Below are 56,323 nucleotides of genomic sequence, written 5' to 3' on the forward strand. Positions count from 1 at the left end.
TCAGGCGGCCTACACGGCGTCGGCGTATCTGTGACCAACGCCCTTTCCACCCGCCTTGAAGTAACGGTCAAACGCGAAGGCAAAGTCCACCGCATCGTCTTTTCCGGTGGCAACGTCATTGAGTCATTGACTGAAGTGGGCAAATGCGCCGTCAAAGACAGCGGCACCGAAGTGCGCGTCTGGCCGGACGGCAAATATTTTGAAAGCCCGAATTACAGCATTCCCGAACTCGAGCGCCTATTGCGCGCCAAAGCCGTCTTGTTGCCGGGCGTACGCGTTTCCCTGACCCGTCCGGTTAAAGGCGAAAACGAAACATACACCCAAACTTGGCACTATCCAGACGGCTTGAAAAGCTATCTGACCGACCTCATTGCCGACGCGCAAGAAGCCGTGCCTATCTTCTCTTGTGAAAACTACATTTCAGACGGCCACAACGGCGATTTCAGTATCGGAGAAGGCGCCGCGTTTGCCCTGACTTGGCTGGAAGAAGGCTCGTGTGCCAACGAAAGCTACGTCAACCTCATCCCCACCCCTCTGGGCGGTACGCACGAAGCAGGCTTGAAACAAGCCGTGTTTAACGCCGTCAACAACTTCATCAATCTGCACAACCTCTTGCCGCGCGGCGTGAAAGTGCAAAGCGACGACGTGTTCAGCAAAACCGCCTTCGTCCTCTCTGCCCGCGTCCTCGACCCTCAGTTCCAAGGTCAGACCAAAGACAAGCTAACCAACCGCGACGCGCTGAAACTCGTTGCCACCGTATCGGGCGATCCTTTGGAATTGTGGCTGAACCAAAACGTGGACTTCGGCAAAAAAATCGCCGAACTCGCCATCCGTCAGGCACAGGCGCGGATGCGTTCGGTTAAAAAAATCGAAAAGAAAAAAGGCAGCGGCGTCGCTGTCTTACCCGGCAAACTGACCGACTGCGAAAGTGAAGACATCCGCGAAAACGAACTCTTCCTTGTCGAAGGCGATTCCGCCGGCGGCTCAGCCAAACTTGCCCGCGACAAAGCCACGCAGGCCATCTTGCCCCTGCGCGGTAAGGTGCTCAACAGCTTCGAAGTCCACCCCGACCAACTCTTCGGTAACGCTGAAATCCATGATATTTCCGTTGCCATCGGCGTTGATCCGCACGGCATCAACGACAATCCCGACTTAAGCGGCCTGCGCTACGGCAAAATCACCATCCTGTCCGATGCCGACGTAGACGGTTCGCATATTCAAGTTTTGCTGTTGACCCTGTTCTACCGCCACTTCCCGAAACTGGTCGCTGACGGACACATCTACGTCGCCCAGCCGCCGCTGTTCCGCGTCGATGTCAACGCACAAGGCAAAAGCAAACCCGCCCGCAAATTCTACGCCCTCGACCAAAACGAACTCGATAGCATTTTGGAGCGGCTGCAAAAAGAAGGCGTTAAAGAAACCGCCTATTCCATCAGCCGTTTCAAAGGCTTGGGCGAGATGAACCCCGATCAGCTCAAAGACACCACCATGCACCCCGACACCCGCCGTCTATTGCAGGTACAAATCCCAGAAGGCGCAGATGACGAAACACGCGACATCTTCGTCAAACTGATGGGTAAAGGCGAAGCCGCCGCCCGCCGCGCATGGATGGAAAAAGAAGGCGATACCGCAGAATTGGATATCTAATCCATTGTTTCAATAGACTAAAGGCCGTCTGAAACTTTAAAAATTTCAGACGGCCTTTTTTAAAATCATCAGAAATTAAGATCAAACAGTATTTCAATATCCTATTACTTACCTGTTTCTATTTTCGCAGCTTAATTGTGTCTTTAAAACAAATAAAAAAGCACTGATATAATCAGTGCTTTTTAAATAATGGCGCGGCGGACGGGGCTCGAACCCGCGACCCCCGGCGTGACAGGCCGATACTCTAACCAACTGAGCTACCACCGCGCATCCACTGTCAAAGACAATGAAAGGAAACTTGGTGGGTGATGACGGAGTCGAACCGCCGACATTCTGCTTGTAAGGCAGACGCTCTACCAACTGAGCTAATCACCCGATAAGCCGACATTAAATCAAAAAATCAGGCTACGCGCAAGGTTTTTATTTAAATAAAAATATATCCCATTGAAAGAATATAGAATATTTTATTTAACCGCAAAAATTACCGTTATACCGTTCTATCAATCAAAAATCAAATGTCCCAATTTATCCGCTTTAGTATGCAGATAACGTTCATTTTCCACATTTTCGCCGACATGTAATGCAATCCGTTCGACCACATTAATGCCGGAATCTTTCAATGTTTGGATTTTTTCAGGATTATTGGTCAACAACTTGACTTCACGAATATGCAGATAATCATAAATCTGCTTGGCCAAAGTGAAGTCGCGTGCATCAACAGGAAGGCCGAGCGCTACATTGGCCTCAACCGTATCCAAGCCCTGATCTTGCAGACGATAAGCACGGATTTTGTTTATCAAACCAATGCCCCTGCCTTCTTGGCGCAAATATACGATAACGCCACGCCCTTCTTTCTGAACGGTCTGCATTGCTGCTTGAAGCTGAGGGCCGCAATCACATTTCACCGAAAATAAAGCATCGCCGGTCAAGCACTCGGAATGAATACGCGACAACACAGGCAGGCCGTCTGAAACATCGCCCATTGTCAATGCAACATGTTCCTGACCGCCCTCTTCTTCAAAGCCGTGCATGGTAAACTCGCCCCATTCCGTAGGCAAACGGCATGACGCAACAAACTTCAAGGCGTTACTCATTTTCCGCTTCCTCTTTTTCAGCCACGCCCAACAGATTTTTCAAAGAATCCAACAGCGCCAAGGCAAGGGCAATCCAAGCCACCAATACTTCATCGGGCGCGCCGTCTTTGACATCAAACTCGGCATGTACCACACCCAAAACCGCACCGCTGGGCATACAGACAGGAACTGAAATCTGACTCAAACCGGGATGATTGCGTTCGTCCGACAATTCACCAATTTCCTGCCAATACGCCACATTCTGACAAACATTCATCCAACCGCTTTGCGCCGTACGCACAGCCAAAAAAGCCTGTCCGGACTGCTCGTCGATTGGAATCACATTTTCCAACGGCACGCCCCAACGGCTCAGACGGATCAGCGACAACGCGCCATCTTTCGGAAATGCTGTATAAACCGCTGCGCTTTTCAAATGCTCGGTGCGCTCGGCAACCGAATCCAAAGCCATAAAAATCTGTTTCAGCAACAATTCATGTTCGGCATCAACATAATCCGCCAACTGCCAACCGTCTTCAGACGGCCACAAAATCGAACGCTCAACAGAAGCATTTCCCATTTTAATCACAGCCTGGGCAGTAAAATAAGCAACATGTATCTCATCCGCAGGCAACTTCAAACCTTGCGTCTGCAAAAAATCTTTAATCAATAAAGCAGGCATCTGCCCTTCCTCACCAATAGTAAAGTTGAGGCCGTCTGAAAACAAACCCTGCTTTCAGACGGCCGGAATAAACCATTATATAAGGGATAAGCCGAAAAATTCAAGCAAACAAGACTTTGCACCCCCATTAATCTTGTGTATAATCCACTGTTCAAATTAGTGCGGACGTGGCGAAATTGGTAGACGCACCAGATTTAGGTTCTGGCGCCGCGAGGTGTGAGAGTTCGAGTCTCTCCGTCCGCACCACACTCAAAATGAGCAGCTTTCGGGCTGCTTTTTTTACATCTATTCCACTATATACCCTATTCAAAATCAAAACTGCTTTTAATTTTTTGACCTTTGCAAAAAAGGGGTTTATTTGGGGGTATAACAGACGTTTCCACTTATCTTTCAGACGGCCTATCATTTATGTTGAATCCATCGCAAAAACTTGTCGAATTGGTCCGTATCCTTGAAGAACGTGCCTATATTTTTCCGGGAGATCCCGTTCAGGCGACGGAAGCGTTGCGACATATTGATGGCGGCAACGAGGAAAAACTGATACACCGTGCCCAAATTATTGACCGCGACCAGCATTTGAAATATGTGTTGCAACAGGTGGAGACAGGCTCGTTTTGGCTTTGGATTGTTGCGGCGACGTTGTTGTTTACGGTCGGTTTTTCCAGTACTTATCTTTTGATGGACAATCAGGGGCTGAACTTTTTTCTGGTATTGGCCGGGATTTTGGGCATGAATACAGTCATGCTGCTGGTGTGGCTGGCGACTTTATTCCTGCATTTGAAAAATGTGCACTTTATCAGCAGTCCGGCAACTTGGTTCCGAGGCAAAGATCCTGTCAATCAGGCAATTTTGCGGCTTTATGTGGATGAATGGCGCAAACCGCAAACGCGTTGGCTGATTGGTGCAACTTCACACGGTCTGTGGCTATGCACGCTGTCGGGAATGTTGGTTTCTGTTTTGCTGCTGCTTTTGGTGCGTCAATATACGTTCAACTGGGAAAGTACGCTTTTAAGTAATACGGCATTGGTGAAAACGGTTGAGGCTTTGTCATGGCTGCCGGAACGTTTGGGCTTTCCTGTTCCCGACAGTCAGGCAGTAATTGCAGGCCGTCTGAACAATCATATCGAAGATGCACGCGCTTGGGCGGGTTTACTCATCGGCAGCATTATCTGCTATGGCATTCTGCCGCGCTTGCTTGCTTGGCTGGCTTGCAAGATTACTTTAAAAACCCTTCGCGAACGTTTGGATTTGAATCAGCCCTACTATCAAAACATCCTCCGCACATGGCAAACGAAAATTGTCGACGCCGATGATTTTCAGGAAAACATCGTTCCCGTTTCATCTAAAATTACGCTGAATAATGCGCCCAAATGGGCTGTTACACTGGAAACGGAATGGCCTGATCCGCTTTGGTTTTCCGGCGTTTTGGCGCAAGAATGGATAGACAAAGGCGTGGCCGCCGGCAGAAAAGATTTGGAACAATTAGAAGCCGAATTGAAACAAACTCCGGCGCAACTTCTCATCGGCGTACGCACGCAAACTGTTCCCGACCGCGGCATTTTGCGTCAAATCAGCCGCTTGGCCGAAGCTACGGACGGCGGCGTTATCATTCAGCTTTTGAATCAAGACAGTTTCTCTGAAGATTTGGATACCAAACTGGATTATTGGCGCGATGCGCTGGCAGAGAGAAACATTGCCTGGCTGGAGCCGACCCGTTTGGCACAAGAAAAACGGCAAAGCGCTATTTGACAGATAAACCGAAGGCCGTCTGAAAACTGATGTTTGGGTTTCAGACGGCCTTATTTATTGTTGAGGGTTCATCTTAATGATGTTCGTGGCGATGCTCTTGATGATGTTTGGGCTTGGCTGCGTGGTGTTTGGCTTTAGGTGCAGGTTTTTTCATTTTTTGCAGTTTGGCTTTTTCGTGCATACGCTCTTGTTTCGGATGCATTTCGTGTTTGCCGTGTGCAGAAGCGACAGGAGCAAATACCAAGCCGGCAGCCGCAACCATCAAAGAGGTCATTTGAATCAGTTTTTTCATATTTATCTTCTTTCAAGGAGTTGATTTGAGGTAAAAATAAGAATTTATTCGCACTCAAGCGATGGACAAATATTAATGGCTTTGACTGTCAGCTGCTGTCAGCATTCGGCGAAATCTGTTCAAAATTTGGCAATAGAAGTATGGCGACACAATGATGTAGCAAGGTTTTGAAAGTTTACCGTCAATTTTGACAAAACGTCTTTACACATTTCCCAAACGACAAAAAGCGCGAACCTTTCGATTCGCGCTTTTTTTCAGATGGCATCAATTATTTTTTGTCGTCTTTTACTTCTTCAAAGTCGGCATCTACAACGTCGTCGTCTTTCTTAACTGAAGACTCGGCTTGTGCGCCCTCGCCTGCTTGTGCTTCGGCTTGCGCTTGAGCGTAAACCATTTCGCCCAATTTTTGGCTGGCTGCGCCCAAAGCCTCGGCTTTGGCATCGATAGCGGCTTTGTCGTCGCCTTTAACTGCTTCTTCAGCTTCTTTCAACGCAGCTTCGATTTTTTCTTTCTCGGCAGCGTCGAGTTTGTCGCCGTAGTCAGCCAGAGATTTTTTCACAGAGTGAATCAGAGCTTCGGCTTGGTTGCGGGAAGCGACCAATTCAGTCAGTTTTTTATCTTCTTCAGCGTTGGCCTCGGCATCTTTTACCATGCGTTCGATTTCCTCTTCGCTCAAACCTGAAGAACCTTGGATGGTAATGTTGGCTGCTTTGCCAGTACCTTTGTCTTTGGCAGAAACGTGCAAGATACCGTTGGCGTCGATGTCGAAAGTAACTTCAATTTGTGGCATACCGCGTGGTGCAGGTGCGATGTCGGTCAAGTTGAACTGACCCAAAGATTTGTTGGCAGAAGCGCGTTCGCGTTCGCCTTGCAGTACGTGGATGGTTACTGCGCTTTGGTTGTCTTCGGCAGTAGAGAACACTTGAGACGCTTTAGTCGGAATAGTAGTGTTCTTTTGAATCAGCTTGGTCATCACACCGCCCATGGTTTCGATACCCAAAGACAGAGGAGTTACGTCCAGCAGCAATACGTCGCTACGGCCGCCGCTCAATACTTCGCCTTGAATCGCTGCACCTACGGCAACAGCTTCGTCAGGGTTCACGTCTTTACGAGGCTCTTTACCGAAGAAGGCTTTAACGGCTTCTTGTACTTTCGGCATACGGCTTTGACCGCCGACCAAAATCACGTCGTCGATGTCGCTGGTGCTCAAGCCGGCATCTTTCAATGCAACTTTACAAGGCTCGATAGAACGTTGGATCAAGTCTTCAACCAGGCTTTCGAATTTGGCGCGGGTAATTTTCATGGCCAAGTGTTTCGGACCGGTTGCGTCCATAGTGATGTATGGCAGGTTGATTTCAGTTTGCTGACCGCTGGACAATTCGATTTTAGCTTTCTCAGCAGCTTCTTTCAGACGTTGCAGAGCCATTACGTCTTGTTTCAAATCAATGCCTTGTTCTTTTTTGAACTCGTCAATGATGTAGTCGATCAAGCGTTGGTCGAAGTCTTCACCGCCCAAGAAAGTATCGCCGTTGGTAGCCAATACTTCAAATTGTTTGTCGCCGTCGAGGTTGGCGATTTCGATGATGGAGATATCGAAAGTACCGCCACCCAAGTCATATACGGCTACTTTGCGGTCTTTGTTGTCGCCTTTGTCCATACCGAATGCCAAAGCGGCAGCGGTCGGCTCGTTGATGATGCGTTTTACGTCCAAACCTGCGATGCGACCTGCGTCTTTAGTCGCTTGACGTTGACTGTCGTTGAAGTAGGCAGGAACGGTAATCACGGCTTCGGTGACTTTCTCACCCAAGTAAGCTTCAGCGGCTTCTTTCATTTTGCGCAGGACCTCTGCGGAAACTTGCGGCGGAGACAACTCTTTGCCTTGCGCTTTCACCCATGCGTCACCGTTGTTGGCTTTGATGATTTCGAAAGGCATGGATTCGATGTCGCGTTGGACTTCTTTGTCTTCAAATTTATGACCGATCAAACGTTTTACAGCGTAGATGGTGTTTTTAGCGTTGGTTACGGCTTGGCGTTTTGCCGGTGCGCCGACGAGGACTTCGCCGCCGTCCAAATAAGCGATAACGGAAGGAGTGGTGCGTGCACCTTCTGCATTTTCGATGACTTTGGTTTGACCGTTTTCAGAAATGGCCAAACAAGAGTTGGTTGTACCTAAGTCAATACCGATTACTTTTGCCATATTATGTTGCTCCTAATAAATAAACTTTTCTAAATTAATAATCCTGTGGAACATTTCGTTCCGATGGCTTGTAAATAAGGTTGCTTCATTTTTTTTCAAGGCTTAATTTGAATTTTTTTTTAAATTAAATTCAAGTATTTGATTTATTTATCCACAAGCCGTTTATTCTTTTTTCAGATGGCCGGCTTTAATTTTCCGATTCCGGTTTATCGGAATGATTTTCCAATAGCGGAACATCAGGCTTTAAAACCAGATAAGGCCGTCTGAAGATTTTATGCTTGATAAACTTTATCAAGCGGTGCCTTCAATCTTCTTTTTTCGCCACGACAACCATCGCAGGACGCAGCACACGGTCAGATAGTGTGTAGCCTTTTTTCATCACGCTGACGATGGTATTCGGCTCTTGCTCGCTGACGACTGCCTGCATCGCTTGATGTTGGTGCGGATCGAGTTTGTCACCCGGCTGTGGGTTGATTTCTTTAATGTGTGTGGCATCAAATGCTTTTTGCAGCTCGTTCAAAGTCATTTGCACGCCCATTTTCAGGGCATCGAAATTACCGCTTTGGTCGAGCAGCGCCATTTCAAGATAGTCTTTGACAGGCAGCATTTCGGCCGCAAATTTTTGTCCGGCGAATTTATGGGTATCGGCAATTTCTTGCTGATGGCGGCGGCGCAGGTTTTGCTCGTTTGCCAAACCGCGCAACTCGCTGTCTTTGAGTTGGCCTTCCAACTCGGTGACACGCGCCTGAAGCTCTTCGTAAGTCGGTTCTGCTTGTTCGGTTTCAACGGTTTCGGCAGTTTCTACGGCTGCCGCTTCTTCTGCTTCGTGTTGATGTTGTTCGTTATGCTCCGTCATTTCTGACATCCTTTTAGCGTGTTGATATTCGATGTTTCATATATAAGGCCGTCTGAAAAAACTTCAAGCATTTGAACGTCGATTATCAAATGCCTTGTTAAAAGACGTTGGAAAACGGTAAGATAGCCATCTGATTTTATTCTTCAGACGGCCTCGAATATGAAAAAAGACCATTTGAATTCAACCGATTTTAATCTGTGGCACACCATCCGCGAAGAAACCGAAGCTGCCGCCGCGGCCGAACCGATGCTGGCAAGCTTCCTGCATCAAACCGTGTTGCGCCACGATTCGCTCGATTCGGTACTTGCCTACCATCTTTCCAGCAAGCTCGGCAGCCCGATTATGGATGTGCGCGCGCTGTTTGAAATTTATCAGCAGGCTTTGAGCGTGGACACCCGTATCAGCAAATGTGTCGAGGCCGACTTGAAAGCCATTTACGAGCGCGATCCGGCTTGTGACGAATATTCGCTGCCGCTGTTGTATTTCAAAGGCTTCCACGCCGTACAGGCACACCGCATCAACCACTGGCTCTATCAAAACGGCCGTAAAACGCTGGCGTATTTCCTGCAAAACCGCATGTCGGAAGTCTTCGGTGTCGACATTCACCCGGCCGCCCGTTTCGGTCACGGTTTAATGCTCGACCATGCCACCGGTTTTGTGGCCGGCGAAACCGCCGTCTTGGGCAACAATATTTCCATCCTCCACGGCGTAACGCTGGGCGGTTCGGGCAAAGAAAGCGGCGACCGCCACCCAAAAATCGGCAATGGCGTGATGATTGGTGCGAACGCTTCGATTCTGGGCAACATCCGCATCGGCGAAAATGCCAAAATCGGCGCAGGCAGCGTGGTGGTTGCCGACGTGCCGTCTTCGATTACCGTTGTCGGCGTACCGGCCAAACCGGTCGGCCGCTCTTCCAAAACTCCGTCTGCCGATATGGATCAAAGCATTCAATTATCAACAACGGATTTTGTGATTTAAGCAATCTGCCATTTAAAAGGCCGTCTGAAAGATTTGTTCTTTCAGACGGCCTTTTATGATTTAAATCTTGGTGTTAATCGCGTTTGCGCAAGACTTCCAAATGCGTTTTAACCTGCTTGACTTTCTCTTTGGTAAACAAATTGGCAATGTTTTTCCAAATGCTGTGATAACCGTAAGGCCCGTGTTGCATTTCGGCTTTTGCCTCTTCCACCGGCCAGCCTTGATAAATGATGCGGTACATTCCGGCAATCAAACCGGTACGGTCCGCGCCGTGATAACAGTGGATAAGCACTGCGCCGTTTTGCTGTTGTTTTTCAATCAGGTATAGGATTTCCGCAATCTCTTTCGGCTTAATGCTCCATGACAGCAACGGACGGTTTAGCAAGGTCAAACCATACGCCTTCAAATGATCGTCATCGTTGCGGTCGAAAAAGCGCAGGTTGATCACGCTTTGAATGCCCAGCTTGACAATGGCTTCGCCATCTTCGACAACAGGCTGCTCGCTGCGGTAAAGCTTGTCGTCGATGCGATAAAGGTTGGCATCGTGTTTGACGGGGGTTGCCCAGCGTTCGGACTGAACGGCTTTGTTGCCGTTATCCGGCGGCGCGGACGAGCAAGCGATGGGCAAGCCGGAAGCGAGAAGGCACAATAAAAGACGGCGCATAAAATTCCTGTATGAAAATCAATTGAAAATCAAAATATCATACGATTCTATCAAAACCCGTTCGGATATTCTATCCGCGCAAACCGCGTTACAATAAAGCCTCTTTTTTCAGACGGCCTTTCATCATGACCTGCCTTGCTTGGAACACCACACCCACCCTTGCTACCCTTTGCCGCGCCATCGAACAACATACCGCGCCGCTTTATTTGATTGTCTGCCTGCCTGAAAACCATATTCCCAATTTTCCGCTGTCAAATCATCCCTCCGAGCTTGAAGGCCGTCTGAACAACCGTCTCGCTCAAACCATGAAATGCCTTCAGTTCAACAGCGTCAACGTTTTAGAAAACCTCTTGCCTGATGTGCATCTCTGGCTGGTTCCGCCACACCGCGCCGACCGCTTACACGAACATTTCCATCATATCGAATGGCAAACCGAAGCCATACCCCAATCCGCCCCAACTCCCCTAAAACCTTGGTTCAGACGGCCTGAACATCAAACTGCACCCGAACACGTCCTGATCATCGGCGCAGGCATTGCCGGCGCAGCGACCGCGCGCAAACTGGCGGAGCACGGCGTACGCGTTACGGTTTTGGAGGCAGGCAAAGCGGCGCAGGCAGGCAGCGGCAACCGCCAAGGCTTGCTCTACGCCAAAATATCGCCACACGATACCGAACAAACCGAGCTGTTGCTGACAGGCTACGGCTACACGCGCCGATTGTTGGAAGACTTGCTGCCCGACTCCGACGTATGGGGCGGCGACGGCGTATTGCATTTGAATTTTGACGACAGCGAACGCAAACGCAATCAGGCCTTGGGTTTGCAACACCAGCATAAACACCTCTACCGCAGCGTATCTGCCGAAGAGGCTGCGCACATTGCAGGCATAGACGTATTTTCAGACGGCCTTTATTGGCCGCAAGGCGTATGGCTGAATCCGCCCGCCGTCGTGCATACCTTATTGAATCATCCGCTGATTGAGTTGCACGAACACTCGCCGCTGACCGCCGTATCGCATGACGGCACACAATGGACGGCACACACACCGGACGCACATTTCAACGCCAGCCATATCGTTTACTGCATGGGCGCGCACAGCCCGAATGCCACCGACACCAACGTCTCCGCCCTGCCTTTCCGCCAAATCCGCGGACAAACCGGCGTTGTGTCCGCCAGCCTGTTTTCACAAAAACTGCGTTGCGCCATTTCCGGCGAAAGCTACATCAGCCCGAACTGGCAAGGCCGCCACTGCTACGGCGCGACATTTATCCTCAACAGCAACGATGAAACTTGGTATCCAAACGAAGAAACCGAAAACCGCTCCGCCCTGCAACAGCTCAATCCGCCATTGGCACAATCCCTGTTTGAGCAAAATTCGTGTTCAGACGGCCTTCAAGACACACAAGGCCATGCCGCCCTGCGTTGCGACAGCCTCGACCACTTGCCCGTTGTCGGCGCACTCGGCGACATCGTTGCCATGCAGTCCGCCTACGCCAAACTGGCATTGGACAAAAACTATCGCCTCGACAATATCCCCTGCCCTTACCTGCCCAATGCCTACATCAATACGGCACATGGCACGCGAGGCCTGGCGACAGCCCCCATCTGCGCCGCCGCCATTGCGGCCGAAATACTCGGTTTGCCGCATCCGCTATCGCAAAGGCTGAGAACCGCGCTGCACCCCAACCGCGCCATCATCCGCGCGATTGTTCGGCAGCAGCCGTTGTTATCCGTTTAAAGATTTCGTTTTAAATAAAAAAGGCCGTCTGAAAGTCATCAAAACTTTCAGACGGCCTTTAGCTATCCGTTAACTGATTAGAATTTCCATTCCAACGATACGGCGTAGTTGCGGCCAGGGGCGCGGTAGCGGTCTAAGCCTTTGCCGTCTTTATCCACAGAGTTCGTGGTGCTGTAGCTGTACAGGCCGCGCAGGGAATCCCAAGTGGTGTATTTGCGGTTGAACACATTATACACGCCTGCACGCAGGGTCAGGTTTTTCACCGGTTTGTAGAAGCCGTACATATCAAACACATAAGCCGACTTGTTCAGCCATGGATAATCTACTACTTTTTCTTGCAAAGGCGTACCCCAGCCGTTGTCTTCATAAACGGTATATTGTGCGTCTTTGGCTTTTTTCGCACCCAAATAAGTCAGACGGGAGAACACGCCCCATTTCTCGCTCGGGCTCTCGTAATCGACACCGGCAATCACTTTCAGAGGCTGAGTGGACAGCAGGCTGTTGTCGCCCGACAGTTTGCTTTTCGCGTAGCCCAGCGAGCCGAACAGCTTCCAGCCTTCAGGTACGAAAGAGACTACTTTGTCCAGATTCAGACGGCCTGTCAGCTCAAGACCCCGGATTCGGGCCTTGTCAATGTTTTGCATCTGCCAATCCAGTTTTTCGGAATAAGGATTGCTACAAATACCATAGTAGTAATTCATCTGAGTACAGCCGACATCGCCACTGGTGGTCAGCTTCTGCTCTTCAGACAGGAAGTTGCGGTAATTGCTTTGATACAGGTTGGCATCCAAAGTACCTTTTTCGCTGCGGCCTTGCAGAGAAAGGGTATGGGTGGTGCTGCGCTCGGCTTTCAGGTTCGGATTAGGCAACCAGTTACCTGAGCGGTGTTTGTAAGTGAAATACACTTCAGACGCATTCGGCACGCGGAAACCGGAAGTTACATCGTAACCCAAACGCCATGTCTGACTCAGCTGTGCAGCCAAGCCGACAAAACCGCTCCAGCCTTTATAAGTGTTGGCTGCAGGTGGTGTTTTGTCGCAGGCATTACAGTTGGCATTCAATTCCTGAGGCGTCATCTTAGTGTGGTCGTAACGGATGCCCGCACGGCTTGAAAACACATTGTTCCATTGGATTTGGTCGGACAGCGAGAAACCGTAGTTGGTGGTTTTCACCGGATGCTGGATGGTGCTGGCTGTTCGGACGATGCGGCCGCTGAAGAAATAATCGTCGCGGTTTAAATTTTCAAAATCACGGCGGCTGGCAAAGGCCTTGAACGACAGGCGGTGCTGCCCGCCCAGTTGCAGCGGCTGGCTGTCCATACGCAATGTAATGCGTTTGAAGGTTGTATCCATGCTGCGGTTGTAGATTTCGTCCAAATCCTTCTGATTGTAGTTGCGCGTCCAGGTAGAATAATCCATCGGGAACGAGCCTTTGTTGTTAACCGCCGCTACTTTGGTTTTCTGATAATCGAAGTCCGCTTTCAACAACGACAACCAATTCGAATCGGGCGTCCACTCGTAAAACAGGTTGGCATTGCGCCGTCTGTTTACGTCATCGGCTTCGCGCCAAGAAGAAGCGGTCAAGTTATAAGACTCTTCGATCGTGTAATTGTGGCCCTGCTGACCGTTGAGAGATGCTCCGATACGGTGGTTGTCGTTGATTTGATAAGCAATCTTACCCAAGAAGCTGTGGTATTTGTGTTGGGACGGATCAGGAATACCGCGAGCAGAACCACGGATATTCGCTCCGCTGCCGGCACCCTCTACCGGATAACCACGCTCGCCCGCGCTTTCAGTCTCATGGCCGCGACGTTGCGAATACAGCAAAGCGGCATCCACGCGGTCGTTGTTCAAACCGAACCCAAGTGTATTTGTCCATTCGCGGTTGCGGCTGCTGTAACCGTTTTTCATCATCACGCCGAACTGACGCTCAGGCAACAGCAAATCATGACCTTGCAGGGTTTGGTAATTCACGCCGCCACCCAATGCACCGCTACCGGTATTGAAAGAGTCTGCACCCTTCACGATTTCGATGTTGCGCACGAGTTCGGGGTCGATAGACAGACGCGAGCTGTTGAAGTTGCCATAACGGGCATACAGCGAGTTTTCTTCAGAATCAGGCAGGTTTACGCCGTCAATGCTGATGCCGACACGGTTGCCTTCCACGCCGCGTACGGCAAAGCCTTTTTGATGGCGGCCACTGTCGCTCAAGCCAACGTCGGTGGAATAACGTACCAAGTCTTTGTTGTCACGTACCATTTCTTGTTGGATACGGCCAAGGTTGACGCGTTCCACGGCTGCAGGCGCATTGCGCTGGCCTTTAACGCGGACTTCTTTTATTTCTGCTTTAACGGGTGTGGTTTCGGTTGCAGCTTCATCCGCTGCCAAGACTGAATTGCCGAAAATACTGCCGACCAGCGCAGCAATAGGGAGCATTTGTAATGGTTTCATATTATCAACTCAAGATGTAATGGATTGTTCATCCATCAGTTAATACATAATAAATTTTCTGATAATCATTAATGATTAATAAGACAGCAACCCGTTCAGACAAAACTTTGTAGTGTAATTAAAGGCCCCTGCAAACATCCACGCCGAGACCTTGTCTGTTTGATTTAATTATTTTTTAGAGTCTGTGCGGCGTCATACCTTCAGGCGCTTCCGCACCTTCCGGCAAACCGAAGGTTTCGCGCAAAATCACTTTATAGAATTCAAAAGCTTCGCGCGCGCCTTGAATGGCTTCCGCTTCAGCTTCCGGAGTCAAGTTCAAAGCGTTCAGATGCTCGACAAATGCGCGCCAGTGTTTGCCTCGGCCGTTTGGATGCGGGGCCAAGTGGCGTGCGCCGAATTCGCCGGTGTATTCGAGTTTTTGAGCGTGTTTGAACAAGAATGCCGCGCCCAAATTAGAACCTTCGGCGCAATACAGCCAGCCGATGGCTTTATTACCGGTTTCGTGTGGCAATTCTTTGTCAAATTTGTAAGGCTCTTCGCCCAAGTCTTTCAAGTCTTGAGTCACGGCATCGTAACGTGCCATGTATTCAAGCTCTGGAATGGCTTTGTTCAATTCGGCATCTTTATAGATGTGATCGACAGCCTTGTGGAAAACAGATTGAAGTTTCAAGAATTTGATGTAGTTTTCTTTGCTGGCAAAAGGCTGAACGGACATAACCAAGTTATCAACGCTGTCGTGCGTTGTCGTGGTTTGCTCTTTCAAGCGTTTGGCGAAAGTCAGCTCTTGTGTTTCACTCATGATGTTTCCTTTGAATTAAGAGACTAATGGTTTCAGACGGCCTTTATAGTTAAAAATACCGTCTAATTTAAAAAGAATCGTTTTAAAAACAAAGAAGATAATTTTTAACCTGCTTCAGATTCGTTGACCGCGTACCTTCCACAGATCTACAAGACTCATCGTGTTTTTAATTAATGAGAATATATCTTATTTTTAATATAATAACAATAAACCAAACTAAGACCTATTAATAAAATTTAACAGCCCATAGCAATAACCTTCTAAACCCTTTTCAAACTTTTCAGACGGCCCAAACCTTATTAAGCAGCTGCCATTCAATCAAATATCGACCTAAATTTGAGCTATCCTTCTGTTTTCCTTTATAATGCGACACTCTTTGCACCTTCTTTATCCCCTGCCGAACCATGAAACGGATTCCTGCCTACCATCGTTGGTGGCGCTACAAGTCTTATCTTCCTGATGCGACGCTGCCTGCACATACGGTGGAATGCCCGGATTGCGGCTGCCGTATGGATATTCCGCGCCTGCGTCAGGGACAGGAAGCGCATTGTCCGGTATGCAACCATGAAATTGTGGAAGTAGAAAACAATCCGTATATCGCGCCGATTGCCTATGCGCTGACAACCTTGATTCTGATGGCTTTCGCCTACAATATGGTGTATATCCGTGTGGATTTGTTCGGCGTGACATCGATTTTGTCGTTGCCGCAAATGATGCGGCTTTTGATTTCGCTGGATTATGGTTTTCTGGCGGAAGTGATGTTTATCCTCACCTTCGGCGCGCCTTTACTGTTTTTACTGCTCTGCCTGTATGTTTATACGGCTTTGATACGCGAAAAGGCCTACCCTGCGCTGCGCTTTGCGACGCGTGTATTGGTGCGGTTACGTCATTGGATCATGGTGGATGTGTTTTTCATTTCCACTTTGGTGGCGTATATCAAGCTCTCGTCCGTTGCTACAGTAGAGTTCGGCTCGGCGTTTTACCTGATGTTTCCGTTGTCGGTCATGCTGATTCGGACTTCGGTATCGATTCCGCAGCATTGGGTTTATTATAAGATTCACCGTTTAACCGGCGGCCATGCGGTTCAGACGGCCACTGAAGACAAAATCTGTTGCAGCCGCTGCCTGTATTTCCGCAATAAAAACGAGCAACCTTGCGGCGTATGCGGTGCAGACTTATACCGCCGCCGCCCGAAAAGTCTGAGCATTTCGCTGGCGTTTTTAATGGCGGCGTTTATCCTGTATTTCCCTGCCAACATCCTGCCGATTATGATTTCGTCCAATCCGACGGCTTTGGAGATCAACACGATTTTCAACGGCATTGTTTATATGTGGGACGATGGCGATCGGTTGATTGCCGTGATTATCTTTAGTGCCAGTATTATGGTGCCGGTTTTGAAGATTATTGCGATGGCGGTTTTGATTTATTCCGCATACTTCAAACCCGTGATGAGCGCGGAAAAGATGTCGGTTTTGTATCGGATCACCGAATCCATCGGCCGCTGGTCGATGATTGATATTTTTGTGATTATTATTTTGATGAGTTCGTTCCACACCAATATGGCGCGCGTCGTGCCGGGTGGTGCGGCGATTTACTTCTGCCTGGTTGTTATTTTGACCATGCTTTCGGCCTATTATTTCGATCCCCGTCTGATTTGGGACAAGCAACAGCAGCTTTCAGACGGCCTTGATTCTGAGCAGACCTTAACACAATGAAAAAACACGATTCTTCACCCAATTATCACGCCCCGGCGCGTGTCAAGAAAACCAATGTCTTCACGTCTATCGTGTGGCTGATTCCGCTGATTGCGCTGATTGCCGGCGGCTGGCTTTTGGTTAAAGACATCCGCAACCGCGGCCCTGTCGTTACGCTGTTGATGGACAGTGCCGAAGGCATCGAAGTCAACAACACCATTATTAAAGTGTTGAACGTCGATGTCGGACACGTTACCCGCATCAAATTGCGCGACGACCAAAAAGGCGTGGAAGTCACTGCACAGCTCAGCGCCGATGCCAAAGACCTTATCCGCAGCGATACCCAATTTTGGGTGGTCAAACCACGTATCGACCAAAGCGGCGTTACCGGCTTGGGAACCTTACTTTCCGGCTCATATATCGCATTCACACCAGGCAAAAGCCAAGAAACCAAAGATGTATTTGTCGTCCAAGACATTCCACCGATTGCCGCCATCGGTCAAAGCGGCCTGCGCCTGAATTTGATCGGCAAAAACGACCGCATCCTCAACGTCAGCAGCCCGGTTTTGTATGAAAATTTTATGGTCGGCCAAGTAGAAAGCGCGCATTTCGACCCGTCCGACCAAAGCGTGCATTACACCATTTTCATCCAAAGCCCCAACGACAAACTGATTAATTCCGCCAGCCGTTTTTGGCTGGAAAGTGGCATCAATATCGAAACCACAGGCAGCGGTGTCAAACTTAACTCCGCCCCTCTGCCTGCCCTGCTGTCCGGTGCGATTTCCTTTGACTCGCCTAAAACAAGCGACAGCAAAAACGTCAAAAGCGAAGACAGCTTCACGCTTTATGACAGCCGCAGCGAAGTGGCCAATCTGCCTGACGACCGCTCGCTGTATTACACTGCATTCTTCAAACAATCCGTACGCGGCCTGACTGCCGGTTCGCCTGTCGAATACAAAGGCCTGAATGTCGGCGTGGTTTCCGATGTCCCTTATTTCGACCGCAATGACAGCCTGCACTTATTTGAAAACGGTTGGATTCCCGTGCGTATCCGCATCGAGCCTTCCCGTTTGGAAATCAATGCCGACGAGCAAAGTAAAGAACATTGGAAACAACAATTTCAGACGGCCCTAAACAAAGGCCTGACCGCCACCATCTCCAGTAACAACCTGCTGACCGGCAGCAAAATGATTGAGTTGAACGATCAGCCTTCCGCCTCGCCTAAGCTGCGACCGCATACCGTTTATGCAGGCGATACCGTTATCGCAACCCAAGGCGGCGGTTTGGACGATTTGCAGGCAAAAGTGGCCGACTTGTTAGATAAGTTCAACAATCTGCCATTGGATAAAACCGTTGCCGGCTTGAACGGTTCGCTTGCCGAACTCAAGTCCACACTCAAATCTGCCAATGCCGCCCTAAGCTCTATCGACAAACTGGTCAGCAAACCGCAGACACAAAACATTCCGAACGAGTTGAACCAAACCCTGAAAGAGTTGCGTCAAACCCTGCAAGGCGTATCGCCTCAATCGCCTATCTACGGCGACGTACAAAATACGCTGCAAAGTTTGGACAAAACCTTAAAAGACGTTCAACCCGTGATTAATACTTTGAAAGAAAAACCCAACGCGCTGATTTTTAACAGCAGCAGCAAAGACCCTATCCCGAAAGGAAGCCGATAATGCGCCTCTTCCCGATTGCCGCCGCCCTGACGCTTGCCGCCTGCGGCACTGCGCAAAGCACACAATATTTCGTCCTACCCGACAGCCAGTACATCCGTCCGGCTGCACAAGGCAACGAAATCGCGGTCAAAGTCAACCTTGCCGAACCGCTTGCCAACGGCGGCCTCGTTTACCAAACCGATGCCTATCATGTGAATCTGGCGAAAAACCACCTTTGGGCGGCTCCGCTCGATGGTGCATTGGCGGCAAACCTCAGCAACAAGCTCAACCGCCTCAATCCGCATCGCACCTTTGTGCCTGCTTCACGTAGCCAAAGCAGCCAAACCCTGAAAGTCTATATCGAAGCCTTCCAAGGCAGCTATCAGGGGCAGACCACCATCAGCGGTTATGCACAATGGCCGGACGGACGCAGCAAACCGTTTAACGCCATCACGCCGCAACAAGGCGACGGCTATACCGCCATGCTCGAATCGTTGGAAAACGGTTTGTCACAGGTTGCCGATACGATTGCCTATTAAACCCAAAGGCCGTCTGAAAAAACTTTCAGACGGCCTTTTTTATGTTTCAAACATTCATCACAACGCGCGGTCAAAATACAAAGCCACGCCGGAACGTTCGCTCATCGCCAACAAATAATCCATCAATTTCTGCGGCCATTGGATACCACGCACAACGGTCAGGTTGCGCAAAATAGGGAACGTCAGGATATCTTCCAAACTGATTTCACCGCCCAAGCCTTCGCCTTCGCACACCAGCGCTTCCAGCTCTGCCAAGTCTTGATGCAGACGCTCCAGATATTGTGCCGTTTTATTCAGATTAGTCTCGAAATTGCCGATACTTTTCTCTTTTTTGTCGATAAAGTATTTTTTCGCTTCATCGGTCTCAAATTCGGGCAAACCAATTTTGACCATGCGCGGCTGTACCAGTTTGTTATTGTATTCACCCACTTTGTCCAACCAAGCCTGTACTTCTGGACGAACTTCTTCTTTCAGACGGCCTTGATCGATGTAACGGACAATATCCAAACTCTCGCCCATAAACGAACCGTCTTCTTTTTGCAGAATCGGCACTTGTTTTGAGCCAATCATGCCAATCGGTGTAGTTTCGTCATCGTTAGCCAAGACAACTTCCTCCACCGCCACATCGCGCAAGCCGAAAATCATCCTTGCACGAACGCAAAACGGGCAATGGTCGTAAATATACAGTTTCATCGAAATACTCCTTAAAATTTCAAAACGGTTAACCATAACACCCAAGGCCGTCTGAAACAAGGCTTCCTGAAACATAGTGCCACATTCGCATACAAATCTAGGGCTGTCGGCAATAAACTGTTACAATGGCAACGTTTTTATCAAAAAGAAAAAACGCACGCCATGACCACTATTCGCCAAACGCCCCAAACATCGAGTGCAACGCTGGAAGGCCTCCTCGCTTGGTTCGACGGCTATGTTGCCGCGCTGCCCGATTCCGATAAAAACCTGATTCAGACGGCCTTTGACTTAGCTAAAGAACATTACCCCGCCGATGCCCTAACGACTTACGGCGAGCCATTAATGGAACATTTTCTCGGCTCGATGCAAATCGTCAGCGAACTCGACCTCTTGCCTGATGCCGTGGCGGCTACGATTTTGTCCGACATCGGCAAATACGTTCCCACTTGGCAAGAATTGGTTACCGAACGCTGCAACAGCACCGTTTGCGAGCTGGTCAAAGGTGTGGACGAAGTGCAGAAACTGACCCAATTCGCCCGCGTGGATAGCCTTGCCACGCCGGAAGAACGCAGCCAACAGGCCGAAACCATGCGTAAAATGCTGTTGGCGATGGTTACCGACATCCGCGTCGTCCTGATCAAACTGGCGATGCGTACGCGCACCCTGCAATTTTTAAGCAACGTTCCTGACAATCCTGAAAAGCGCGCCGTTGCCAAAGAAACCCTCGACATTTTTGCCCCGCTCGCCAACCGCCTGGGCGTGTGGCAACTCAAATGGCAGCTCGAAGACTTGGGCTTCCGTCATCAAGAGCCGGAAAAATACCGCGAAATCGCCCTACTTTTGGACGAAAAACGCACCGAGCGCCTCGAATACATCGAAAACTTCCTCAATATCCTGCGTACGGAACTGAAAAAATACAATATTCATTTTGAAGTTGCCGGAAGACCGAAGCACATCTACTCCATTTACAAAAAAATGGTGAAGAAAAAGCTCACTTTCGACGGCCTGTTCGACATCCGTGCCGTACGGATTTTGGTGGACACCATTCCCGAGTGTTACACCACCTTGGGCATTGTCCACAGCCTCTGGCAGCCGATTCCGGGCGAGTTCGACGACTATATCGCCAACCCAAAAGGCAACGGCTATAAAAGTTTGCACACTGTCATCGTCGGCCCGGAAGACAAAGGTGTGGAAGTCCAAATCCGCACCTTCGACATGCACCAATTCAACGAATTCGGTGTCGCCGCCCACTGGCGTTATAAAGAAGGCGGCAAGGGCGATTCCGCCTACGAACAGAAAATCGCCTGGTTGCGCCAACTCTTGGACTGGCGTGAAAACATGGCCGAAAGCGGCAAGGAAGACCTCGCCGCCGCCTTCAAAACCGAACTTTTCAACGACACGATTTACGTTTTGACCCCGCACGGCAAAGTCCTTTCCCTGCCTACGGGCGCGACCCCCATCGACTTTGCCTACGCCCTGCACAGCAGCGTGGGCGACCGTTGCCGCGGTGCAAAAGTCGAAGGACAAATCGTGCCGCTGTCCACACCTTTGGAAAACGGACAACGTGTTGAAATCATTACTGCAAAAGAAGGCAATCCTTCCGTCAACTGGCTCTATGAAGGCTGGGTCAAATCCAACCGCGCCATTAGCAAAATCCGTGCCTTCATCCGCCAGCAAAATGCGGATACCGTGCGCGAAACAGGCCGGGCCCAACTGGACAAACAGTTGTCAAAAATCTTCCCCAAACCCAATCTGCAAGCATTGGCGGAAAAACTCGGCTTCAAAAAAACCGACGAACTCTATACGGCCATCGGCCAGGGCGAAATTTCCAACCGCGCCATCAGCAAGGCCTGCGGCGCTTTGATCGAACCGGCTCCGGTACCGGTTGACGAGACAAATATCGTCAAACAGTCCAAAATCAAAAAAGGCGGCAAAAACGGCATTCTGATTGACGGCGAAGACGGCCTGATGACCACGCTTGCCAAATGCTGCAAACCCGCGCCTCCTGACGACATTATCGGTTTCGTTACACGCGACCGCGGTATTTCCGTCCATCGCTGCACCTGCCCTTCTTTCCGCCACCTCGCCGAGCAGGCTCCGGAAAAAGTGTTGAATGCAAGCTGGGCAGCCTTGCAAGAAGGACAAGTATTTGCCGTCGATGTCGAAATCCGCGCTCAAGACCGCTCCGGTTTGCTGCGCGACGTTTCGGATGCGCTGGCGCGTCATAAACTCAACGTTACCGCGGTGCAAACCCAATCGCGCGATTTGGAAGCCAGTATGCGCTTTACCCTTGAAGTCCGCCAAGTCAACGACCTGCCGCGCGTATTAGCCAGCTTGGGCGACATCAAAGGCGTTTTAAGCGTAACGCGCTTATAATTCCCATTCCCCCATCTAAAGGCCGTCTGAAAGTATTGCTTTCAGACGGCCTTTCACACATCGGCTGCCAATATATAACCTACGCTTCTATCCTTACAATCAGCCGTTATTTCCTGTTTGCCATATTCTCAGGCAAACTCGCCATCCGCATGATAAAGAAAGATATTTTTATTCTTATATTAACCTTAAGGAAACTTCATGGACACACGAGACCTGTTCCCTCATGAAATTTTGCAGGACGCCATCGGCAAAAGTTGCGCCAAATCTGAATTCAGCATCAAGATGTTGGTGATTTTGAGTTTCTTGGGCGGCGGTTATGTCGGCTTCGGTTATCTTGCCTGCCTGCGCGTCATCAGCGGCATTCCTGCCGAATGGAACGGTCTGGCCGCCCTGTTGGGCGCATCCGTGTTCCCTATCGCACTGATTTGTATCTTAATCGGCGGCGGCGAGTTGGCAACAGGCAATATGATGATTATGGCTTTGGGCAGATTAACCGGCCGTGTCAGCACCTACAAACTGGTACGCAACTGGCTCATTGTCAGCTTGGGCAATCTGGCAGGCGCCGTTGCCATGGCCTATTTCCTCGGCCACTACGTTGGCCTTGCCGAAGGACCGGCCGCAGCGAAAACCATTGCCATTGCCGAAGCTAAAGTCAATATGGACTTCGGCCGCGCATTCGTTTCTGCCATCGCATGTAACTGGATGGTGTGTATGGGCATCTGGTTTTACTTCGGCGCACGCCATACTTCAGGACGAATCTTAGCCATGTGGTTCCCTGTTATGATCTTCGTATTAATCGGCTTTCAACACTTTGTTGCCAATATGTTCATCATTCCGGCCGGCATTTGGGCGGGCGCAAACGTCAGCTGGGGTCAATTTTTCTACAATATGATTCCCGTTTTCTTAGGCAACGTCCTGGGCGGGTCATCCTTTGTCGCAGCCTCTTATCTCTTTGCTTACAAACACTTACTAAAAGACGATTTTTCTATTTAATGTAGTCTTTTTTTCTAAAAATCCCGTATTTGCCCGACACAGATACGGGGTTTCTGCACAAGGCCGTCTGAAAGTCCAAGTCGTTTAATTACTTTTTCTCTTTAATCCCCAAAAAACATCAGGAAAGATAGTTTCACACACTTTCCTTCGTCATCATCGGTAAAAATTTATATATTTTTATGTTTTTAAATGACTTAGCCAAAAGGCGGCATCAATTTCGAATAAAGGCTGAGTTCTTCGCTTTGCAAAAGCGACTTTTTACGGTATGCTGGTTTAAATTATTTACAATTTAATGCATTAAAATTTCGTATTTTATTGTATTTGAAAATAATTTATCCTGTCTCTCTCGCAAAAAACAGGATTTTTAAGCTGTATTTTTATTAGAAAAAAGTTTGGGTATGAATTGCTTGCAATTTCAAACCCGTTTTAAAAGTTAGATGAGGAATAAGTACATGAATCCCATGTATATCACTTTCGCGATCTATTTGGTCGCCGTATTACTGATCGGCCTCGCCGCCTATTTTTCAACACGAAACTTCGACGACTACATTCTCGGCGGCCGCAGCTTAGGTCCGTTCGTGACCGCGATGTCTGCCGGTGCTTCCGATATGTCAGGTTGGCTTTTGATGGGTTTGCCAGGTGCCATTTACCTGAGCGGTTTGAATGAAGCTTGGATTGCCATTGGTCTGATTGTGGGTGCATACCTCAACTGGCTCTTGGTTGCAGGCCGTTTGCGCGTGCATACCGAATACGCCAACAACGCACTGACGCTTCCTGATTACTTCTTCCACCGCTTCGGTGCCGGCGGTCACTTGATGAAAGTGGTTTCCGCACTGATTATCTTGTTCTTCTTCACTATTTACTGTGCTTCAGGCATCGTAGCCGGTGCTACCCTGTTCCAAAGCCTGTTCCACGGTATGTCTTACACTCAAGCCATGTGGCTGGGTGCCGGCGCGACCATCGCCTACACTTTCTTGGGCGGTTTCTTGGCAGTAAGCTGGACCGATACCCTGCAAGCTTCTTTGATGATTTTTGCATTGGTACTGACTCCTGTCATGGTGTACTTGGGTTTGGGCGGTGCTGATCAAATGAACGCTGCCATCCAACAAGTTGCCGCTTCTACCGGTAAAGAATACGGCAGCCTGTTTGCCGGTACTACTTTCATCGGCATTATCTCTACCGCCGCTTGGGGCTTGGGCTATTTCGGCCAACCACACATTTTGGCCCGTTTCATGGCTGCTGAAAGCGCTAAATCTCTGGTTTCTGCACGCCGTATCGGTATGACCTGGATGGTTCTGTGTATGGCCGGTGCCGTGGCTGTCGGCTACTTCGGTATCGCTTACTTCGGCGCCAACCCTGCCCACGTTGATGAAATGAACGGCAACCACGAACGTATCTTCATCGCTTTGGCTACCCTGCTCTTCAACCCTTGGATTGCCGGTATCATCTTGAGCGCGATTCTCGCCGCCGTAATGTCTACCCTGTCTTGCCAATTGTTGGTTTGCTCCAGCGCGATTACCGAAGACTTCTATAAAGGCTTCCTGCGTAAAAAAGCACAACAAGCTGAATTGGTATGGATTGGCCGTCTGATGGTATTGGCGATTGCCGTGATTTCCATCCTGATTGCTTCTGATCCTGAAAGCAAAGTATTAGGCTTGGTAGCTTACGCATGGGCTGGCTTTGGTGCCGCATTCGGCCCGGTCGTTATCCTGTCTGTACTGTGGAAACGCATTACTGCCTACGGCGCACTCTCCGGCATGATTGCAGGTGCACTGACTGTAGTAGTTTGGGCTGAGTGGATCAAAAAACCTGCTTTGGCCGCACAAGAAACAGGTTTCGCTACTGTCTATGAAATCGTCCCCGGCTTTATCATTTGCACACTCGTGATTGTTTTGGTGTCCCTGATCGACAAAAAACCTTCACGCGAATTGCAAGAACGTTTCGAAAAAGCAGACGCAGAATACCGCGCCTCTAAATAAGACGTTTTCAGACGGCCTGCATGATTCCGTGCAGGCCGTCTTTACGACATAAACTGTTTCAAAATAATCTGAGCCTTATCAGAAAAAACAGCAATTTATGCGGAAGCATCTTGTATCCGCATCATAATTTTATTACGATATTACTATCCTTCAGAATGCTTGTTTTAGCAGTCTTAATTCAGGCCGTCTGAAACCATGAAAAAACCTTTGGAGAACATAAATAATGTTTAACTTCGCTTTTCCAACACAAACTCCTCTGCGTCAAGCTGTAACTGATGCCTACCGCCGCGATGAAATCGAGGCCGTTCAGGATATGTTGCAACGTGCACAGATGACCGACGAAGAACGCAATGCCGCCTCCGAGCTTGCCCGTCGTTTGGTTACTCAAGTCCGCTCCAGCCGCACCAAAGCAAGCGGCGTAGATGCCTTGATGCACGAGTTCTCTCTCTCCAGTGAAGAAGGTGTTGCACTGATGTGTCTGGCCGAAGCCCTGCTGCGTATTCCGGATAATGCAACCCGTGACCGCCTGATTGCCGACAAAATCTCTGAAGGCAACTGGAAAAGCCACTTGAACAATAGCCCTTCCCTCTTCGTTAACGCGGCTGCATGGGGTCTGCTGATTACCGGCAAACTGACCGCGACAAACGACAAACAGATGAGTTCCGCATTAAGCCGTCTGATCAGCAAAGGTGGCGCACCTCTGATCCGTCAAGGTGTGAACTACGCCATGCGCCTGTTGGGCAAACAGTTCGTAACCGGCCAAACCATTGAAGAAGCGCTGCAAAACGGTAAAGAGCGCGAGAAAATGGGTTACCGCTTCTCTTTTGATATGTTGGGTGAAGCCGCATACACCGAAGAAGATGCCAACCGCTACTACAACGACTACGTTCAAGCCATTCACGCCATCGGTAAAGATGCCGCAGGCCAAGGCGTTTACGAAGGCAACGGTATCTCCGTTAAACTTTCCGCCATCCACCCACGCTATTCACGCGCCCAACACGAACGCGTTATGAGCGAATTGTTGCCACGCCTGAAAGAATTGTTCCTTTTGGGTAAAAAATACGATATCGGTATCAACATCGATGCCGAAGAAGCCAACCGTCTCGAATTGTCTTTGGACTTGATGGAAGCTTTGGTTTCCGATCCTGACTTGGCCGGCTACAAAGGTATCGGTTTCGTTGTTCAAGCCTACCAAAAACGTTGCCCGTTCGTTATCGACTATCTGATCGACCTGGCACGCCGCAACAACCAAAAACTGATGATCCGTTTGGTTAAAGGTGCATACTGGGACAGCGAAGTGAAATGGGCTCAAGTAGACGGCATGGAAGGCTATCCGACTTACACCCGTAAAGTCCATACCGACATCTCCTATCTCGCCTGCGCACGCAAACTCTTGGATGCGCAAGATGCCGTGTTCCCACAATTTGCCACCCACAACGCCTACACTTTGGGCGCAATCTACCAAATGGGTAAAGGCAAAGACTTTGAACACCAATGTCTGCACGGCATGGGCGAAACCCTGTACGACCAAGTGGTCGGCCCGCAAAACTTAGGCCGTCGCGTACGCGTGTATGCCCCGGTCGGCACACACGAAACCCTGCTTGCCTACTTGGTACGCCGTCTGTTGGAAAACGGGGCGAACTCTTCTTTCGTGAACCAAATCGTTGACGAAAACATCAGCATCGACCGCCTGATTAAGAGCCCGTTCGACACCATCGCCGAACAAGGCATCCACCTGCATCCGGCATTGCCTCTGCCGCGCGATTTGTATGGCAAAGGCCGTCTGAACTCCCAAGGCGTCGATTTCAGCAACGAAAACGTATTGCAAAACCTGCAAGAAAAACTCAACCAAGCTTCTTCCGAAGACTTCCACGCCGCGTCTATCGTTAATGGCGAAGCGCGTAACGTGGGCGAAGCGCAACCCGTCCGCAACCCTGCAGACCACAACGATGTTGTCGGCACTGTCAGCTTTGCCGATGCGGCATTGGCTCAAGAAGCTATTGGTGCAGCCGTTGCCGCCCTGCCTGAGTGGAGCGCCAAACCTGCTTCAGAACGCGCCAACTGCCTGCGCCGTTTTGCCGATTTGTTGGAACAACACACGCCTGCATTGATGATGCTGGCCGTCCGCGAAGCCGGTAAAACCCTGAACAACGCCGTTGCCGAAGTACGCGAAGCCGTTGACTTCTGCCGCTACTATGCCAACGAAGCTGAGAACACCCTGCCTAAAGATGCCAAAGCTGTCGGCGCAATCGTTGCCATCAGCCCATGGAACTTCCCATTGGCCATCTTTACCGGCGAAGTGGTTTCTGCATTGGCAGCCGGTAACACCGTTATCGCCAAACCTGCCGAACAAACCAGCCTGATTGCTACTTACGCAGTTTCCCTGATGCATCAAGCCGGTATTCCGACTTCTGCGCTGCAACTCGTACTCGGCGCAGGCGATGTCGGCTCTGCCCTGACCGGCGATGCCCGCATCGGCGGCGTGATCTTTACCGGTTCTACCGAAGTAGCGCGCCTGATCAACAAAGCCCTGTCCAAACGCGACGATAGCCCTGTCCTGATTGCCGAGACCGGCGGTCAAAACGCGATGATCGTGGACTCTACCGCCCTGCCGGAACAAGTCTGCCTCGACGTATTGAACTCTGCCTTCGACAGCGCGGGCCAACGTTGTTCTGCCCTGCGTATCTTGTGTGTTCAAGAAGATGTTGCCGATAAAATGATCAACATCATCAAAGGCGCAATGGACGAATTGGTTGTCGGCAAACCGATCCAACTGACCACAGACATCGGCCCTGTCATCGATGCTGAAGCCCAACAAAACCTGTTGGCCCACATCAACAAAATGAAAGGCGTAGCTAAGGCTTACCACGAAATCAAAACTGCCGCCGACGTTGATGACAACAACTCTACCTTCGTTCGTCCAATCCTGTTTGAATTGAACAACCTGAACGAGTTGCAACGCGAAGTGTTCGGTCCTGTACTGCACGTTGTCCGCTACCGCGCCAGCGAATTGGATCAACTCATCGACCAAATCAACGCCAAAGGCTATGCTCTGACCAGCGGTGTACACAGCCGTATCGAAGGCACTGTCGACCATATCCGCGACCGCATCGAAGCCGGTAACATCTACGTTAACCGCAACATCGTTGGTGCTGTTGTCGGCGTACAACCTTTCGGCGGTCACGGCTTGTCCGGTACCGGTCCAAAAGCAGGCGGTTCATTCTATCTGCAACGCCTGGTTCGTACTCCTGAATGGGTTGCCCCAACCCTCAGCCGAATCGGCCAAGCAGACGAAGACGCACTCAAACGTTTGGAAACCCTGGTTCACAAACTGCCGTTTAACGCAGAAGAGAAAAAAGCCGCAGCCGCAGCTTTGGGTCACGCCCGCGTCCGCACCTTGCGCAAAGCCGAAACCGTATTGGTCGGCCCGACCGGCGAACGCAACTCATTGAGCTGGCGCTCTCCAAAACGTGTTTGGGTACATGGCGGCAATCTGCTGCAAGCCTTCTCTGCCCTGACCGAGCTGGCAGCCGCAGGCATTCAAACCGTTGTTGAGCCAAACAGCCCACTGGCTTCCTACTCAGCCGATTTGGACGGTTTGTTGCAAGTCAACAGCAAACCTGAAAACGCAGGCATCAGCCATGTTGCCGTTATCGAGCCTTTGAGCAGCGAGCGCAAACAAGAGTTGGCCGGCCGCGACGGTGCGCTCATCCGCATCCTGCCTTCCGAACAAGGTCTGGACATTCTGCAAGTATTTGAAGAAATCTCTTGCAGTATCAATACTACCGCTGCTGGTGGTAACGCCAGCCTGATGGCAGTTGCCGACTAATCGTAGCCAAATCAAAGGCCGTCTGAAATTCAGACGGCCTTTTTTATGTTTTTTTTTATTTAAATTTTTGCCGGATATTCGCACAAATCGTTAATCAAACATGTGCTGCATTGCGGTTTTAAAGCCTTACATGTATAGCGGCCGTGCAAAATCAACCAGTGATGGGCATCCATCAAAAATTCTTTGGGAATAAAGCGCATCAGCTTGTCTTCAACTTCGCGCACATCCTTGCCCGGAGCAATTTTGGTACGGTTAGAAACACGGAAAATATGGGTATCGACCGCCATAACAGGTTGCCCGAATGCAGTATTCAACACCACATTGGCAGTTTTACGGCCAACACCGGGCAAAGATTCCAAAGCCTCTCGGTCGGCAGGCACTTCGCCATTGTATTTTTCCAGCAAAATACGGCAAGTCTGCATGATGTGTTTGGATTTGGTTTTGTAGAGGCCTATGGTTTTGGTGTATTCCATCACGCCGTCCAGCCCCAAATCCAACATGGCTTGCGGCGTATTGGCAACGGGAAAGAGTTTGGCAGTCGCTTTGTTCACGCCGACATCAGTCGCCTGTGCAGACAATAAAACAGCGATAAGCAGCTCAAATGGCGAGCTGAAATTCAACTCGGTAGTCGGATGAGGATTGGCAGCGCGGAAACGCTCGAAAATTTCTTGGCGGATTTGTTTGTTCATAGTTGGAATTGTTTTTATATGGCGCGGCAATTATATCCGATGGAGCTGCTTCAAACAAAGCAGGCCGTCTAAAACACATTCAGACGGCCTGATAATCAAACAGCCTACTGTTTATTTTTTACTCAAAGTCAGCCCTGTCCAGCCAAACACCAGCGTCAGAGCCAAACTCAAGTAGCAGAAGAAGGCATAAGGCAGGTATTCCCAAACAGGCACACCCAAGGCATGGCTGATGAATACGCCGCAGACGCTCCAAGGCACCAACGGGTTGATGACCGTACCCGCATCTTCAAGCGTACGGGCAAGGTTGCGCGAATGCAGACCAAGCTTGTCATAAACCGGCTTAAAGGTTTCGCCGGAAAGCAGAATACTCAAATATTGCTCGCCAATCAGGAAGTTAACACCAACCGATGTCATGGCCACGCTGAAAGTAGCACGTCCGGCATTGGTCAGGAACGCACGAATGGCTTCCAGCAAAGACGGAATCACACCAATGCTGAACAACAGGCCGCCCAAGCTCATGCCGAGTATTACGATGGTTTGCGTAAAGAACATGCTTTCTAAGCCGCCACGAGAAATCAAACGGGCAATGTCTTTAAATGCTTCGCCTTCAAGTTTGTATCCGCTGTAAAACCACGCGCCCAGCTGTTTCAAATCAGGCGTACTGTGGAAGTAAGTCACAATCAGCGCCACCACAACGGTAAACAACATGGCCACAATGGCATTGACACGCATCAGGGCGAGGACAACCAATAAAGCAAACGGAATCAGCGAGTAGGCATGCACCAAACCGGTTGCTTCCAATTGCGCGCGGAAAGCCTCGACGCTGTTCATATCATGCGCGGCAACATTGGGCAAGAGCCACAACATCAAGGCCGCACTGATCAACCACGCAGGCACAGTGGTGTACATCATGTTTTTGATGTGCTCGAACAAATCAATGCCGACAATCGAAGCGGAAATACCGGTCGTATCGGAAAGCGGCGACATTTTATCGCCGAAAAACGCACCCGACACAATCGCACCTGCCGTCATCGCCATATCGGCATGAAACGCAGCCGCCATACCCATAAATGCCACGCCGACAGTCGCACAAGTCGTCAAACTACTGCCGATGGAAATACCGATGATCGAGCAAAGCGCAAACGCTGAGAAGTAAAAATAAGTCGGCGAAATCAATCCGAAACCGTAATACATCAGCGTCGGAATCGCACCACTCATCATCAGCGCGCTGACCATCAGGCCGATAAAGAAGAACAGATAAATCGCGCCCATGCCCTGCCCGACCGCGCCTATCATACCGTTTTGCATATCTTGATATTTCAAGCCGCGCATCAAACCGTACAACAGCAAGACCACAATCGCCGTCACAATCGACATATGCGGCAGCCATTCAAGCGAAATAATCGTGTAACCCATTGCCGCCACCAAAGCCAAGGCCACAGCGATGGCCTCAAAGCGCGGCATATTAAGTAAGGATTTGAAAGCAAACATTGTTCTTTGCCTTTTTAATAAGTATTTAACAGATTTTAGCATAACAGGCCGTCTGAAAAACCGGTTTCAGACGGCCTGTTGATTATTTTACGAAAACAACGCTCACAAATCCTTGCCATTTTCTTTAAAATAAATGAATTATTTAGAATAAAACATTTTTTAATTAGAATAAATGGTATTTTGTTGCTTTTTAAAATATCCATCATGCAAAAATGCCACCACTTGCTCGACCGTTTTACGGTTAAACAGCATACCGCTATGGCTGACAGGTAAAACAACATGATCGCGCATATTCGGACAATGCGTTTCGCTGACCAAAACCGTACCATCATGTTCGCCATGCAAACCTAAAACACGGCCCAGCCCATACGGTTTATTGCCGGCAATACTGCCCAACTCAACGCATTCTGGCAATTCAGGCATACCGCCGTCCAATGCGCCTTTATACGAGCCGCCCAATACCGGCTTTTGCAAACCCATATTGAACACACGTTGCGCGGCACGGCTGCCTTGATGCGGCGTACCCATGGTAACGATACGGCCGCTGACTTTATCCGGATATGCCGCTGCAAAATTGCGTAAGACCAACCCGCCCAAACTATGGCCGACAAAGTGCAGCGTTTCATCAGCATGGTTCTCATCAATCCATCGCGCTAAATCTTCAACATGTCGGTTCATCGAATGCAAAACACTGTAATAATCGAACAGCGCAACTTCAAAACCTTCTTGTTCCAGCAAATACGCCAGCGGTTTCATTACCCATGAATGCATGTGCAAGCCATGTAGCAAAATGATTTTGGCCATTTTTCCTCCTGTCATTTAAATCATTATGCCACAAAGTAAAAAGGCCGTCTGAAAACCTGATTTCCAAGTTTTCAGACGACCTTCTGCTCAAACCATGCTTACTCGTCGGCTTTATAACCTTTGAGAGCAAAGAAGACTATGTAGAGGTAGCACACGGCAGGTGCAACATAAGAAATCACCATACCGTAATCATCGGCGATCTTACCTTGGAAAACAGGAATCAACGCGCCGCCAACAATGGCGGTACAAAGAAAACCTGAAGCAGAATTGGTAAATTTGCCGAGGTTTTTGGTTGCCAGCGAAAAGATAGTCGGGAACATAATGGAGTTGAAAAAACCGATGGCAATCAACGCCCACATGGCGATGTCGGCATTACCTTTACCAACCATGATGGCAATGACGAGCAAAGCAGTAGCAACTGAGGCATTAAAGGCAAGGTAGCGGTTTGGCGCAACTCGAGTCATAACTGCCGAACCGAGGAAGCGTCCGAACATTGCACCACCCCAGTATAACACCAGCATATCTGCGGCTTTGGAATGATCAAATCCTTTCAGGAAGCCCAAAATATTGACCATGAAAGAGCCGATGGATACTTCTGCGCCAACGTAGCAGAAAATGCCAGCCACACCGAAAACAAGATGTTTGTATTGCCATACGCTGCTTTTGCCGTCGTGATTGTGTTCGCTTTCCTCAACGGCAATTTTACGTGCATCGGGCAGACGGATCATTTTCACAAAGACAGCGAGGAGGATCAACAATCCCGCCAAACCCAAATAAGGGATTTGGACGGAAGCAATTTGCTCGGCTTTGCTGGCTTTCTGAGCCGCATCTGTAAAAATGAGAAGTGAACCGATTTTCGGAGCAATAGTCGTACCCAATGAATTGAATGCCTGCACCAAAGTTAGCGTTGCAGATTCTTTGCCCGGTTTCGCCAACAGGGTTACATACGGATTACCCGCAACCTGCAACAGAGTTACACCTGAAGCAAGAATGAAGAGAGCGCCCAAGAAAGTCGGGTAAGATTGGCTGTCTGCGGCAGGATAAAACAACAAGCATCCGACGGCGGTCAGCAAGAAGCCGCCGATGACGCCATTTTTATAGCTGATTTTACCGACGAGATGCCCCATCGGAATCGACATGATGGCATAGGCGGTAAAGAAGCAGAACTGAACCAGCATCGCCTGAACATTGGTTAGCGTGAAAATTTTCTGCAGATGCGGAATCAAAATATCGTTCATGCAGGTAATGAAACCCATCATGAAAAAGAGTGTGGTTAGGACAACCAGCGCAGGAGTATGATTTTGTTGTGAATGCGCAGACATGATTTGCCTTTCGTTTTGTTAATATTTGCTGGAAAAATGAGCTTAAATCAGTTCATTAAACTTAACACCCATTAACAGCCGCCCGTATCATACTGATAATCCGTCACTTTGAAAACTATTTTCTAACAGCCGACTACATTATCCTTCAGACGTTTAATTTTAAAAATTTCAATAATATTGGATTTATCTTTTATTAGATTAAAAAATAAAGGCATAATCCTCTTACTAAGCCTATTATTTCTTTTTTACAATATCACTTGATGTAACTCAAAACATGCCACCTCTTTACGCTTACCTTGCCCTGATTGCTTCTGCCTTCACTTCAGCCACACTACTTCCGGGTACATCCGAGGCGGCATACGCCGCATTTGTGTACCAATATCCGCAACATGCCCTCGGCGCATGTTTGTGTGCCGGTTTGGCGAATGGCTTGGGCAGTATGGTTTCGTATTACATGGGCAGAATGTTTCCGGCCAAGAAAAGGCCGTCTGAAAAAGTATTGGCGCGTATACAAAGATGGGGAATTTGGCCGCTATTATTTGCATGGTTGCCGATTATCGGCGATGCCCTCCCCCTTGCCACAGGCTGGCTCAGGCTTAATGCTTTGCATTGCGCCATCATTCTGATTGCAGGCAAACTGCTGCGCTATGCCATGATTTATTGGGGAATGAACATAGTTGCCGGATAAGTTTCCACAGTCAAAAATAAAGGCCGTCTGAATGATTCAGACGGCCTTTGCCTTTAATTCGACAATTACAAGACTTTCACAATACTTTCGCACAGGTAGTCGATATTGTCATCGGTAATGCCTGCAACATTAATGCGGCCGGAACGGACGGCATAAATGGCAAACTCGTTTTTCAAACGGTCAACTTGTTCGGGAGTCAAGCCGCTGAAAGAGAACATACCGTTTTGTTCGATAATGAAATCAAAGTCTTGGGTTGCACCTTTGGCCTTGAGCAACTCAACAAATTTTTGGCGCATGGCTTTGATGCGGCCGCGCATTTCATCAAGTTCGGCAATCCATTGTGCTTTCAAATCATCATTTTTCAACACCAGCGCAATGGTGTTCGCACCGTGTGAAGCTGGGTTGGAATACAAGGTACGGATGATGGTTTTGACTTGGCTGTGGGCGCGGGCTGCAGTTTCTTCATCTTCGGCCACCAAAGTGAACGCGCCGACGCGCTCGTTGTACATACCGAAGTTTTTGGAATAAGAACTGGCAATCAGCAATTCTGTATTGTGTTTCAAGAACACGCGCAAGCCGTAGGCATCTTCTTCCAAGCCATTGCCGAAGCCTTGGTAGGCAAAGTCAAACAGTGGCAACCAGCCTTTTTCGGCAGAAAGTTTTGCCAAAGTTTCCCATTGTTCGGGCGTAGGGTCGATGCCGGTAGGGTTGTGGCAGCAGCCGTGCAGCAGGACGATGTCGCCTTTTTGCGCTTGGCTCAAGTCTTCAATCATGCCATCCCAATCCAAACCGTGTTTGGCGGCATCATAGTAACGATACGGTTTGTCTTGGATACCGACCGCTTTGGCGATGGCGTTGTGGTTAGGCCAAGTCGGATTGGAAATCCAGATGGTTTGCGCGTTCAACTGGCGTTTGACAAATTCGGCCGCAATGCGCAATGCACCTGTACCGCCAAGGCTTTGCGCTGTTTTGGCGCGACGGCTGGCAATGATTTCGTGGTCTTTACCAAATAACAGGATTTGGGTTTGCTCGTTGTAATCGGCAACGCCGTCGATGGTCAGGTAATTTTTAGTTGTCTCGCTTTCCAACAGGCGTTTTTCAGCCTCTTTGACGGCTTTGACAATAGGCGTTGCGCCGGATGCGTCTTTGTACACGCCGATACCGAGATTGACTTTTTCGGGACGGGTTTCGGCTTTAAACGCTTCGCCCAAACCTAAAATCGGATCAGCAGGAGCTGCTTCGATATGCTTGAAGAACATGATTTTTCTCTTTACAAGTGTAAAACGGTTGAAAAAATACAAATTTGTGTAATTTTACGCCGTTTCAGGCCGTCTGAAAACGGATTATTACAGGGTTTTAACGCAAGATTGCCAACAAATCCAAAGGTGTGGCAATACGGAAATCGGCGAACCAGTTTTCGGTTTGGTCTTCGGCAGAAATATAACCCCAATCGGCAAGCACGGTTATCATTCCTGCATTTTTGCCTGCCTGCATATCGCGCTCGGCATCGCCGACATAAAAACATCGCTGCGCCTCAACGCCAATCTGTTCGCACGCATAAAACATAGGCTTCACGCTGGGCTTGGGTTCATCGCAGGTATCGCCGCTGACAATGACGGCGGGAGGCGCGGCAAACCCGAGCTTAGGCACGAGGACATCGGTAAAACGCATGGGCTTGTTGGTAATAATGCCCCATTGGATACCGCGTTGAACTAAGGCTTCCAACATTTCGTTTACGCCGTCGAACAAAATGGTTTGATCGGCATAACAGCGGCTGTATTCATCCAAAAACTCTTTACGCCATTGCATATAGTCCGGATGGTCGGGCGTAATGCCTGCACCAAGTTTGAGCAAACCGCTCGCACCGTGGCTGGCCTGCGGACGGATTTCATCCATGCTTTTTTCTGGCAAACCGTGTCGGCGCAATACCGTGTTGAGCGCACCACCCAAATCAAGTGCGGTATCGGCAAGCGTGCCGTCAAGGTCGAATAATACGGCTTGGGTCATAAGTATTCCTTTGATGATTTTAGAAGGCCGTCTGAACAATCCAACAAGTTTCAGACGGCCTGAATATGGTTAATGGTGATGGTGTTCGTGCATTTCCTGCGAACACAAAACTTCATCTTTATGCGGATGCTGTTCGCTTTCAATCTGAATCGTACAATGCCCGATGTTATGATGCGCCAATTCATGTTCGATGCGGTAGGCGATTTGTTCGGACTCTGCAACCGTCATGTTGCCATCTACGACAATATGGCAGGATAAAACGTGGATATTGCTGGTAATCGTCCAAACATGCAAGTCGTGAACGGATTTTACGCCCTCCATATTGCGGATAACGCTGAGCAACTCATCGGTATGGATGTTTTCCGGCGCGCCTTCCATCAAAATGTGCAAAGTCTGTTTAAACAGCTTCCAGCCGCTGCACCCTACCAAAGCCGCCACCAATACGCTGGCAACCGTATCCGCCCATTGCCAGCCATACGCCATCATCAGTACCGCTGCGACAATCGCCCCTATCGAGCCGAACAAATCGCTGATTACGTGCAGATACGCGCCGCGCATATTGACGTTTTCTTCGGTATCGCTATTCTTCAACATATAAACGGCGACACCGATGTTGACCAGCAATCCGATGATACTAACCACCAACATGCCACCCGTCAAAATTTCCGGCGGATAAAACAATCGTTTGACTGCTTCATAAAAAATCATCGCCGCAATCAACACCAGCGATAATCCGTTAAACATCGCCGTCAAAATTTCAAAACGCTTGTAACCGAATGTCTTTTGCAGCGTGGTCTGTTTCTCGCCAAGTTTGAATGCCCACAATGCCACGCCCAGCGAAAACGCATCGCTGAACATATGCCCCGCATCGGAAAGCAGGGCCAAAGAGTTGGTCAGCCAACCGCCGACCGCCTCAACCAGCATAAATCCGGCAATGACGAAAAAGGAAATACGCAATACCTGCTTATTAGCGGTATGCGTGTGCGCGTGCGAATGATCGTGATGATGTGCCATAATGATTTTACCGTTTCAGACGGCCTTTTTATCCTGTTTCAAACTTTTCTCAAAATCTTCCAACATATCCAGCTCAAAACGGCTGAATCCTGCGCGTTCCCGTGCTTCGATATTGACGTAGCCGCGGAAGATAAACATATCGTAACGCGCAATCAGGCTGCGGAACAGTGCAACCGGTTCCAGACCGCGCTCACGGCAAAGATGCTGATACCAATGATTGCCGATGGCGACATGCCCCACTTCATCGCGATAAATAATATCCAACACATCGCAGGTTTCCACATCGCCGCGCTGTGCCACTTTTGCACGAATACCCGGCGTGACATCCAAACCGCGCGCTTCCAACACCCGCGGCACCAAAGCCATGCGCAATAAGGGATCGTAAGCAGTTTTATACGCCATATCCCACAAATGCCCGTGCGCTTCAAAATCGCCGTAATCGTAGCCCAAGCTGTTCAGACGGCCACGCATCAAGCCGAAGTGAAACACTTCTTCTTTCGCCACCCTTACCCAATCGCGTACAAACTGAAACGGCATATTGCGAAAACGATACGCCGCATCCAAAGCCAGATTAATCGCATTAAATTCAATGTGCGCAATCGCATGCAACATGGCCGCATAGCCTTCGACCGTATTCATCTTGCGCGGCGTAACTTCCGAAGGCGCAACCAAACACGGACGTAACGGATGACCGGCAAAACGGCAATCCACGGGTTTCGACTCATCAACCGTCAAACCTTCCGCCTCGCCCAAATGCGCAAACAAGGCCTGCGTCAACCTTCCCTTTTCATCCGGATTGTCCGACAGCAAAGCCTGTTCCAATAAAGGATAAGGATTCAGATACATACAAAACCATTGTTTTAAAAAGATAAATATTATAACCGTTTTAAAAAGCAAACAGAAAGACTATAATTTCACGCTTTCCGTAAAATGACATTAAATACCACACCAAACCATCGTGTGCTTCATTAAAAAAACGTCAAAACCAAATGCAGGCCGTCTGAAGAAATGAAATTATTTCAGTCACTTGATTGGATTTTTCATATTTACACAAATTAAACCCTCCATTCAGCCCCTTGCCTGTTACACCATAACGTCTATACTGAACCCATCTCTCCGAACAAGGAACCAAAACATGAAAACTACCCGACTGTTCACCCTGACCGCTGCCGCGCTGCTTTCTTCAGCTATCGGCTTTGCACAAGCCGACGCAGTGGACGCCCTGAAAAAATTCAATAATGACGCCGACGGTATCAGCGGCAACTTCAGCCAAACCGTTCACAGCAAAAAGAAAACCCAAACCACACACGGTACATTCAAAATCCTGCGCCCTGGCTTGTTCAAATGGGAGTACACCAAACCCTACAAACAAACCATCGTCGGCGACGGCAAAACCATTTGGCTCTATGACGTAGATTTGGCACAAGTAACCAAGTCCTCACAAGACCAAACCATCGGCGACAGCCCTGCCGCCATCCTCTCCAACAAAACGGCATTGGACAGCAGCTACACGCTGAAAGAAGACGGTTCTGCCAACGGTATCGACTACGTTTTGGCTACACCTAAGAAAAACAACGCCGGCTATCAATACATCCGCATCGGCTTCAAAGGCGACAACCTCGCCGCCATGCAGCTGAAAGACAGCTTCGGCAACCAAACCAGCATCAGCTTCAGCGGTTTGAACACCAAGCCTAACCTTTCCAGCGGTATGTTCAAATTTACCCCTCCTAAAGGCGTTGATGTCTTGAGCAACTAAGCTTCTAATGAAACACAAAGGCCGTCTGAACAACAGACGGCCTTTTATAACAGACGGCCTTTTATTTAGTTCAATTCAAAATCAAACACACTGTTACTTTTGACCTTGAATGGCCGCGGCAATTTTTTCTGCGCCTTTTTTCGCCCAGTCTGCCTGCTTGGCTTCCACCATCACGCGCACGACAGGCTCGGTACCGGATGCGCGCAAGACCACGCGGCCTTTGCCTTCGAGTTCTTTTTCCACTTCAGCCAAAGCCTCTTTGGAAGCGTCCTGCCAGTTTTGGCCTTTTTTGATGCGGACGTTGATCATGGTTTGCGGATACGGCTGCCAATCGGCGCAAACGGTGGCAAGGTCTTGATTCAAGGTTTGCAATGCGGCCAAAACTTGCAGCGCGGAAATGATGCCGTCACCGGTATTGTGTTTGTCCATACACAAAATATGACCGCTGGCTTCGCCGCCAATCAGCCAACCGCGTTGGTGGAGCTGTTCCAACACATAGCGGTCGCCCACTTTGGCGCGGCAGAAATCAACGCCCTGCTCTTTCAAAGCAACTTCCATCGCCATATTGGTCATTACCGTACCCACCACGCCGCCGATCTCCACGCCTTCGTGCGCGCGTGCTTTGGCAATCACATAAATCAAGCTGTCGCCGTCATACACTTTGCCATTGCGGTCAACCATCATCAAACGGTCGCCATCGCCATCCAAGGCAATGCCGTAATCGGCTTCATTTTGCAACACAGCCGCTTGCAAAGCTTTCGGATGGGTCGCACCACATTTCTCATTGATGTTGTAGCCGTTTGGCTCATCACCGATGCTTACTACTTGCGCACCCAATTCGTGGAATACTTTAGGCGCAACTGCATAGCCCGCACCATTGGCGGTATCGACCACCAATTTCAGACCGCGCAAGTCCAAATGGCTTGGGAAAGTGGATTTACAGAACTCGATATAGCGGTCATCCGCACCATTAATCCGGCGCGCACGGCCTAAACGGCTGGATGGCTGTGTTTTCATTTCCTCATCGATTTTGGCTTCGATTTCCAATTCGATTTCATCGCTCAACTTCACACCGCCTTCGGCAAAGAATTTAATGCCGTTGTCAGAATAAACGTTATGGGACGCAGAAATCATCACACCGGCAGACAAACGCAAAGCACGGGTCAGATACGCTACGCCCGGGGTTGGCAGAGGGCCGGTTTGAATAACGTTGACACCGGCAGCAGTAAAGCCGGCAATCAGCGCGGCTTCCAGCATATAGCCTGAAATACGCGTGTCTTTACCGATCAAGACGGTTGGTTTGATTTCGCCTTCGTGCTGCACCAAAACCTGACCTGCCGCATAGCCTAATTTCAGGACAAAATCAGGATTGATAGGAAACTGACCGACTTCGCCGCGCACACCGTCAGTACCGAAATATTTTTTTGCCATGAGATAACTCCGTGATTGTTTTGTCGTATGTGAATATGGTTGAACTTCTTTAAAAGAATCTTGATTGTATTCGAAGGCCGTCTGAATCTTTCAGACGACCATTGATCATGAGAATAATTTACTACTTCAGTATTATAGCAAGATCCAGATTTCCTGCACGAAAAAAGCGCATCCTTTTGCAGAATGCGCTTCCTATTCGAGATTCAAAATCAAATCTTAGAATTTAGCACCAGACTGATTAGCCATGTAATCAACTGCAGCTTTCACTTCATCATCGCTCAGGCTGCCGTTACCGCCTTTGGCAGGCATTGCGTTAAAGCCTTCGAGTGCGTGTTTGTGCAGGGTGTCTTTACCTTGTTTGATACGAGGAGCCCAGTCTTCTTTTTTACCTACATGAGGAACACCTGGAACTGCACCGCCGTGACATGCTTGGCAGTTGGCTTCGTAAACTTTTTTGCCGTCTGCGCCACCGGCTGCTGGAGCTGCCGCACCTTTGTCATCTGCTTTGGCCACATCTGCTTTAGGGGCTTCTGCAGGAGCTGCACCTTCAGCCGCCGGAGCTGAAGCGGCTTCACCGGAAGCGGCTGCATCGGCAGGAGCTGCGGCATCAGGATCAGGGAAAGTACCGCCGGCTTTGTTGGCCATATAAGTAATGGCGCGTTTCAATTCTTGATCGGTCAAATCAGCCGCACCGCCTTTGGCAGGCATTGCGTTGAAACCATTCAGAGCGTGTTGGAACAAGGTATCGAAACCTTGTGCAATGCGAGGCGCCCAATCGCCTTTGTTTTCAAATTTAGGCGCGTTAGGAACGATGCTGTCTGCCGCGTGACATTGAATACAGATTTTGTTGAAAATCTGATCGCCTTGACGCTCGCCGACTGGAATACCATCGCCCAATTTCAGTTGGCCGACTGGCTGGATACGGGTTTGAGTCGCAGCTTCGGTTGTTTCGGCAACATCGCCGAATGAACCGCTTCCCGCCAGTTTGATCAGGAAGTAAATCACTGCAATGACAATAACGATACCGCTCACAAGGGTGAACAATGCAGAGCCTTGGGCTTTGTGGTCGCGGAGTTGTTTCATTTGGTAGGCCTCGCCGTTAGGTTAGGTTGTGCTGTAAGTTATAGTTTATGTGTTAAACGCAGTTAACAATATTTTGCTGGATTATACTGAATTCGCAAAGGCTTTCCAATCCATCTTGAGAAAAAGATACGCAAAAATCCTCAAAAGGCCATCTAAATTCTGCTAAGCCTTTGTAGTTAATTGATTATTCCAGCTATGCAAAAAAGTGACCGCCAATGCCACTTTCAGACACTTTCAAGATAAACTTTGCCAATAAAGCCAATATGCGTTAACCTTACGGCTTTCGCACCCATAGCTCAGTTGGAAGAGTGTCAGTTTCCGAAGCTGGAGGTCACAGGTTCGATCCCTGTTGGGTGCGCCAATTATAAATAGGCCGTCTGAAAGATGAAAATTTTTCAGACGGCCTTTTGATTTACTTCAAATAAAACTACATTCAATTTCAGATTGAACGGCTATTACAACACTTTGGCAAATGCTTCGGCCACATAATCGATATTCGATGCATTCAATCCTGCCACACACATCCTACCCGAATCCAGCAGGTAAACGGCAAACTCGTCACGCAGGCGGTGTACCTGCTCTACGGTTAGGCCTGTATAGCTGAACATACCGCGCTGTTTGATGAAATAGCTGAAATCACGATTGGGGATTTTGGCCGTCAAAACATCATAAAGTTTCTGACGCATGGCACGGATGCGGTCGCGCATGGCGTAAACCTCGTTTTCCCACAAAGCGCGTAGCTCATCGCTGTTCATCACATCAGAAGCGATGTATGCGCCATGCGCGGCAGGACTGGAATAAATGCGGCGGACGGTAAATTTCAACTGTCCGAACACCAGCTCTGCTTCTTCCTTATTGGGACACACTACGCTCAAACCACCGACGCGCTCGCCGTACAGCGACAGGTTTTTCGAGAAAGAGTTGCTGACAAACAAAGGCAGACCCATTTCGACGGCTTTGCGAATTGCATACGCATCGCTGTCTAAATCTTCGCCGAAACCTTGATAGGCAATATCCATAAACGGAATCAGCTTGTGCGTTTTGATAATATCCAACACTTCATCCCATTGCGCTTTCGACATATCTACGCCGGTCGGGTTTTGACAGCATGGATGCAAAATCAAGACGCTGTTTTCCGGCAATGTTTTGAAAAACGCAGTCATTTCTTCAAATTTCACGCCGACGGTTTCAGGGTTGTAATAAGGATACGTCCCCACTTCAAAACCTGCGCCTTCAAAAATGCCTTTATGGTTGTCCCAAGTCGGATCGCTGACATAGGCTTTTGCATCAGGGAACCAACGGCGCAAAAAGTCGGCACCGACTTTCAACGCCCCCGAGCCGCCTAAAGTCTGTACGGTCGCAACGCGACCTTCTGCCAATGCCGGATTATCCTTGCCAAACAACAAACGCTGAACGGCACTCCGATAAGTATCCAAACCTTCCATCGGCAGATAAGGAGAGGGGCGCGGTACGGCCGCACGCTCTGCTTCTGCCCGGCGGACAGATTCCAAAACCGGCATTTTGCCTTCGTCATCAAAATAAATGCCTATGCTCAAATTGACTTTTTCAGGACGCTCGTCGCGTTTGAAGGTTTCAACCAAACTCAAAATCGGGTCGCCCGGATAATACTCGACATGACGGTACATGGTGCTTCCTTTGTTTTCAGACAGAATTAATGAAGATTGTGGCACTAAAAGGCCTTATTTGCAAAATCAGGCCGTCTGAAAAATTCAGACGGCCTGATTATTTTTAAACGCTACCAATCTACTCGTTTCAAATCGTTTTGTGCCAATACATCCGCATGCTCGCTGCGGCTTTGATATTCCCTGTCCTGCAAAATGCGGCGGGCGACATAATTCAAATGCAGTTTGGCCGCTTCCGCCGCCTCAGCCGGTTTGGCCTGGGCAATGGCTTCAAAAATAGCGCGGTGCTGGGCAATTAGCGTCGGGCGCGGGTCTTCGGTTTGATGGATATAGATAATGCCGCTGCGTGTTTGCTGATAAAGCATTTTGAGCAGGCTGCTGGAAAGGTGGCTGAACAGGATATTGTGTGCGGCATCAGCAATAGTTTGATGGAAACTGACGTCTGCCTCGGCTTGATGTTCCAAATTTCCGCTTTCACAGGCCGTTTCAAACTTCTGCTGCCAGAAGTCAATACGTTTCAAATCGGCGTCAGTCCGTCTTTCGGCGGCCAGCGCCGCCATACAGCCTTCAACGTGACAACTGAAATCGAATACGTCTGTTTCCCAATTGGTATGTTTGCCGAGCAACTCCTGCCAGCTTTGCAAAAAATCCTGCTGCGGCTTGACGGAAACATAATAGCCATCGCCCTGCCGCGCTTCCAAAACCTGCTTGGCAATCAAGATATTCAATGCCACCCTGACTGACGGACGCGATACGCCGAATTCTTCCGCAAGCGTACGTTCGGGAGGCAATTTACTGCCTTCTTCATAAATGCCGGTCGCGATACGTTCTTCCAAAACGGCTAAAACCTGATCGCTGATTTTTTGCGGACGAACCAATTTCGTCATGTTGTATTCCTGATGATTGAAGGACAGTTGTATTCAAACGGCCATAAATTGGATTGACCAATTGGCCGCTCATTCTAATCAATCCCCTATTTTTTCGTCAAGGAATGCCATTCTTCCCATCGCAAGCAGTTTAATTCAAACACATTCATTTTTATCAAGTAACCTCACCAATGCCTTCAAATCAATATTTTGGTATGACCAATCTTAATAAACAACCTATGCGCCCAAAATCTGAAAATATTGATTTAGATTAAAATCCCGCTGCTTCTATTTAACTAGACTTTATGTATAATACTTAGGTATTAGTTAACATAATTCCTAATAATAGAGAGAAACAATATGAAATACCCACCATTACTTATCTTACCCATTACCTTAGCCGTATCCCAAACATGGGCAGATACCGATCCTACACCTGAAGAAACGGTTACCCTTTCCCCTGTCACCGTCACCGGCACACAACAACAAAAAGCCAACCGCGTTACTTTCAACCCCAAAGCTGCTTTGCAACCCCTCCCTGCCGGAGACGGGGCAGACCTTTTACAATCCGTGCCCAACATGAGCATCATCCGTAAAGGAGGTAGCTCGGGCGATCCGCTGTTCCGTGGTTTGGGCGGCTCGCGCCTCTCCGTCAATGCCGACGATCAGTTTATTTATGGCGGTTGCGGTATGCGCATGGACCCGCCGACTGCCTATATCCACCCCAATTCATTTGATAAAGTCGTGGTTACTAAAGGCCCGCAAACCGTTACCCAAGGCATGGGTTTGGTCAGCGGCTCAGTGCAATTTATCCGTACAGATCCTGATTTCACTGAGAAACCTTACAATATTAACGCCACCCTGACAGCAGGCAGCAACGACCGCCTTGACGGCTCGCTGGAAGCCGAGTTCGGCGGCAAATACGGCTATGTCCGTACCAATATCTCCCATAACGAAGCCGACGATTACAAAGACGGCGACGGCAACCGCATTCACTCCCACTTCAAACGCGACAGCCAAATGTTGCAACTGGGTGTTACTCCGACAGAAAACACCACCATTGCCGGCACATACGAGCGCAGCAGAGCCAAGGTTGCCTACGCCGACCGCATGATGGACGGCAGCAAATTCGACCGTGATGCGTGGAATATCCGTTTTACCCAACGCAACCTCACACCATGGTTCAGCGAGTTGGAACTGCGCTACGGTAAAAGCGAAATCGACCACGTGATGGACACATACAGCCTGCGTACCATCTACAATCCTGCCGGCAAGCAGATTAAAAATGCCAACAACCCTAAACGCAATACCGATACAGGCCGTCTGAAAGCCACTTTCGATTGGGACAAGCTCAACCTGCAAACCGGTTTGGATTATTTGGACGACGTCCACGTCGCGCGTCATGAGCGTGGCGGCGACGGCTACAGCCACAAGCCTTACATGCCCAACCAAAGTTTCAAACAATGGGGTATTTTCACCGAAGCCTCTTGGCAACAAACCGACAATCAACGCTGGGTAGCAGGTTTTCGCCATGACCAAGTCAAAGCGCATTACGATACCGCGCGTGTTACCGACCCCGTTTTGAAACATCAGAAATTCAATTTGAACTCAGGCTTCCTGCGTTGGGAAAGAAATACGGACAACGGTCTGAAATACTATGCCGGATTCGGCATTGCCGAACGCGCGCCTGACTACTGGGAACGCCTGCACTCTGAAAACAAAGCCATCCGCGCAGAGCAAAACCGCCAAATCGATGCAGGCGTAATCTGGAAACGTCCTAATCTCCACGCATCCGTATCCGTATTCGGCAGCGACATCAAAGACTTCATCATGATGGAGAGCAAAGACAAGATTTTCAACGTGCGCAACATCAACGCTTCACGCTTTGGCGGCGAAGCCGAAGTCAAATGGACATTTGCGCCTAACTGGGAAGTCGGCACCAGCCTCGCCTACACCCACGGCAAAAACCGTACCGACGGCAAACCTTTGGCACAAACGCCACCGCTCGAGTGGAACAACACCCTCGCCTTTGACAACGGCAAATTCAGTGCGGGCGCATTATGGCGCGTCGTGGCCAAACAAAACCGTTACAGCAAAGGCCAAGGCAATATCGTCGGCCAAGACATCGGCGCTTCTTCGGGCTTTGGCGTACTCTCGCTCAACGCTGGTTGGAAATTCAGCAAATACGCCACATTACAAGGTGGCGTGGACAACGTGTTCAACAAAAACTATGCTGAATTCGTCAGCCGCGGCGGCGACCCGTCTGCCGGTACACAAACCATGCGCGTGAACGAACCCGGCCGTACTGCATGGCTGAGACTGCAAGCGAAGTTCTAATCAGCCTCATGCGTATATAAAAAGGCCGTCTGAAAAATTTTCAGACGGCCTTAATATTTTTAATGATGTTTTTAAACAAACAGTCCGGCGAAACAATGCAACGCCGGACTGTTTGCTCTCTATCGGATTAAATCAAACCCAAAGAGTTGATGAACACCACAATAATCGCAATCGGCGCAAGATAGCGAAGCGCACCCAACCACAGATAAAGCAGCTGTTTCGGAATGGTACTGCCCATGCCCGCATCGCGCAGAACGGACTGTTTGTCCTGAACCCATGACGTAAACACGGCAACGCTCAATGCGCCAATCGGCATGATGACGGCAGAAATAATGAAATCCCACAAGTCAAAAATGGTTTTGCCGAAAATTTTAAACTCGCTCCATACACCGAAAGACAGCGCAGAAGGAATGCCGACCACAAAAATCGCAATACCGATTATCCAAGCATGGCTGCTGCGTTTTTTCTCATCTTGGCGGATGGTTGCCGCGATGACGGTTTCCAACATGGAAAACGCGGAAGTCAGCGTGGCAAAAACAACCAACAGCATAAACACGGCAAACAAATACGTACCCATCGGCATTTTCATGAAGACCGCAGGCAATACGACAAAAATCAAACCTGGGCCTTGACCGGGTTCAAAACCGAAGGCAAATACCGCAGGGAAAATCACCAAACCGGCCAGCAGCGACACAAACAGGTTCATCCACATAATCACATGGCCGGAACGGAACATATCCTGATCCTTACCCAAATACGAAGCATAGGTAATCATCGCGGACACGCCGATACTCAAGGCAAAAAACGCCTGACCCAAAGCAGTCAGCATCGTGCCGGGTTTCAAATACGACCAATCAGGTTTCAACAAGAATGCCACGCCGTCCATTGCGCCGGGCAAAGTCAGCGAACGGATAGCCAATGCAATAAAGAGGATAAACAAACCCGGCATCAACACGCGGTTTGCCTTTTCAATGCCGTCTGAAACGCCGCCTTTGACCACCCAAATGGTAATCAGCATGAACAAACCTTGGTAAAACAGCGAACCAAACGGCGAAGAAATCGTTTTACCAAACAAGGCCTCAAAGTCTGCACCGGCATGAATTTCGCCGGTAAAGCTGTGTACCACATAGTTCAATACCCAGCCGCCGACCACGCTGTAAAACGACAGCAAGATAAAACAAGCGACCACGCCCATGCGGCCAACCCACGGCCACTGCGAACCGGGGCGCAATACTTTGAAGGAATCGATGGCGTTTTTACCGCCCGTACGGCCGATGTAAAACTCGGCCAATTGGACCGGCAAGGCTACCAAAATCGTAAAAATCAAAAACAAAAGAAAAAATACGGCACCGCCGTTTGTACCGGCCGTATAAGGGAATTTCCAAATTGCACCCAAACCGATGGCCGAACCTGCCGCAGCAAGCACAAAGCCGATTTTGGATGACCAAGATGAATGGTTGCTCATGATGTAATATTAAGAAACGTGAAGATGCCGAATTGTAACAGGGTGAAGTCAAGCCGTGAGTGGCTGGCAGACAGCCGATAAGCAATTCGCACGGATGGTGCGTACTTACCAAGCAAATTAGCATGAATTTTTGATAATTAAACTTTTAATAGCACAAATTTTATTTTTATATTTCAAATTTGACGGTTTATTTTAAAAATAAGCATATAAAAGGCCGTCTGAAACCTTGTTTTTAAGGTTTCAGACGGCCTTTATCCTTAAGCCGCTTTATTTTTTCATGGCATCAGTTAAAACTTTGACATTGTAGCGATACATGCCAATGTAGCTATTGGCTGGTGCGCCACCCAATGCATCGGAATACAAACGTCCGCTGACATTAACGCCGGTTTCTTTGGCAATACGGTCAATCATGCGCGTGTCTTTGATGTTTTCAGTAAAGACGGCTTTAATGCCCTCGCGTTTGATTTGGCGGATGATGGAAGCCACTTGTTTGGCAGACGGCTCGGCTTCGCTGCTCACGCCTTGAGGGGCGATGAATTCAATATTGTAGCGTTTGCCCATGTAAGAGAACGCATCGTGTCCGGTCAAGACTTTACGCTTGGCGGCAGGTACGGCATTAAAGGCAGCCTGCGCATCACTGTGCAGTTTTTTCAGCTGCATTTGATAGTTGCCCAAACGTTGCTGATAGTAGGTTTTGCCTTCAGGGTCGGCTTGAATCAAAGCATTGGCAACGTTTTGCGCATAAGTACCCATCAGGACGGGGTCGGTCCAAACGTGCGGGTCAAACTCGCCGTGATCGTGATGATGGCCTTCGTGATCATGGTCATGATGATGGCCTCCCTCTTCTGCTTTCAAAGCCTGAATGCCTTTGGTCGCTTCGGCGAAAGGAACTTTACTCTGTTTGACTGCACGCTGTACATCGGCGGCTTCCAAGCCCAAACCGTTAAGCAATACCAATTTGGCACTGCGGATTTTTTTGATGTCGCCACTGGTCATGTGGTAGGCATGGCTGTCTTGGTTAGGGCCCACCAAGCTTTGAACGGCCACACGGTCGCCGCCAATCTGTTTGGCCACGTCGCCCAAAATGCTGAAGCTGGTGACAACAGGCAGCGGAGCGGCATAAGCTGCACCGGTCAATAATGCGGCAACGATGCCGAGTTTCCAATGTTTCATATTCTCTCCAGTGATATAACGTAACATTAACATCATCATAAAACAGACCGCCTGATTATTCAAGCGGCCGTCTGAAAAATCATGCCGTGCGGTGTTTCTTGCGGCGCAGCCATTTTGCCAAAATGCCGCCTTCCCAACCGAACACGACGGAAATCAAGTAAAGCGTGCCGCAGCATAAAATAATCGCAGGGCCGGACGGGATTTCAATATGGTAGGAAAACAACAGTCCTGCCAAACCGCAAAGCAAAGCCAATGCGACAGACAAAATCATCAGCCAACCCATGCTTTTCGCCCACAGTCTGGCGGTAATCGCCGGCAACATCATCAAGCCGACCGACATCAGCGTACCCAATGCCTGAAAACCGGCAACCAAATTCATCACGACCAGCACCAAAAACAACACATGCCAAAAGCCGCCCTTACCGCCGACAGCCTTGAGGAACAAAGGGTCTATACTTTCCAACACCAGCGGACGGAACATGACCGCCATCAGCAAAATAGTGACACTCGCAGAAACGGCAATCAGCTGCAAAGCCGGAATATCCACCGCCAACACCGAGCCAAACAGCAAATGCAGCAAATCGACGCTGCTGCCGTTTTTGCTGACTAAAACCACGCCGATGGCGAGACTGCTCAAATAAAATGCGGCAAAGTTCGCGTCTTCTTTCAATGAAGTAAACCGGCTGACCAAACCGGCCAACAAAGCCATCAGCAAACCGGCCGCAAAACCGCCAATGCTCATCGCAGGCAAACTCAAGCCGGCAAACATATAACCAATGGCCGCACCGGGCAAAACCGCATGGCTCAAGGCATCACCCACCAAACTCATGCGGCGCATCACCAAAAACACACCGACAGGCGCCGCGCTCAATGCCAAGCAGAAAATCGATGCCAGGGCATAGCGCATAAAGTCAAATTCGGCGAACGGCGCAACGACCAAATCATATAAGTCCATGTTTTATCGCTTTTTTATTATAATCTCTGAAAGCCTTAGGCCGTCTGAAAAATACTAACTTTCAGACGGCCTTGTCCATTAAACCGCGCACCAATCGGCCGCTTCCTGTTTCTGCATCATTCGGTTTGCCTGTGCCAAAAACTCATCGGTCAACACATTTTCCGTCGCGCCAGCAGTCACTTTTTCACGCGCCAAAAGCAGCGTGTTGGCAAAATATGCCCTCACCTGCTCGTAATCATGCAACACGGCAATCACTGCCTGACCGTCCTGATGGCACTGGCGCAAAACTTCCAACAGCGCATAAGTCGTCCGCGCGTCCACCGCATTAAACGGCTCATCCAGCAACAAAAATTTGGCATCCTGCACCAGCATCCGTGCAAACAATACGCGTTGGAACTGACCATTGGACAAGTGCGCGATTTGGCGTGTAGCAAAATCCTGCATTTCCACGCGTTCCAAAGCCGCCATCACGCGCTTTTTCTGCGCCGCGTTCACGCGTCCGAAAAAGCCGATTTCATACCACAGCCCCATCGCCGCCAGTTCAAACACCGTCATCGGCTGGCTGCGGTCAATATCCGACTGCTGCGGCAGATAGGCAATATCCTTGCGCGCCATATTTTCATAGCGCACGCTGCCCGTGTCCGTCTTCTGCAAGCCCATAATGGCTTTGAGCAGGGTCGATTTACCCGCGCCGTTCGGTCCGAAAATCGTCCACATCTTCCCATCTTCAAACACCATATCGACATGATGCACCACCGGCATGCGCTGATAGCTGACCGTCAAATTTTCCACTACGATACTCATGGCGATACCGCCCAAAAATATACAGCCCACAACGCCGCCAATGCGACAAGCGCAATCAGCAGCCTTTGCAGCAATCCGGTCAACAATACAGAATTCATAAGCCTAAAACCGCCCTTGTCCAAATACGGACAACAGGCCGTCTGAAAGAAAATTAAAACATTAAAATGATACTGTATAACGTTAACCCTGTAAATTTCTTTCGTTTTCAGACGGCATCGGGCAAAAGGCCGAATATCGGTTACAATCCGTTTTTTATTTGATGATTGTCCTATGTCTATTCCACTCTTAAACGAAAAACTCAATACCGAAACCGCCCGCATTTCATGGGAAGAGCTGCAACCCCACTTCGCACGCGGTGCCGCCGTCTATGTTGCGCCCGATTTGGATTTGATTGCCGTCGCCCGTCATGTTGCCGAAGATGAAGCCGCGCCATTGAAACAATGGATGGAACAAGGCAAATTCGGTGCCATCAGCGATGATATGGCACGCACATTTTTAGCGGATAAGCAGGAAATGTGGGCGGTTGTCGTAGCGCCGTGGGTATTGGTACAGCCTTGCAAAGACTGATAAGGTCGTCTGAAAAATAAAACCGGAACATTTCCCATGTTCCGGTTTTATTTTTCAGACGACCTATTGCAAAGTAAAGCCTGCTTTGAATTCAAGCTTCGGCACCCCGATAACGAAACGTTTGCCGATGCTGTCTTCAAACTCATACGCGCCTTCGATACTGCCCCAAGGCGTGCTGATTTGCGAACCGCTGTTGTACTCATAGGCTTCGCCCGGGTACAAAACAGGTTGCTCTTCAATCAGGCCAACATGACCGACCTGCTCTGTCTCACCGTGTCCGTCGGTGATTTCCCAAAAACGCTGACGCAAAGTAATGATTTTATCACTGCGGTTGCAGATGGTGATCAGATAATTGAAGGCGTAACGGTCGCGATAGACGTCGCTCTGACCGGCCATATAACGCGGCTCCACGTTAATCTCGATTTCATTCATAATTGTTTACCCCGTATGGTATTTATTTTATTTCAATATCCGGATAATTCCGGCGTGCCCGCCCTATTTTTGCAAAGGGTCGAAACACTTAAAACGCATCACGCGATCCAATAAAACAGGCCCAAGACCATCAAGGTCATCACAGCCGCAATCAAATCATCAAGCATAATGCCTAAACCTCCATGAATCCATTGGTCAAACCATTTTATCGGCCATGGTTTCAACGCATCAAACAAGCGGAAAATAACAAAAGCCGCCAGCCACCAGCTCCATTTAAACGGAATCAGCGACAGCACCAACAGCATCGCGACAATTTCATCCCAGACGATACCGCCGTAATCCTGAATACCCAGCTCCCTCTCGGTATAACCGCAAATGCGGATACCCCAGAAGAACAAGGCGATACACAATAAAAGCAATATCCAGCCGTCTATGCCCAACAGGCACAATACAAAAGCCAGAGGTAATGCTGCCAGCGTTCCGGCCGTACCCGGAGCAACCGGCGACAAGCCGCTGCCAAAACCGAATCCTAAAAAACACAATGGTTTGTGCAACAGCCAAGAAAAAGTAGGTTTACGTTCAGCCAAAATGATCAAATCCTAAAGAAGTCAGTTCCAATACGCCGCCTTCGGCATCCAAAATATTCAGACGGCCTGAGTCAGTCATTTTACCAATTCGGGCGACCGGTACGCCACTTTGTTCCGCTACCTGATAAACGCGTTCCCTATCTTCTGGAGCAGCAGTAAAAATCAGTTCGTAATCATCGCCGCCGGCTAATACCGCCGACAACCATTGTTCGCGCGACAAAACGTTTTTCAATTCAGGCAACGACGGCACACAATCGGCAAATATTTCCGCCCCGACAGCAGAGGCTTTTAAAATATGCCCCACATCTTGAGCCAGGCCGTCTGAAACATCTTGCGCGGCATGGGCAAACGGCAACAATGCCTGCCCCAATGAAACGCGCGGTTCCGGACGGAGCAATTTATCATCGCAAACTGCCATGATTTCAGACGGTAATTGATAATGCCCCAGATGTTTGTTCAAAGCAGCGGCAGCCAAACCCAACCGACCCGATACCCAAATATCGTCGCCGACTTCGGCCGCATCACGCCGCAGGGCATTCCCTGTCGGAACTTCACCTACTATTGTTACATTAAAGACCAAATCGCCTTTGGTGGTATCGCCACCAATCAACACCGTATCAAAACGCGCGGCCAAAGCAAAAAAGCTATCGCAAAAACGTTTGAGCCAGTCTTGATTCAATTCAGGCAGCGCAGCACTGAGCAACACCCAACGTGGTTTGGCACCCATAGCGGCCATATCGGATAAGTTTACTGCAAGCATTTTCCATGCCAAATCTTCAGGTGAAACATCTTCAAAAAAATGTCTGCCCTTAACCAACATATCAGCGCTAAAACATAAATCAAATCCGTTACTTGGGCGAATAATAGCGGCATCGTCCCCTATGCCCAAAATCAAACCTTCCGATTTTTGTCGCTGCAAATATTGTCTGATAAAGTCAAATTCCGTCATATTTATCCAATACAACTATAACTTAGATTACTATATCTAATTTTGTGCCAGCCTGATGTTTGCCTGCTAAAACGTCAAACATTACACTTCAACATTATTTAGATATAAAACTCAATAAGTTAAAGGCCGTCTGAAAATATAGATTTCAGACGGCCTCATGTTCTCAAACCACTCTGAGCAGGTAGATTTACAGATAGACGATTTCGCCTGTCCGCCCCCTGCTCTCTTGACTTGCCCACCAAATAAATTGCGGCAGGACATCTTCGTAGTTTTTACGTTCGCTTTTCGATTCGCCCGGATGCGATTTAATACGTTGCGGCGAATTGATGGCGCCCGGCACCAAAACATTGGCACGCAGGTTGTCAAAACGTTCCCACTCGTCCGCGGCCACTTTACACAAATAATTGAGCGCAGCTTTGGAGGCACCGAAACCGCCCCAATAGGCTTGCGGTTTTTCGCCGTGGCTTTCGCCGACAAAAATCACAGAAGCATCTTCGGATTGCTTCAACAATGGGAACAGCGCACGGGTCAAACCCATAGGCGCAACGGTGTTGATACGGTATTGGTTGACCCATTCCGATACGGTTTGAAAATCCAATGGCGACAAGGCATAGAAATAGCTGGCACAATGTACCACGCCATCCAATTTTCCGCCGGTCGCTTCATCAATAGTCTCCGCAAATTGCTTAAACTCTTTCTCCTCCGCGCTCATCAAATCAAAGCAGATGGCAAACGGCTCAGGGCTGCCCGCAGCCACAATGGCATCATATACTTTTTCCAAACGCTTTTGATGACGCGCCACCAAAATGACAGTCGCTCCGGCAGCCGCATAGGCTTTGGCAACCTGCTCGCCCAAGCCTTGGGATGCGCCGGTAATCAAGATGGTTTTGTTCGCTAATGTCGTCATGACTTTTCCTTGAACTTTATGGTTTTGGATATTGTATCGGCTTGGTAAGTTTTGTAAAGTCAAAAAGGCCGTCTGAACATTCAGACGGCCTCAGTTTATTCAACCCGCAAATCCAGCATAAGTTTTTCAGCCGCAGCAAAGCCCGACTGAACCGCAGCTTCCAATGTTGCCGGATAACGCGGATGGAGATAGTCGCCGGCTGGATAAATACGGCGATGATGCAACCATGAGAAATCAGGTTGTACAAAATCAACCGTTGCCGCCGTAGTCGCGCGTTTTTCAGTAATAATGCGTACGGCTTCAGGCGTACCCAAATCCGGACAAATCCGCTTAATGTCCGCATGAATTTTCTCGGCTAAATCTTTATCCTTCCGTGCCTCGGTGTAATCGGAAACGCTGATGACGACCGCGACTTCATTATCCGGCAAACCCAACGCCCCCCGATGTAACACCCATTGCGCCGCACCATCAAAAAATCCCGTTAAAGGCGCAGGTAGTTTGACTGCTTGTGCATAACGCAAATAAACCGTAGTAATCGCATGGTAATGCAACGATTGATAGGCCGTCTGAATATAGTCAGGCGTATCTTCAGGCAGAAGTGCGTCAACATGATATGGTGCAATAGCCAAAACAACCGCATCAAATACTTCGCCATTGATTTCAACTCGGCCATCGATATGATGGTTTAAATGGGAAATACGAGTTTCAAGATGTATTTCTGCACCATGCTTGTGCAGAAAATCCAAAGCCGGTTCGGCTACGATCCGCCCTAAATCCTGCTTAGGCAAAAGATAATCGCTGTTCGCCTTTTCAGACCACACGCCATCATTCAATACATTACATAAAATGCGCAACGATGCCTGTTCTAACGGCGTATTTAAAGCACCCCAAACCAAAGGTTGCCAAAATTGCCCAAGCAGGCTGCGCGGAACATTTCGTGTTCTCAACCACTTTGCAACCGTCAAATCGGTTTTATGATGATCAGCCCAACGTTGCAATGCCGACATATCCGACAGCAATTTGATTTTCAATGAAAAAGAAAGATTTTTAGCACGCAGGATACCGACAAGCAAATGCCAAGGCGCAGGCAGAGAGGCCGTCTGAAACTGCAATCCCTCATGAATGTACCATCGCAAAGGCTGGCGTAAAAAGGCTGATTCAGGTTGAACGCCGATATGTTGCATCAAAGTTTGAACACCATGATACGCACCCAACAAGATATGCTGCCCATTATCCAAAAAGCTGAATCCACCATCTTTCCCAGCTATGCTACGCGCCCTACCGCCAGCCTGTCTCCCAGCCTCAAACAAAGAAATATCGGCTCGATGAATCAGGGAAACCGCCGCAGACAAACCTGCCCAACCGGCACCAATTACAGCAATTTTTGGACGCTTAGTCTTCATGGTTTAAATCCAAACAGCCAAGTTTTCAAAGCAATACGTTTTTTACGGGGAGAAGGAATCGCAATTTTATAAGTCAACACATTTTGCGCACCATCACGGTCAATTTCATTCAACAACGCATAATAAATAGCCGCCATAATCAGGCCGACTTTTTGTGATTTCTTATCCTCAGCCGGCAAAAGCAACATCGCTTCACGATAAGTTTCACGCGCCCTATTCACTTGAAACTGCATCAATTGTGCAAAATTTTCTGTCGGTTTGCACTGCATAATTACGTTGGCAGGTACGTCAAACTTCTGCATTTCCTCTATCGGCAGATAAATTCTTCCTTGTCGCGCATCTTCGCCCACATCACGAATAATGTTCGTCAACTGCAAAGCCAAGCCCATTTTGTCCGCATATTCCAAAGTTTTCAGATTGGAAAAACCTAAAATCCGCGCAATAAGACGCCCCACAACTCCGGCAACACGGTGACAATACAGCTTTAATTCATCAAAACTACCATAACGAGCCTGCTCCAAATCCATCTGCATGCCATCAATCAAGGCCTCAAATTCATTCTTCGGCAAGTCAAAATTTTCCCGAATATCTTTTAAAGCCTGATGAACGGGATGCTCAGGCATCTCATTATTAAACACTTTCTCCAAATCACTGCGCCACCAGTTCAACGTTATCTGAGCTACATTTGGATCGGTACAGCTATCAACTACATCGTCTAGTTCGCGACAAAAAGCGTATAAAACAGTGATCGCATTCCGTTTTTCTACCGATAAAAAACGAAAGCCGGATAAAAAACTGGAATGGCTTTCGGCAACCTTTTGATGACAATAATCCAAAGCAAGCACTGTGTATCCTAAAAATATCGTTATAAATAATTAGCAGGGATTTTATCTGTATTTAAAAAAGTACGCCAATATCAAAAATTCATCTTACAACAAGGCCGTCTGAAAGCTAATCTTAAGTATCTTTCAGACGGCCTAATATCTTACGTCGCCAAGATCGAAACCAGCAGCATCACCACCAGCAGCTGTATCAAGGAGTAGCCCCTCTGCACAGTTGCCCTATCCCA

The 56,323-nt window shown here is 49.0% G+C and carries 47 protein-coding genes and 4 tRNA genes (1 of these 51 running past the window's edge); 17 read left to right on the forward strand and 34 right to left on the reverse strand.

Translation table 11 applies throughout. The features are described from left to right. A protein-coding gene (parE, locus tag ACTHSA_RS09980; RefSeq protein ID WP_440378880.1) for a DNA topoisomerase IV subunit B crosses the window boundary here: on the forward strand, positions 1-1,647 show its 3' portion. It extends 339 nt beyond the left edge of the window; the window shows 1,647 of its 1,986 coding nt (coding positions 340-1,986); its start codon lies off the left edge, out of view; it ends in the stop codon at positions 1,645-1,647. 190 nt (positions 1,648-1,837) lie between these two features. Here the strand turns inward: parE and ACTHSA_RS09985 are convergent. From ACTHSA_RS09985 to ACTHSA_RS10000, 4 genes are all read right to left on the reverse strand, one after another. Beyond that, positions 1,838-1,914 (reverse strand) — tRNA-Asp (locus tag ACTHSA_RS09985). 32 nt (positions 1,915-1,946) lie between these two features. Next, positions 1,947-2,022 (reverse strand) — tRNA-Val (locus tag ACTHSA_RS09990). A 125-nt stretch (positions 2,023-2,147) separates the two neighbouring features. Continuing rightward, positions 2,148-2,741: a GTP cyclohydrolase II gene (gene ribA / locus ACTHSA_RS09995; RefSeq protein WP_440367376.1), complete on the reverse strand. Its 594-nt coding sequence runs from the start codon at positions 2,739-2,741 to the stop codon at positions 2,148-2,150. Further along, positions 2,734-3,399: a hypothetical protein gene (locus ACTHSA_RS10000; protein ID WP_440367374.1), complete on the reverse strand. Its 666-nt coding sequence runs from the start codon at positions 3,397-3,399 to the stop codon at positions 2,734-2,736. The genes ribA and ACTHSA_RS10000 overlap by 8 nt, the downstream gene beginning before the upstream one ends. 161 nt (positions 3,400-3,560) lie before the next feature. Here ACTHSA_RS10000 and ACTHSA_RS10005 point away from each other — a divergent pair. Together ACTHSA_RS10005 and ACTHSA_RS10010 are read left to right on the forward strand one after the other, a co-directional pair. After that, a tRNA-Leu gene (locus ACTHSA_RS10005) sits at positions 3,561-3,645 on the forward strand. A gap of 162 nt (positions 3,646-3,807) precedes the next feature. Beyond that, positions 3,808-5,148, forward strand: coding sequence for a DUF2868 domain-containing protein (locus ACTHSA_RS10010; RefSeq protein ID WP_049336242.1), 1,341 nt, complete (start codon positions 3,808-3,810; stop codon positions 5,146-5,148). Between the two features lie 73 nt (positions 5,149-5,221). Here the strand turns inward: ACTHSA_RS10010 and ACTHSA_RS10015 are convergent, their stop codons facing one another. From ACTHSA_RS10015 to grpE, 3 genes are all read right to left on the reverse strand, one after another. Further along, positions 5,222-5,440: a hypothetical protein gene (locus ACTHSA_RS10015; protein ID WP_049336244.1), complete on the reverse strand. Its 219-nt coding sequence runs from the start codon at positions 5,438-5,440 to the stop codon at positions 5,222-5,224. A 268-nt stretch (positions 5,441-5,708) separates the two neighbouring features. Beyond that, positions 5,709-7,637, reverse strand: coding sequence for a molecular chaperone DnaK (gene dnaK, locus ACTHSA_RS10020; protein WP_049336246.1), 1,929 nt, complete (start codon positions 7,635-7,637; stop codon positions 5,709-5,711). A 304-nt stretch (positions 7,638-7,941) separates the two neighbouring features. Beyond that, on the reverse strand, positions 7,942-8,502 hold the full coding sequence (gene grpE / locus ACTHSA_RS10025; RefSeq protein WP_049336248.1) for a nucleotide exchange factor GrpE: 561 nt from the start codon (positions 8,500-8,502) through the stop codon (positions 7,942-7,944). Between the two features lie 150 nt (positions 8,503-8,652). On the opposite strand from grpE, the gene cysE reads away from it, so the two are divergent. After that, the gene (gene cysE, locus ACTHSA_RS10030) at positions 8,653-9,471 is read left to right on the forward strand and encodes a serine O-acetyltransferase (RefSeq protein WP_004520667.1); all 819 of its coding nucleotides are present in this window, start codon (positions 8,653-8,655) and stop codon (positions 9,469-9,471) included. A 73-nt stretch (positions 9,472-9,544) separates the two neighbouring features. Here the strand turns inward: cysE and ACTHSA_RS10035 are convergent, their stop codons facing one another. Further along, a complete protein-coding gene (locus ACTHSA_RS10035) occupies positions 9,545-10,135 on the reverse strand; it encodes a tyrosine-protein phosphatase (RefSeq protein WP_070588085.1) in 591 nt (196 codons plus the stop codon). A gap of 125 nt (positions 10,136-10,260) precedes the next feature. Between ACTHSA_RS10035 and mnmC the strand changes: the two genes are divergently transcribed. Beyond that, positions 10,261-11,871: an FAD-dependent 5-carboxymethylaminomethyl-2-thiouridine(34) oxidoreductase MnmC gene (gene mnmC / locus ACTHSA_RS10040; RefSeq protein WP_070624812.1), complete on the forward strand. Its 1,611-nt coding sequence runs from the start codon at positions 10,261-10,263 to the stop codon at positions 11,869-11,871. Positions 11,872-11,948: 77 nt separating this feature from the next. On the opposite strand, the gene ACTHSA_RS10045 is transcribed toward mnmC, so the two are convergent. After that, on the reverse strand, positions 11,949-14,321 hold the full coding sequence (locus ACTHSA_RS10045) for a TonB-dependent hemoglobin/transferrin/lactoferrin family receptor (RefSeq protein WP_070624814.1): 2,373 nt from the start codon (positions 14,319-14,321) through the stop codon (positions 11,949-11,951). Positions 14,322-14,496: 175 nt separating this feature from the next. Next, a complete protein-coding gene (locus ACTHSA_RS10050) occupies positions 14,497-15,120 on the reverse strand; it encodes a biliverdin-producing heme oxygenase (protein ID WP_004520663.1) in 624 nt (207 codons plus the stop codon). A gap of 404 nt (positions 15,121-15,524) precedes the next feature. On the opposite strand from ACTHSA_RS10050, the gene ACTHSA_RS10055 reads away from it, so the two are divergent. From ACTHSA_RS10055 to ACTHSA_RS10065, 3 genes are read left to right on the forward strand one after another with little or no spacing between them, the layout of a single operon-like run. After that, a complete protein-coding gene (locus ACTHSA_RS10055; protein ID WP_083307445.1) occupies positions 15,525-16,835 on the forward strand; it encodes a paraquat-inducible protein A in 1,311 nt (436 codons plus the stop codon). Continuing rightward, positions 16,832-18,493, forward strand: coding sequence for an intermembrane transport protein PqiB (pqiB, locus tag ACTHSA_RS10060; protein WP_049344638.1), 1,662 nt, complete (start codon positions 16,832-16,834; stop codon positions 18,491-18,493). Before ACTHSA_RS10055 ends, pqiB begins: the two co-directional genes overlap by 4 nt. Further along, positions 18,493-19,011 carry a PqiC family protein gene (locus ACTHSA_RS10065; protein WP_004520659.1) on the forward strand — a complete coding sequence of 173 codons (519 nt, stop codon included), beginning with the start codon at positions 18,493-18,495 and terminating at the stop codon, positions 19,009-19,011. Before pqiB ends, ACTHSA_RS10065 begins: the two co-directional genes overlap by 1 nt. 57 nt (positions 19,012-19,068) lie before the next feature. Here the strand turns inward: ACTHSA_RS10065 and ACTHSA_RS10070 are convergent, their stop codons facing one another. Further along, positions 19,069-19,779 (reverse strand): GrxB family glutaredoxin, encoded by a 711-nt coding sequence (locus tag ACTHSA_RS10070; RefSeq protein ID WP_004520658.1) that lies wholly within the window; start codon positions 19,777-19,779, stop codon positions 19,069-19,071. 87 nt (positions 19,780-19,866) lie between these two features. Between ACTHSA_RS10070 and ACTHSA_RS10075 the strand changes: the two genes are divergently transcribed. The 4 genes from ACTHSA_RS10075 to putA all read left to right on the forward strand — a co-directional run bounded on the left by ACTHSA_RS10075 (position 19,867) and on the right by putA (position 28,881). Continuing rightward, a complete protein-coding gene (locus ACTHSA_RS10075; protein WP_070624816.1) occupies positions 19,867-22,080 on the forward strand; it encodes a RelA/SpoT family protein in 2,214 nt (737 codons plus the stop codon). 198 nt (positions 22,081-22,278) lie between these two features. Then, positions 22,279-23,073: a formate/nitrite transporter family protein gene (locus tag ACTHSA_RS10080; RefSeq protein ID WP_004520655.1), complete on the forward strand. Its 795-nt coding sequence runs from the start codon at positions 22,279-22,281 to the stop codon at positions 23,071-23,073. A 452-nt stretch (positions 23,074-23,525) separates the two neighbouring features. After that, positions 23,526-25,052: a sodium/proline symporter PutP gene (putP, locus tag ACTHSA_RS10085; RefSeq protein WP_049336262.1), complete on the forward strand. Its 1,527-nt coding sequence runs from the start codon at positions 23,526-23,528 to the stop codon at positions 25,050-25,052. A 223-nt stretch (positions 25,053-25,275) separates the two neighbouring features. Further along, complete coding sequence (gene putA, locus ACTHSA_RS10090; RefSeq protein WP_440378881.1) at positions 25,276-28,881, forward strand: bifunctional proline dehydrogenase/L-glutamate gamma-semialdehyde dehydrogenase PutA; 3,606 nt, start codon at positions 25,276-25,278, stop codon at positions 28,879-28,881. 59 nt (positions 28,882-28,940) lie between these two features. On the opposite strand, the gene nth is transcribed toward putA, so the two are convergent. The 4 genes from nth to ACTHSA_RS10110 all read right to left on the reverse strand — a co-directional run bounded on the left by nth (position 28,941) and on the right by ACTHSA_RS10110 (position 33,187). After that, positions 28,941-29,570, reverse strand: coding sequence for an endonuclease III (gene nth, locus ACTHSA_RS10095; RefSeq protein WP_063068919.1), 630 nt, complete (start codon positions 29,568-29,570; stop codon positions 28,941-28,943). A 111-nt stretch (positions 29,571-29,681) separates the two neighbouring features. Next, positions 29,682-31,061: a Na+/H+ antiporter NhaC gene (nhaC, locus tag ACTHSA_RS10100; RefSeq protein WP_049344642.1), complete on the reverse strand. Its 1,380-nt coding sequence runs from the start codon at positions 31,059-31,061 to the stop codon at positions 29,682-29,684. A 159-nt stretch (positions 31,062-31,220) separates the two neighbouring features. Next, on the reverse strand, positions 31,221-31,865 hold the full coding sequence (locus ACTHSA_RS10105; RefSeq protein ID WP_440378882.1) for an esterase/lipase family protein: 645 nt from the start codon (positions 31,863-31,865) through the stop codon (positions 31,221-31,223). 98 nt (positions 31,866-31,963) lie between these two features. Continuing rightward, entirely contained in the window at positions 31,964-33,187 is a 1,224-nt protein-coding gene (locus ACTHSA_RS10110; RefSeq protein ID WP_440378883.1) for a sugar MFS transporter, read from the reverse strand. Positions 33,188-33,461: 274 nt separating this feature from the next. Here ACTHSA_RS10110 and ACTHSA_RS10115 point away from each other — a divergent pair, with 274 nt between their 5' ends. After that, a complete protein-coding gene (locus ACTHSA_RS10115; protein WP_004520647.1) occupies positions 33,462-33,875 on the forward strand; it encodes a YqaA family protein in 414 nt (137 codons plus the stop codon). Positions 33,876-33,940: 65 nt separating this feature from the next. Here the strand turns inward: ACTHSA_RS10115 and ACTHSA_RS10120 are convergent, their stop codons facing one another. The 4 genes from ACTHSA_RS10120 to ACTHSA_RS10135 all read right to left on the reverse strand — a co-directional run bounded on the left by ACTHSA_RS10120 (position 33,941) and on the right by ACTHSA_RS10135 (position 37,742). Further along, positions 33,941-35,134 carry an amino acid aminotransferase gene (locus tag ACTHSA_RS10120; protein ID WP_004520646.1) on the reverse strand — a complete coding sequence of 398 codons (1,194 nt, stop codon included), beginning with the start codon at positions 35,132-35,134 and terminating at the stop codon, positions 33,941-33,943. A gap of 97 nt (positions 35,135-35,231) precedes the next feature. Continuing rightward, the gene (locus ACTHSA_RS10125) at positions 35,232-35,882 is read right to left on the reverse strand and encodes an HAD family hydrolase (RefSeq protein WP_004520645.1); all 651 of its coding nucleotides are present in this window, start codon (positions 35,880-35,882) and stop codon (positions 35,232-35,234) included. A gap of 69 nt (positions 35,883-35,951) precedes the next feature. Beyond that, the gene (locus ACTHSA_RS10130) at positions 35,952-36,896 is read right to left on the reverse strand and encodes a cation diffusion facilitator family transporter (RefSeq protein ID WP_004520644.1); all 945 of its coding nucleotides are present in this window, start codon (positions 36,894-36,896) and stop codon (positions 35,952-35,954) included. A 15-nt stretch (positions 36,897-36,911) separates the two neighbouring features. Beyond that, positions 36,912-37,742, reverse strand: a complete 831-nt coding sequence (locus tag ACTHSA_RS10135; RefSeq protein WP_004520643.1) for a ferritin-like domain-containing protein — start codon at positions 37,740-37,742, stop codon at positions 36,912-36,914. Between the two features lie 289 nt (positions 37,743-38,031). On the opposite strand from ACTHSA_RS10135, the gene lolA reads away from it, so the two are divergent. Further along, a complete protein-coding gene (gene lolA, locus ACTHSA_RS10140) occupies positions 38,032-38,652 on the forward strand; it encodes an outer membrane lipoprotein chaperone LolA (protein WP_004520641.1) in 621 nt (206 codons plus the stop codon). A 93-nt stretch (positions 38,653-38,745) separates the two neighbouring features. On the opposite strand, the gene glmM is transcribed toward lolA, so the two are convergent. Together glmM and ACTHSA_RS10150 are read right to left on the reverse strand one after the other, a co-directional pair. Further along, entirely contained in the window at positions 38,746-40,083 is a 1,338-nt protein-coding gene (gene glmM, locus ACTHSA_RS10145) for a phosphoglucosamine mutase (RefSeq protein WP_004520640.1), read from the reverse strand. 216 nt (positions 40,084-40,299) lie between these two features. Beyond that, the gene (locus ACTHSA_RS10150; RefSeq protein ID WP_070503767.1) at positions 40,300-41,166 is read right to left on the reverse strand and encodes a c-type cytochrome; all 867 of its coding nucleotides are present in this window, start codon (positions 41,164-41,166) and stop codon (positions 40,300-40,302) included. Positions 41,167-41,451: 285 nt separating this feature from the next. On the opposite strand from ACTHSA_RS10150, the gene ACTHSA_RS10155 reads away from it, so the two are divergent. Beyond that, a tRNA-Arg gene (locus ACTHSA_RS10155) sits at positions 41,452-41,527 on the forward strand. 94 nt (positions 41,528-41,621) lie between these two features. On the opposite strand, the gene ACTHSA_RS10160 is transcribed toward ACTHSA_RS10155, so the two are convergent. Next, complete coding sequence (locus ACTHSA_RS10160; protein ID WP_004520638.1) at positions 41,622-42,812, reverse strand: amino acid aminotransferase; 1,191 nt, start codon at positions 42,810-42,812, stop codon at positions 41,622-41,624. A 110-nt stretch (positions 42,813-42,922) separates the two neighbouring features. Next, positions 42,923-43,696 carry a FadR/GntR family transcriptional regulator gene (locus ACTHSA_RS10165; RefSeq protein WP_004520637.1) on the reverse strand — a complete coding sequence of 258 codons (774 nt, stop codon included), beginning with the start codon at positions 43,694-43,696 and terminating at the stop codon, positions 42,923-42,925. 339 nt (positions 43,697-44,035) lie between these two features. Between ACTHSA_RS10165 and ACTHSA_RS10170 the strand changes: the two genes are divergently transcribed. Continuing rightward, positions 44,036-46,012, forward strand: coding sequence for a TonB-dependent copper receptor (locus ACTHSA_RS10170; protein ID WP_004520636.1), 1,977 nt, complete (start codon positions 44,036-44,038; stop codon positions 46,010-46,012). A 127-nt stretch (positions 46,013-46,139) separates the two neighbouring features. Here ACTHSA_RS10170 and ACTHSA_RS10175 read toward each other — a convergent pair whose 3' ends face one another. From ACTHSA_RS10175 to ACTHSA_RS10190, 4 genes are all read right to left on the reverse strand, one after another. Further along, on the reverse strand, positions 46,140-47,477 hold the full coding sequence (locus ACTHSA_RS10175; protein ID WP_440378884.1) for a sodium-dependent transporter: 1,338 nt from the start codon (positions 47,475-47,477) through the stop codon (positions 46,140-46,142). Positions 47,478-47,744: 267 nt separating this feature from the next. Then, positions 47,745-48,650 carry a metal ABC transporter solute-binding protein, Zn/Mn family gene (locus tag ACTHSA_RS10180; RefSeq protein ID WP_107867435.1) on the reverse strand — a complete coding sequence of 302 codons (906 nt, stop codon included), beginning with the start codon at positions 48,648-48,650 and terminating at the stop codon, positions 47,745-47,747. A gap of 79 nt (positions 48,651-48,729) precedes the next feature. After that, positions 48,730-49,605, reverse strand: coding sequence for a metal ABC transporter permease (locus ACTHSA_RS10185; protein ID WP_070624827.1), 876 nt, complete (start codon positions 49,603-49,605; stop codon positions 48,730-48,732). Positions 49,606-49,683: 78 nt separating this feature from the next. Further along, positions 49,684-50,409 carry a metal ABC transporter ATP-binding protein gene (locus ACTHSA_RS10190; protein ID WP_004520633.1) on the reverse strand — a complete coding sequence of 242 codons (726 nt, stop codon included), beginning with the start codon at positions 50,407-50,409 and terminating at the stop codon, positions 49,684-49,686. Positions 50,410-50,679: 270 nt separating this feature from the next. Between ACTHSA_RS10190 and ACTHSA_RS10195 the strand changes: the two genes are divergently transcribed. Further along, positions 50,680-50,976, forward strand: a complete 297-nt coding sequence (locus tag ACTHSA_RS10195) for a DUF2288 domain-containing protein (RefSeq protein WP_004520632.1) — start codon at positions 50,680-50,682, stop codon at positions 50,974-50,976. Positions 50,977-51,039: 63 nt separating this feature from the next. Here ACTHSA_RS10195 and apaG read toward each other — a convergent pair whose 3' ends face one another. From apaG to ACTHSA_RS10230, 7 genes are all read right to left on the reverse strand, one after another. Next, positions 51,040-51,408: a Co2+/Mg2+ efflux protein ApaG gene (gene apaG / locus ACTHSA_RS10200; protein WP_004520630.1), complete on the reverse strand. Its 369-nt coding sequence runs from the start codon at positions 51,406-51,408 to the stop codon at positions 51,040-51,042. A gap of 98 nt (positions 51,409-51,506) precedes the next feature. Beyond that, a complete protein-coding gene (locus ACTHSA_RS10205; RefSeq protein WP_039862448.1) occupies positions 51,507-51,995 on the reverse strand; it encodes a phosphatidylglycerophosphatase A family protein in 489 nt (162 codons plus the stop codon). Continuing rightward, positions 51,988-52,944 (reverse strand): thiamine-phosphate kinase, encoded by a 957-nt coding sequence (gene thiL, locus ACTHSA_RS10210; protein ID WP_004520628.1) that lies wholly within the window; start codon positions 52,942-52,944, stop codon positions 51,988-51,990. The genes ACTHSA_RS10205 and thiL overlap by 8 nt, the downstream gene beginning before the upstream one ends. A gap of 187 nt (positions 52,945-53,131) precedes the next feature. Further along, positions 53,132-53,851 carry an SDR family oxidoreductase gene (locus ACTHSA_RS10215; RefSeq protein ID WP_003682583.1) on the reverse strand — a complete coding sequence of 240 codons (720 nt, stop codon included), beginning with the start codon at positions 53,849-53,851 and terminating at the stop codon, positions 53,132-53,134. A gap of 95 nt (positions 53,852-53,946) precedes the next feature. After that, the gene (hpnE, locus tag ACTHSA_RS10220; protein ID WP_004520627.1) at positions 53,947-55,254 is read right to left on the reverse strand and encodes a hydroxysqualene dehydroxylase HpnE; all 1,308 of its coding nucleotides are present in this window, start codon (positions 55,252-55,254) and stop codon (positions 53,947-53,949) included. Next, complete coding sequence (hpnD, locus tag ACTHSA_RS10225) at positions 55,251-56,099, reverse strand: presqualene diphosphate synthase HpnD (protein ID WP_004520626.1); 849 nt, start codon at positions 56,097-56,099, stop codon at positions 55,251-55,253. The genes hpnE and hpnD overlap by 4 nt, the downstream gene beginning before the upstream one ends. A 140-nt stretch (positions 56,100-56,239) precedes the next feature. After that, the gene (locus ACTHSA_RS10230; protein ID WP_107723650.1) at positions 56,240-56,308 is read right to left on the reverse strand and encodes a prepilin-type N-terminal cleavage/methylation domain-containing protein; all 69 of its coding nucleotides are present in this window, start codon (positions 56,306-56,308) and stop codon (positions 56,240-56,242) included. Positions 56,309-56,323 lie beyond the last annotated feature (15 nt).

The organism is Neisseria sp. P0008.S002 (genome assembly GCF_051962805.1).
Lineage (GTDB): Bacteria > Pseudomonadota > Gammaproteobacteria > Burkholderiales > Neisseriaceae > Neisseria > Neisseria perflava.

Excerpts from the sequence above, each read along its gene's own strand:
- ribA (WP_440367376.1), bottom strand. The coding sequence starts at position 2,741 with ATGAGTAACGCCTTGAAGTTTGTTGCGTCATGCCGTTTGCCTACGGAA.
- ACTHSA_RS10000 (WP_440367374.1), bottom strand. The coding sequence starts at position 3,399 with ATGCCTGCTTTATTGATTAAAGATTTTTTGCAGACGCAAGGTTTGAAG.
- ACTHSA_RS10010 (WP_049336242.1), top strand. The coding sequence starts at position 3,808 with ATGTTGAATCCATCGCAAAAACTTGTCGAATTGGTCCGTATCCTTGAA.
- ACTHSA_RS10015 (WP_049336244.1), bottom strand. The coding sequence starts at position 5,440 with ATGAAAAAACTGATTCAAATGACCTCTTTGATGGTTGCGGCTGCCGGC.
- dnaK (WP_049336246.1), bottom strand. The coding sequence starts at position 7,637 with ATGGCAAAAGTAATCGGTATTGACTTAGGTACAACCAACTCTTGTTTG.
- grpE (WP_049336248.1), bottom strand. The coding sequence starts at position 8,502 with ATGTCAGAAATGACGGAGCATAACGAACAACATCAACACGAAGCAGAA.
- cysE (WP_004520667.1), top strand. The coding sequence starts at position 8,653 with ATGAAAAAAGACCATTTGAATTCAACCGATTTTAATCTGTGGCACACC.
- ACTHSA_RS10035 (WP_070588085.1), bottom strand. The coding sequence starts at position 10,135 with ATGCGCCGTCTTTTATTGTGCCTTCTCGCTTCCGGCTTGCCCATCGCT.
- mnmC (WP_070624812.1), top strand. The coding sequence starts at position 10,261 with ATGACCTGCCTTGCTTGGAACACCACACCCACCCTTGCTACCCTTTGC.
- ACTHSA_RS10045 (WP_070624814.1), bottom strand. The coding sequence starts at position 14,321 with ATGAAACCATTACAAATGCTCCCTATTGCTGCGCTGGTCGGCAGTATT.
- ACTHSA_RS10050 (WP_004520663.1), bottom strand. The coding sequence starts at position 15,120 with ATGAGTGAAACACAAGAGCTGACTTTCGCCAAACGCTTGAAAGAGCAA.
- ACTHSA_RS10055 (WP_083307445.1), top strand. The coding sequence starts at position 15,525 with ATGAAACGGATTCCTGCCTACCATCGTTGGTGGCGCTACAAGTCTTAT.
- pqiB (WP_049344638.1), top strand. The coding sequence starts at position 16,832 with ATGAAAAAACACGATTCTTCACCCAATTATCACGCCCCGGCGCGTGTC.
- ACTHSA_RS10065 (WP_004520659.1), top strand. The coding sequence starts at position 18,493 with ATGCGCCTCTTCCCGATTGCCGCCGCCCTGACGCTTGCCGCCTGCGGC.
- ACTHSA_RS10070 (WP_004520658.1), bottom strand. The coding sequence starts at position 19,779 with ATGTTTCAGGAAGCCTTGTTTCAGACGGCCTTGGGTGTTATGGTTAAC.
- ACTHSA_RS10075 (WP_070624816.1), top strand. The coding sequence starts at position 19,867 with ATGACCACTATTCGCCAAACGCCCCAAACATCGAGTGCAACGCTGGAA.
- ACTHSA_RS10080 (WP_004520655.1), top strand. The coding sequence starts at position 22,279 with ATGGACACACGAGACCTGTTCCCTCATGAAATTTTGCAGGACGCCATC.
- putP (WP_049336262.1), top strand. The coding sequence starts at position 23,526 with ATGAATCCCATGTATATCACTTTCGCGATCTATTTGGTCGCCGTATTA.
- putA (WP_440378881.1), top strand. The coding sequence starts at position 25,276 with ATGTTTAACTTCGCTTTTCCAACACAAACTCCTCTGCGTCAAGCTGTA.
- nth (WP_063068919.1), bottom strand. The coding sequence starts at position 29,570 with ATGAACAAACAAATCCGCCAAGAAATTTTCGAGCGTTTCCGCGCTGCC.
- nhaC (WP_049344642.1), bottom strand. The coding sequence starts at position 31,061 with ATGTTTGCTTTCAAATCCTTACTTAATATGCCGCGCTTTGAGGCCATC.
- ACTHSA_RS10105 (WP_440378882.1), bottom strand. The coding sequence starts at position 31,865 with ATGGCCAAAATCATTTTGCTACATGGCTTGCACATGCATTCATGGGTA.
- ACTHSA_RS10110 (WP_440378883.1), bottom strand. The coding sequence starts at position 33,187 with ATGTCTGCGCATTCACAACAAAATCATACTCCTGCGCTGGTTGTCCTA.
- ACTHSA_RS10115 (WP_004520647.1), top strand. The coding sequence starts at position 33,462 with ATGCCACCTCTTTACGCTTACCTTGCCCTGATTGCTTCTGCCTTCACT.
- ACTHSA_RS10120 (WP_004520646.1), bottom strand. The coding sequence starts at position 35,134 with ATGTTCTTCAAGCATATCGAAGCAGCTCCTGCTGATCCGATTTTAGGT.
- ACTHSA_RS10125 (WP_004520645.1), bottom strand. The coding sequence starts at position 35,882 with ATGACCCAAGCCGTATTATTCGACCTTGACGGCACGCTTGCCGATACC.
- ACTHSA_RS10130 (WP_004520644.1), bottom strand. The coding sequence starts at position 36,896 with ATGGCACATCATCACGATCATTCGCACGCGCACACGCATACCGCTAAT.
- ACTHSA_RS10135 (WP_004520643.1), bottom strand. The coding sequence starts at position 37,742 with ATGTATCTGAATCCTTATCCTTTATTGGAACAGGCTTTGCTGTCGGAC.
- lolA (WP_004520641.1), top strand. The coding sequence starts at position 38,032 with ATGAAAACTACCCGACTGTTCACCCTGACCGCTGCCGCGCTGCTTTCT.
- glmM (WP_004520640.1), bottom strand. The coding sequence starts at position 40,083 with ATGGCAAAAAAATATTTCGGTACTGACGGTGTGCGCGGCGAAGTCGGT.
- ACTHSA_RS10150 (WP_070503767.1), bottom strand. The coding sequence starts at position 41,166 with ATGAAACAACTCCGCGACCACAAAGCCCAAGGCTCTGCATTGTTCACC.
- ACTHSA_RS10160 (WP_004520638.1), bottom strand. The coding sequence starts at position 42,812 with ATGTACCGTCATGTCGAGTATTATCCGGGCGACCCGATTTTGAGTTTG.
- ACTHSA_RS10165 (WP_004520637.1), bottom strand. The coding sequence starts at position 43,696 with ATGACGAAATTGGTTCGTCCGCAAAAAATCAGCGATCAGGTTTTAGCC.
- ACTHSA_RS10170 (WP_004520636.1), top strand. The coding sequence starts at position 44,036 with ATGAAATACCCACCATTACTTATCTTACCCATTACCTTAGCCGTATCC.
- ACTHSA_RS10175 (WP_440378884.1), bottom strand. The coding sequence starts at position 47,477 with ATGAGCAACCATTCATCTTGGTCATCCAAAATCGGCTTTGTGCTTGCT.
- ACTHSA_RS10180 (WP_107867435.1), bottom strand. The coding sequence starts at position 48,650 with ATGAAACATTGGAAACTCGGCATCGTTGCCGCATTATTGACCGGTGCA.
- ACTHSA_RS10185 (WP_070624827.1), bottom strand. The coding sequence starts at position 49,605 with ATGGACTTATATGATTTGGTCGTTGCGCCGTTCGCCGAATTTGACTTT.
- ACTHSA_RS10190 (WP_004520633.1), bottom strand. The coding sequence starts at position 50,409 with ATGAGTATCGTAGTGGAAAATTTGACGGTCAGCTATCAGCGCATGCCG.
- ACTHSA_RS10195 (WP_004520632.1), top strand. The coding sequence starts at position 50,680 with ATGTCTATTCCACTCTTAAACGAAAAACTCAATACCGAAACCGCCCGC.
- apaG (WP_004520630.1), bottom strand. The coding sequence starts at position 51,408 with ATGAATGAAATCGAGATTAACGTGGAGCCGCGTTATATGGCCGGTCAG.
- thiL (WP_004520628.1), bottom strand. The coding sequence starts at position 52,944 with ATGACGGAATTTGACTTTATCAGACAATATTTGCAGCGACAAAAATCG.
- ACTHSA_RS10215 (WP_003682583.1), bottom strand. The coding sequence starts at position 53,851 with ATGACGACATTAGCGAACAAAACCATCTTGATTACCGGCGCATCCCAA.
- hpnE (WP_004520627.1), bottom strand. The coding sequence starts at position 55,254 with ATGAAGACTAAGCGTCCAAAAATTGCTGTAATTGGTGCCGGTTGGGCA.